The sequence below is a fragment of the Bradyrhizobium sp. S3.2.6 genome (assembly GCF_040546885.1).
Lineage (GTDB): Bacteria > Pseudomonadota > Alphaproteobacteria > Rhizobiales > Xanthobacteraceae > Bradyrhizobium > Bradyrhizobium cytisi.
In genome coordinates this window covers 57,672-111,842 of sequence record NZ_JBEPOS010000001.1, presented here as the reverse complement: position 1 = coordinate 111,842, position 54,171 = coordinate 57,672, and the positions used below count along the sequence as shown (strand labels likewise).

The 54,171-nt window shown below is 64.6% G+C and carries 59 protein-coding genes (2 of these 59 running past the window's edge); 26 read left to right on the top strand and 33 right to left on the bottom strand.

Annotation, left to right across the window (positions count from 1 at the left end; translation table 11 throughout):
- Positions 1-700 carry the 3' portion of a sulfite exporter TauE/SafE family protein gene (locus ABID58_RS00530; RefSeq protein WP_354031154.1) on the top strand. The gene continues 161 nt to the left of window position 1, outside the view, so only the last 700 of its 861 coding nucleotides appear in the window; the start codon falls outside the window, past its left edge; it ends in the stop codon at positions 698-700.
- A gap of 150 nt (positions 701-850) precedes the next feature.
- On the opposite strand, the gene ABID58_RS00525 is transcribed toward ABID58_RS00530, so the two are convergent.
- Entirely contained in the window at positions 851-2,380 is a 1,530-nt protein-coding gene (locus ABID58_RS00525; RefSeq protein WP_354031153.1) for a malonate--CoA ligase, read from the bottom strand.
- Positions 2,381-2,475: 95 nt separating this feature from the next.
- Here ABID58_RS00525 and ABID58_RS00520 point away from each other — a divergent pair, with 95 nt between their 5' ends.
- The 4 genes from ABID58_RS00520 (at position 2,476) to ABID58_RS00505 (ending at position 5,714) form a co-directional block, all read left to right on the top strand.
- Positions 2,476-3,237, top strand: coding sequence for an SDR family oxidoreductase (locus tag ABID58_RS00520; RefSeq protein WP_354031152.1), 762 nt, complete (start codon positions 2,476-2,478; stop codon positions 3,235-3,237).
- Positions 3,238-3,547: 310 nt separating this feature from the next.
- The gene (locus ABID58_RS00515; protein ID WP_354031151.1) at positions 3,548-4,102 is read left to right on the top strand and encodes a fasciclin domain-containing protein; all 555 of its coding nucleotides are present in this window, start codon (positions 3,548-3,550) and stop codon (positions 4,100-4,102) included.
- Between the two features lie 184 nt (positions 4,103-4,286).
- Positions 4,287-4,916: a cytochrome b/b6 domain-containing protein gene (locus tag ABID58_RS00510; protein WP_148756065.1), complete on the top strand. Its 630-nt coding sequence runs from the start codon at positions 4,287-4,289 to the stop codon at positions 4,914-4,916.
- Between the two features lie 15 nt (positions 4,917-4,931).
- The gene (locus ABID58_RS00505) at positions 4,932-5,714 is read left to right on the top strand and encodes a molybdopterin-binding protein (RefSeq protein WP_354031150.1); all 783 of its coding nucleotides are present in this window, start codon (positions 4,932-4,934) and stop codon (positions 5,712-5,714) included.
- Here the strand turns inward: ABID58_RS00505 and ABID58_RS00500 are convergent.
- A complete protein-coding gene (locus tag ABID58_RS00500) occupies positions 5,701-6,900 on the bottom strand; it encodes a YbfB/YjiJ family MFS transporter (protein ID WP_354031149.1) in 1,200 nt (399 codons plus the stop codon). The genes ABID58_RS00505 and ABID58_RS00500 overlap by 14 nt on opposite strands.
- Before the next feature lie 263 nt (positions 6,901-7,163).
- Here ABID58_RS00500 and leuB point away from each other — a divergent pair, with 263 nt between their 5' ends.
- Complete coding sequence (gene leuB / locus ABID58_RS00495; RefSeq protein WP_354031148.1) at positions 7,164-8,276, top strand: 3-isopropylmalate dehydrogenase; 1,113 nt, start codon at positions 7,164-7,166, stop codon at positions 8,274-8,276.
- A 175-nt stretch (positions 8,277-8,451) separates the two neighbouring features.
- Here leuB and ABID58_RS00490 read toward each other — a convergent pair whose 3' ends face one another.
- Positions 8,452-8,838 carry a hypothetical protein gene (locus ABID58_RS00490; protein ID WP_354031147.1) on the bottom strand — a complete coding sequence of 129 codons (387 nt, stop codon included), beginning with the start codon at positions 8,836-8,838 and terminating at the stop codon, positions 8,452-8,454.
- 156 nt (positions 8,839-8,994) lie between these two features.
- Positions 8,995-9,795 carry a hypothetical protein gene (locus ABID58_RS00485; RefSeq protein ID WP_354031146.1) on the bottom strand — a complete coding sequence of 267 codons (801 nt, stop codon included), beginning with the start codon at positions 9,793-9,795 and terminating at the stop codon, positions 8,995-8,997.
- Between the two features lie 116 nt (positions 9,796-9,911).
- Here ABID58_RS00485 and ABID58_RS00480 point away from each other — a divergent pair, with 116 nt between their 5' ends.
- Positions 9,912-10,946: an aspartate-semialdehyde dehydrogenase gene (locus tag ABID58_RS00480; protein ID WP_354031145.1), complete on the top strand. Its 1,035-nt coding sequence runs from the start codon at positions 9,912-9,914 to the stop codon at positions 10,944-10,946.
- Positions 10,947-11,141: 195 nt separating this feature from the next.
- Here the strand turns inward: ABID58_RS00480 and ABID58_RS00475 are convergent, their stop codons facing one another.
- Positions 11,142-11,786, bottom strand: coding sequence for a carbonic anhydrase (locus ABID58_RS00475; protein ID WP_354031144.1), 645 nt, complete (start codon positions 11,784-11,786; stop codon positions 11,142-11,144).
- Positions 11,787-11,896: 110 nt separating this feature from the next.
- Here ABID58_RS00475 and ABID58_RS00470 point away from each other — a divergent pair, with 110 nt between their 5' ends.
- Complete coding sequence (locus tag ABID58_RS00470) at positions 11,897-12,778, top strand: HpcH/HpaI aldolase/citrate lyase family protein (protein WP_354031143.1); 882 nt, start codon at positions 11,897-11,899, stop codon at positions 12,776-12,778.
- A gap of 23 nt (positions 12,779-12,801) precedes the next feature.
- Here ABID58_RS00470 and ABID58_RS00465 read toward each other — a convergent pair whose 3' ends face one another.
- On the bottom strand, positions 12,802-13,284 hold the full coding sequence (locus tag ABID58_RS00465) for a hypothetical protein (protein WP_148756074.1): 483 nt from the start codon (positions 13,282-13,284) through the stop codon (positions 12,802-12,804).
- A 266-nt stretch (positions 13,285-13,550) separates the two neighbouring features.
- Between ABID58_RS00465 and ABID58_RS00460 the strand changes: the two genes are divergently transcribed.
- Both ABID58_RS00460 and ABID58_RS00455 read left to right on the top strand, forming a co-directional pair.
- Positions 13,551-13,997, top strand: a complete 447-nt coding sequence (locus ABID58_RS00460) for a hypothetical protein (protein ID WP_354031142.1) — start codon at positions 13,551-13,553, stop codon at positions 13,995-13,997.
- Positions 13,964-14,122 carry a hypothetical protein gene (locus tag ABID58_RS00455; protein WP_354031141.1) on the top strand — a complete coding sequence of 53 codons (159 nt, stop codon included), beginning with the start codon at positions 13,964-13,966 and terminating at the stop codon, positions 14,120-14,122. Before ABID58_RS00460 ends, ABID58_RS00455 begins: the two co-directional genes overlap by 34 nt.
- Here the strand turns inward: ABID58_RS00455 and ABID58_RS00450 are convergent.
- From ABID58_RS00450 to ABID58_RS00435, 4 genes are all read right to left on the bottom strand, one after another.
- On the bottom strand, positions 14,119-14,940 hold the full coding sequence (locus tag ABID58_RS00450; RefSeq protein ID WP_354031140.1) for an LssY C-terminal domain-containing protein: 822 nt from the start codon (positions 14,938-14,940) through the stop codon (positions 14,119-14,121). The genes ABID58_RS00455 and ABID58_RS00450 overlap by 4 nt on opposite strands.
- 297 nt (positions 14,941-15,237) lie before the next feature.
- Complete coding sequence (locus tag ABID58_RS00445) at positions 15,238-16,023, bottom strand: glycosyltransferase family 32 protein (protein WP_148756077.1); 786 nt, start codon at positions 16,021-16,023, stop codon at positions 15,238-15,240.
- 82 nt (positions 16,024-16,105) lie between these two features.
- Positions 16,106-16,711, bottom strand: coding sequence for a 3-isopropylmalate dehydratase small subunit (gene leuD / locus ABID58_RS00440; protein ID WP_354031139.1), 606 nt, complete (start codon positions 16,709-16,711; stop codon positions 16,106-16,108).
- A 79-nt stretch (positions 16,712-16,790) separates the two neighbouring features.
- A complete protein-coding gene (locus tag ABID58_RS00435) occupies positions 16,791-17,189 on the bottom strand; it encodes a metallopeptidase family protein (protein WP_148756079.1) in 399 nt (132 codons plus the stop codon).
- 156 nt (positions 17,190-17,345) lie between these two features.
- Here ABID58_RS00435 and ABID58_RS00430 point away from each other — a divergent pair, with 156 nt between their 5' ends.
- Together ABID58_RS00430 and ABID58_RS00425 are read left to right on the top strand one after the other, a co-directional pair.
- Positions 17,346-17,639, top strand: a complete 294-nt coding sequence (locus ABID58_RS00430) for a hypothetical protein (protein ID WP_354031655.1) — start codon at positions 17,346-17,348, stop codon at positions 17,637-17,639.
- A 21-nt stretch (positions 17,640-17,660) separates the two neighbouring features.
- Positions 17,661-17,921, top strand: a complete 261-nt coding sequence (locus ABID58_RS00425; RefSeq protein WP_354031138.1) for a hypothetical protein — start codon at positions 17,661-17,663, stop codon at positions 17,919-17,921.
- A 137-nt stretch (positions 17,922-18,058) separates the two neighbouring features.
- Here the strand turns inward: ABID58_RS00425 and leuC are convergent, their stop codons facing one another.
- The 8 genes from leuC to ffh all read right to left on the bottom strand — a co-directional run bounded on the left by leuC (position 18,059) and on the right by ffh (position 25,130).
- Positions 18,059-19,465, bottom strand: a complete 1,407-nt coding sequence (gene leuC, locus ABID58_RS00420) for a 3-isopropylmalate dehydratase large subunit (protein ID WP_354031137.1) — start codon at positions 19,463-19,465, stop codon at positions 18,059-18,061.
- A gap of 327 nt (positions 19,466-19,792) precedes the next feature.
- The gene (gene rplS, locus ABID58_RS00415) at positions 19,793-20,173 is read right to left on the bottom strand and encodes a 50S ribosomal protein L19 (RefSeq protein WP_148756083.1); all 381 of its coding nucleotides are present in this window, start codon (positions 20,171-20,173) and stop codon (positions 19,793-19,795) included.
- A gap of 109 nt (positions 20,174-20,282) precedes the next feature.
- Positions 20,283-21,038 carry a tRNA (guanosine(37)-N1)-methyltransferase TrmD gene (trmD, locus tag ABID58_RS00410; RefSeq protein ID WP_354031136.1) on the bottom strand — a complete coding sequence of 252 codons (756 nt, stop codon included), beginning with the start codon at positions 21,036-21,038 and terminating at the stop codon, positions 20,283-20,285.
- A gap of 60 nt (positions 21,039-21,098) precedes the next feature.
- Positions 21,099-21,776 (bottom strand): hypothetical protein, encoded by a 678-nt coding sequence (locus ABID58_RS00405; RefSeq protein ID WP_354031135.1) that lies wholly within the window; start codon positions 21,774-21,776, stop codon positions 21,099-21,101.
- A 53-nt stretch (positions 21,777-21,829) separates the two neighbouring features.
- Positions 21,830-22,507 carry a TapB family protein gene (locus tag ABID58_RS00400; RefSeq protein WP_354031134.1) on the bottom strand — a complete coding sequence of 226 codons (678 nt, stop codon included), beginning with the start codon at positions 22,505-22,507 and terminating at the stop codon, positions 21,830-21,832.
- 109 nt (positions 22,508-22,616) lie between these two features.
- Entirely contained in the window at positions 22,617-23,141 is a 525-nt protein-coding gene (gene rimM, locus ABID58_RS00395; RefSeq protein WP_354031133.1) for a ribosome maturation factor RimM, read from the bottom strand.
- A 9-nt stretch (positions 23,142-23,150) separates the two neighbouring features.
- The gene (gene rpsP / locus ABID58_RS00390) at positions 23,151-23,483 is read right to left on the bottom strand and encodes a 30S ribosomal protein S16 (protein ID WP_100181398.1); all 333 of its coding nucleotides are present in this window, start codon (positions 23,481-23,483) and stop codon (positions 23,151-23,153) included.
- 99 nt (positions 23,484-23,582) lie between these two features.
- Entirely contained in the window at positions 23,583-25,130 is a 1,548-nt protein-coding gene (gene ffh, locus ABID58_RS00385; protein WP_148756085.1) for a signal recognition particle protein, read from the bottom strand.
- A gap of 438 nt (positions 25,131-25,568) precedes the next feature.
- Between ffh and ABID58_RS00380 the strand changes: the two genes are divergently transcribed.
- Entirely contained in the window at positions 25,569-26,630 is a 1,062-nt protein-coding gene (locus ABID58_RS00380) for an MBL fold metallo-hydrolase (RefSeq protein WP_354031132.1), read from the top strand.
- 162 nt (positions 26,631-26,792) lie between these two features.
- Here ABID58_RS00380 and ABID58_RS00375 read toward each other — a convergent pair whose 3' ends face one another.
- Complete coding sequence (locus ABID58_RS00375; RefSeq protein WP_354031131.1) at positions 26,793-27,521, bottom strand: SIMPL domain-containing protein; 729 nt, start codon at positions 27,519-27,521, stop codon at positions 26,793-26,795.
- A gap of 5 nt (positions 27,522-27,526) precedes the next feature.
- The gene (locus ABID58_RS00370; protein ID WP_148756087.1) at positions 27,527-28,270 is read right to left on the bottom strand and encodes a GyrI-like domain-containing protein; all 744 of its coding nucleotides are present in this window, start codon (positions 28,268-28,270) and stop codon (positions 27,527-27,529) included.
- Between the two features lie 213 nt (positions 28,271-28,483).
- Here ABID58_RS00370 and dapF point away from each other — a divergent pair, with 213 nt between their 5' ends.
- Both dapF and mtaB read left to right on the top strand, forming a co-directional pair.
- On the top strand, positions 28,484-29,359 hold the full coding sequence (gene dapF, locus ABID58_RS00365) for a diaminopimelate epimerase (RefSeq protein WP_354031130.1): 876 nt from the start codon (positions 28,484-28,486) through the stop codon (positions 29,357-29,359).
- Complete coding sequence (mtaB, locus tag ABID58_RS00360; RefSeq protein WP_354031129.1) at positions 29,359-30,612, top strand: tRNA (N(6)-L-threonylcarbamoyladenosine(37)-C(2))-methylthiotransferase MtaB; 1,254 nt, start codon at positions 29,359-29,361, stop codon at positions 30,610-30,612. The genes dapF and mtaB overlap by 1 nt, the downstream gene beginning before the upstream one ends.
- Before the next feature lie 168 nt (positions 30,613-30,780).
- Here the strand turns inward: mtaB and ABID58_RS00355 are convergent, their stop codons facing one another.
- Together ABID58_RS00355 and ABID58_RS00350 are read right to left on the bottom strand one after the other, a co-directional pair.
- Complete coding sequence (locus ABID58_RS00355) at positions 30,781-31,890, bottom strand: DUF2336 domain-containing protein (RefSeq protein WP_148755102.1); 1,110 nt, start codon at positions 31,888-31,890, stop codon at positions 30,781-30,783.
- Positions 31,891-31,994: 104 nt separating this feature from the next.
- Positions 31,995-32,696, bottom strand: coding sequence for an RluA family pseudouridine synthase (locus ABID58_RS00350; protein WP_187435308.1), 702 nt, complete (start codon positions 32,694-32,696; stop codon positions 31,995-31,997).
- A 47-nt stretch (positions 32,697-32,743) separates the two neighbouring features.
- Between ABID58_RS00350 and ftsY the strand changes: the two genes are divergently transcribed.
- A complete protein-coding gene (ftsY, locus tag ABID58_RS00345) occupies positions 32,744-33,691 on the top strand; it encodes a signal recognition particle-docking protein FtsY (protein WP_354031128.1) in 948 nt (315 codons plus the stop codon).
- 127 nt (positions 33,692-33,818) lie between these two features.
- A complete protein-coding gene (locus tag ABID58_RS00340; RefSeq protein ID WP_148755104.1) occupies positions 33,819-34,421 on the top strand; it encodes a septation protein A in 603 nt (200 codons plus the stop codon).
- A 107-nt stretch (positions 34,422-34,528) separates the two neighbouring features.
- On the opposite strand, the gene ABID58_RS00335 is transcribed toward ABID58_RS00340, so the two are convergent.
- The 5 genes from ABID58_RS00335 to ccmA form a co-directional block, all read right to left on the bottom strand.
- Positions 34,529-35,122, bottom strand: coding sequence for a DsbE family thiol:disulfide interchange protein (locus ABID58_RS00335; RefSeq protein ID WP_354031127.1), 594 nt, complete (start codon positions 35,120-35,122; stop codon positions 34,529-34,531).
- On the bottom strand, positions 35,119-35,304 hold the full coding sequence (gene ccmD / locus ABID58_RS00330) for a heme exporter protein CcmD (protein WP_148755106.1): 186 nt from the start codon (positions 35,302-35,304) through the stop codon (positions 35,119-35,121). The genes ABID58_RS00335 and ccmD overlap by 4 nt, the downstream gene beginning before the upstream one ends.
- Positions 35,301-36,032 (bottom strand): heme ABC transporter permease, encoded by a 732-nt coding sequence (locus ABID58_RS00325; protein WP_148755107.1) that lies wholly within the window; start codon positions 36,030-36,032, stop codon positions 35,301-35,303. Before ABID58_RS00325 ends, ccmD begins: the two co-directional genes overlap by 4 nt.
- A 76-nt stretch (positions 36,033-36,108) precedes the next feature.
- A complete protein-coding gene (gene ccmB / locus ABID58_RS00320; protein WP_148755108.1) occupies positions 36,109-36,777 on the bottom strand; it encodes a heme exporter protein CcmB in 669 nt (222 codons plus the stop codon).
- Between the two features lie 178 nt (positions 36,778-36,955).
- Positions 36,956-37,558 carry a heme ABC exporter ATP-binding protein CcmA gene (gene ccmA, locus ABID58_RS00315; protein ID WP_354031126.1) on the bottom strand — a complete coding sequence of 201 codons (603 nt, stop codon included), beginning with the start codon at positions 37,556-37,558 and terminating at the stop codon, positions 36,956-36,958.
- A 243-nt stretch (positions 37,559-37,801) separates the two neighbouring features.
- On the opposite strand from ccmA, the gene acnA reads away from it, so the two are divergent.
- The 3 genes from acnA to ABID58_RS00300 all read left to right on the top strand — a co-directional run bounded on the left by acnA (position 37,802) and on the right by ABID58_RS00300 (position 42,423).
- Positions 37,802-40,522: an aconitate hydratase AcnA gene (acnA, locus tag ABID58_RS00310; protein ID WP_354031125.1), complete on the top strand. Its 2,721-nt coding sequence runs from the start codon at positions 37,802-37,804 to the stop codon at positions 40,520-40,522.
- A gap of 230 nt (positions 40,523-40,752) precedes the next feature.
- Positions 40,753-41,532, top strand: a complete 780-nt coding sequence (locus ABID58_RS00305) for a DUF1223 domain-containing protein (protein ID WP_148755111.1) — start codon at positions 40,753-40,755, stop codon at positions 41,530-41,532.
- Between the two features lie 519 nt (positions 41,533-42,051).
- Positions 42,052-42,423, top strand: coding sequence for a DUF2794 domain-containing protein (locus ABID58_RS00300; RefSeq protein ID WP_148755112.1), 372 nt, complete (start codon positions 42,052-42,054; stop codon positions 42,421-42,423).
- Positions 42,424-42,533: 110 nt separating this feature from the next.
- On the opposite strand, the gene ABID58_RS00295 is transcribed toward ABID58_RS00300, so the two are convergent.
- The 4 genes from ABID58_RS00295 to ABID58_RS00280 form a co-directional block, all read right to left on the bottom strand.
- Entirely contained in the window at positions 42,534-43,064 is a 531-nt protein-coding gene (locus ABID58_RS00295; protein WP_354031124.1) for a GNAT family N-acetyltransferase, read from the bottom strand.
- A gap of 230 nt (positions 43,065-43,294) precedes the next feature.
- Positions 43,295-44,086 (bottom strand): Bax inhibitor-1/YccA family protein, encoded by a 792-nt coding sequence (locus ABID58_RS00290; protein ID WP_354031123.1) that lies wholly within the window; start codon positions 44,084-44,086, stop codon positions 43,295-43,297.
- Positions 44,087-44,359: 273 nt separating this feature from the next.
- A complete protein-coding gene (locus ABID58_RS00285; protein ID WP_354031122.1) occupies positions 44,360-46,930 on the bottom strand; it encodes an ABC transporter permease in 2,571 nt (856 codons plus the stop codon).
- The gene (locus ABID58_RS00280) at positions 46,927-47,649 is read right to left on the bottom strand and encodes an ABC transporter ATP-binding protein (protein WP_148755116.1); all 723 of its coding nucleotides are present in this window, start codon (positions 47,647-47,649) and stop codon (positions 46,927-46,929) included. The genes ABID58_RS00285 and ABID58_RS00280 overlap by 4 nt, the downstream gene beginning before the upstream one ends.
- A gap of 55 nt (positions 47,650-47,704) precedes the next feature.
- Between ABID58_RS00280 and ABID58_RS00275 the strand changes: the two genes are divergently transcribed.
- Positions 47,705-48,340 (top strand): arylesterase, encoded by a 636-nt coding sequence (locus ABID58_RS00275; RefSeq protein WP_354031654.1) that lies wholly within the window; start codon positions 47,705-47,707, stop codon positions 48,338-48,340.
- 175 nt (positions 48,341-48,515) lie between these two features.
- Positions 48,516-49,052: an RNA 2',3'-cyclic phosphodiesterase gene (thpR, locus tag ABID58_RS00270; protein WP_354031121.1), complete on the top strand. Its 537-nt coding sequence runs from the start codon at positions 48,516-48,518 to the stop codon at positions 49,050-49,052.
- Positions 49,053-49,070: 18 nt separating this feature from the next.
- On the opposite strand, the gene ABID58_RS00265 is transcribed toward thpR, so the two are convergent.
- The gene (locus ABID58_RS00265; RefSeq protein ID WP_148755118.1) at positions 49,071-49,475 is read right to left on the bottom strand and encodes a type II toxin-antitoxin system VapC family toxin; all 405 of its coding nucleotides are present in this window, start codon (positions 49,473-49,475) and stop codon (positions 49,071-49,073) included.
- Positions 49,475-49,729, bottom strand: coding sequence for a type II toxin-antitoxin system VapB family antitoxin (locus tag ABID58_RS00260; protein ID WP_148755119.1), 255 nt, complete (start codon positions 49,727-49,729; stop codon positions 49,475-49,477). Before ABID58_RS00260 ends, ABID58_RS00265 begins: the two co-directional genes overlap by 1 nt.
- A 193-nt stretch (positions 49,730-49,922) precedes the next feature.
- Here ABID58_RS00260 and zapE point away from each other — a divergent pair, with 193 nt between their 5' ends.
- The 4 genes from zapE to ABID58_RS00240 form a co-directional block, all read left to right on the top strand.
- Positions 49,923-51,110, top strand: a complete 1,188-nt coding sequence (gene zapE / locus ABID58_RS00255; protein ID WP_354031120.1) for a cell division protein ZapE — start codon at positions 49,923-49,925, stop codon at positions 51,108-51,110.
- 286 nt (positions 51,111-51,396) lie between these two features.
- Positions 51,397-52,365, top strand: coding sequence for a malate dehydrogenase (gene mdh, locus ABID58_RS00250; RefSeq protein ID WP_148755121.1), 969 nt, complete (start codon positions 51,397-51,399; stop codon positions 52,363-52,365).
- Between the two features lie 214 nt (positions 52,366-52,579).
- Complete coding sequence (sucC, locus tag ABID58_RS00245; RefSeq protein ID WP_148755122.1) at positions 52,580-53,776, top strand: ADP-forming succinate--CoA ligase subunit beta; 1,197 nt, start codon at positions 52,580-52,582, stop codon at positions 53,774-53,776.
- Between the two features lie 4 nt (positions 53,777-53,780).
- Positions 53,781-54,171 carry the 5' portion of a DUF1579 family protein gene (locus tag ABID58_RS00240; RefSeq protein ID WP_148755123.1) on the top strand. 89 nt of this gene lie beyond the right edge of the window, so 391 of the gene's 480 nt are visible here — the first part of the coding sequence; it begins with the start codon at positions 53,781-53,783; the stop codon falls past the right edge of the window.

The following is a 54,171-nucleotide window of genomic DNA, read 5'->3' as shown; positions in this document are numbered from 1 at the left end:
CGACGTGCGCATGCCGCTCTGCGTCGGCACCTCGCTAGCCGTGATCATCCCGACATCGATCCGTTCGTTCCAGGCCCATTACAAGCGCGGAGCGGTCGATATGTCGATCCTGCGCGTGTGGTGGCTGCCGATCCTGATCGGCGTCGTCGCCGGCAGCGTGGTCGCGCGTTACGCGCCGGAGCGGCTGTTCAAGATCGTGTTCGTTGGCGTCGCCTGGTCGGCCGCCGTGCGCCTGATCTTCGCGCGCGAGACCTGGAAGCTCGGCAACGATCTGCCAGAAGGGCCGTTGATGCGCATCTACGGCTTCTGCGTCGGCATTTTATCGACGCTGATGGGCATCGGCGGCGGCCTGTTCTCGAACCTGCTGATGACGTTCTACGGCCGTCCGATTCATCAGGCGGTGGCGACGTCGTCGGCGCTCGCAGTGCTGATCTCCATCCCGGGTGCGCTTGGCTACGTCTATGCGGGCTGGCCGGCCGCGGCGACCTATCCGGCCGTTGCGGCCCTGCAAATCCCGTTCGCGCTCGGCTATGTCTCGCTGATCGGCGCGGTGCTGGTGATGCCGATGAGTCTTGTGACCGCGCCGCTCGGTGTGAGAGCTGCGCACGCCATGTCGAAGCGCACGCTCGAAGTTGCGTTCGGCTGTTATCTCTTCATCGTCGGCAGCCGGTTTGTGATGAGTCTCGTGGGCGGACAGTAGTCGCCACAAAGTCCGTCATTGCGAGCGAAGCGAAGCAATCCAGAATCTCTCCGCGGCAGCAGTCTGGATTGCTTCGTCGCATCAGCGCAAAATTGCTTCGCAATTTTGTCGCGAGCTCCTCGCAATGACGGCGAGAGAGCAAAAGCCCCCTCATTTCTTCGCGTAAATATCCTTGTACGTATCCCGCAGCACGTTCTTCTGCACCTTGCCCATGGTGTTGCGCGGCAGCTCGTCGACGACGAAGACGCGCTTGGGCATCTTGAACTTTGCCAGGCGCCCGTCGAGCGCCTTCAGCACTGCGGCTTCGCTGACGTCAGCCCCCTTGTTGCAGACCAGCACCGCGGTGACGCCCTCGCCGAAATCGGCGTGCGGCACGCCGATCACGGCGGATTCGATCACGCCGGGCATGGCGTCGATCTCGCTCTCGATCTCCTTCGGATAGACGTTAAAGCCGCCGGAGATCACGAGATCCTTGCCGCGGCCGAGAATGTGGACGTAGCCCTTGTCGTCGATCTTGCCGAGGTCGCCGGTGATGAAGAAGCCGTCGGGACGGAATTCGGACTTGGTCTTCTCCGGCATGCGCCAATAACCTTTGAAGACGTTCGGGCCCTTGACCTCGATCACGCCGATCTCGTCGCGCGGCAGCTCCTTGCCGGTCTCGGGCTCGGTCACGCGCACGGTGACGCCGGGGAGCGGCAAGCCGACTGCGCCGGGCACGCGCTCGCCGTCATAGGGGTTCGACGTGTTCATGTTGGTCTCGGTCATGCCGTAGCGCTCGAGCACAGCATGGCCGGTGCGCGCCGACCATTCGCGATGGGTTTCCGCCAGCAGCGGCGCCGAGCCCGAAATGAACAGCCGCATGTGTCTGGTCGTCTCGCGCGACAGCGCGGGGTTCTGCAGCAGCCGCGTATAGAACGTCGGCACGCCCATCAGCACCGTGGCGCGCGCCATTAGCTTGATGATAAGGTCCGGATCGAGCTTCGGCAGGAAGATCATCGACGCCCGCGCAAACAGCGTCACGTTGGTCGCCACGAACAGGCCGTGGGTGTGGTAGATCGGCAGCGCGTGGATCAGCACGTCCTTGTCGGTGAAGCGCCAATAGCCGACCAGCGAGAGCGAGTTCGACGCGAGATTGTCGTGGCTGAGCATCGCGCCCTTGGAGCGGCCGGTGGTGCCCGACGTGTAGAGGATCGCGGCGAGATCGTCGTTGGCACGCGAGACCGTCGCAAACTCGCTGCTCGCCGCCGCTGCGGCATCCGTCAGCGAGCCCTTGCCGTCAGGTCCAAGCGTCTCGACCTTGGCCTTCACCTTGGCGGCGATCGGGGCGAGGCCGTCGGCCTTGGAGGGATCGCAGACCACCAGCGAGGGCTCGGCGTCGCCGATGAAATAGTCGAGCTCATTCAACGTATAGGCGGTGTTGAGCGGCAGGTAGACCGCGCCGGCCCTGACCGTGCCGAGATACAGCACGATATTGGCGACCGACTTGTCCACCTGCACCGCGACGCGGTCGCCGGGCTTCACGCCGCGCGCGACCAGCACATTCGCCATCTGCCCGGCCCGCGCGATCAGATCGCCATAGCTGATACGGGCACCGTCCTGCGTCTCGATGGCGAGACGCGCAGGGTTATCGAGGCCGTCGAACAGGCGGGAAAACAGATTGGCGTTGGCTGCTTGGTTCATGCAAGATTTCCTCGACCGCAAGATTGACAAGGCCGGTCAAAACCGAGGGCTGGATTAGCAAAAACCGCCCCGAAGAAGCAACGGAGACAGTTGGCATGGCAAAAAACGGGAAACGCGTGGCCTGGGTCACGGGCGGCGGCAGCGGGATCGGGGAGGCCGGCGCCGAGGCGCTCGCGGCCGATGGCTGGATCGTCGTGGTCTCCGGCCGCCGCAAGGACGCCCTCGAGACCGTGGTCGCGAAGATTGCCAGGGCCGGCGGGACCGCGGAGGCGCTGGCGCTGGACGTTTCAAACGCCATTGAGGCCCAGAAGGCGGCCGATCACATCGCCACGAAGCACGGCCGGATCGATCTGCTCGTGAACAATGCCGGCATCAATGTCCCCAAGCGGAGCTGGAAGGACATGGAACTGGACGGCTGGGACAGGCTGGTCCAGGTCAATCTCAACGGCGTGCTCTATTGCATGCGCGCGGTGCTGCCGACGATGCGCAAGCAGCAGGACGGCTCGATCATCAACGTCTCGTCATGGGCCGGCCGCCACGTCTCGAAAATGCCGGGCCCGGCCTACACCACGACCAAGCATGCGGTGCTGGCACTGACCCATTCCTTCAACATGGACGAATGCGTCAACGGCCTGCGCGCCTGCTGCCTGATGCCGGGCGAGGTGGCGACGCCGATCCTGAAGCTGCGCCCGGTGGTGCCGAGCGCGGAGGAGCAGGCGATGATGCTGCAGTCCGAAGATCTCGGCCGCACCATCGCGTTCATCGCGTCGATGCCGCCGCGCGTCTGCATCAACGAGCTCCTGATCAGCCCGACGCATAATCGCGGCTTCATCCAGACGCCGTTGAGCAGGGATTGAGGCGCGGTCGGAGCCCCGAGTTCGTCATTGCGAGCGAAGCGAAGCAATCCAGAAATGTATCGGCGGAGGTAGTCTGGATTGCTTCGTCGCAAGGGCTCCTCGCAATGACGGCGGAGCCACTACACGAACTCCCCCGAGCATAGTTTCACGCATCACGATAAATTATTGTTCGAAACCGTTTCGCAGACGCTCCCGTAGTTCGGACCAACGACGCGTGACTGCTTCACGTCAAACTGTCGCAGGTGCCGTTGTTGCCCCAACGCAAACGCCGGCGGGCACACCGCTGGCCACAATCATCGGGAGTTTCTCCATGTCGAAGCGCATTGCCTATCTCACCGCCGCAGCCTTCAGCGCGCTGGCCATCACCGCGACAATCATCGCGCCGGCCCGCGCCGAGGAAAAGACCGTCATGGTTGGCGGCGCCGCGATGTTCCCCTCGAAGAACATCGTCCAGAATGCCGTCAACTCGAAGGACCACACCACGCTCGTGGCGGCGGTGAAGGCGGCCGGCCTGGTGCCGACGCTGGAAGGCAAGGGCCCGTTCACGGTGTTCGCGCCGACCAACGCCGCCTTCGGCAAGCTGCCGGCCGGCACCGTCGACACCCTGGTCAAGCCCGAGAACAAGGCGACCCTGACCAAGATCCTCACCTATCATGTGGTGGCCGGCAAGCTCGAGGCCTCCGACCTCACCGACGGCAAGAAGCTCAAGACCGTCGAGGGCGAGGAGCTCACGATCAAGAAGCAGGACGGCAAGGTCTGGATCGTCGACGCCAAGGGCGGCACCTCGATGGTGACGATCTCCAACGTCAACCAGTCCAACGGCGTGATCCATGTGGTCGACACCGTGCTGATGCCGGCGACGTAACACCGCGAGGTCCGGTTTCATCCCCCAACCCGGATGCGACGAAACGGCGAGCCGGGGGGTGCCCGGCTCGCTTTTTTGTGACCACCAGAGTCCGGCGGTATCGATTCGATGCCCGCAGGGGCGTAACGAAAGCGGAAGCATCGGCGTATAATCGGCATCAGACGACGTTCAGGACGGAACCATCATGGCAAGCCTCACAGTCACCGACGAGCACGTCGGGGCCACCCCGGCCAAAACGATCCAGCCGGTCTGGGTCCGGGTGATGCACTGGACCAACGCCGTCGCGATGATCCTGATGATCCTGTCGGGCTGGCAGATCTACAACGCCTCGCCGCTGTTCGGTTTCAGCTTCCCGCGCGGATACACGCTGGGCGGCTGGCTCGGCGGCGGTCTGCTCTGGCACTTTGCGGCGATGTGGCTCCTGATGATCAATGGCCTCGCCTATCTCATTACCGGTTTTGCCACCGGCCGCTTCGCCAAGAAGCTGCTGCCGATCACGCCATCTGGCGTGCTCCACGACGTCCGGGCTGCCCTGACCTTCAAGCTCAGCCATGACGATCTCAGCGTCTACAATTACGTGCAGCGCGCGCTCTATGCCGGCATCATCGTCGTCGGCGTGCTGATCGTGCTGTCCGGCCTGTCGATGTGGAAGCCGGTGCAATTGCATTGGCTGGTGACGCTGTTCGGCGATTATCCGACCGCGCGCTACGTCCATTTCTTCTGCATGGCCGCGATCTGCGCCTTCATCGTCATTCACGTGCTGCTCGCGCTGCTGGTGCCGAAGAGCCTGCGCGCGATGATCATCGGTCGCTAGAGAGGGAGAGCAGATATGGCCAAGCGTTCATTCCTGATCCCCGGCGTCGACAAGCGGCTGCTGATCAAGGACTCCCTCAAGACCATGCCGGATGTCACCCGCCGCCGCTTCATCGCGGGCGGCGCCAGCCTCGGCGCGCTGACCTTGCTCACCGGCTGCGACGTGGTCGATTCCTCTTCCGCCGAAGCACTGCTGGCGAAGGTCTCGAAGTTCAACGACGCCGTGCAGGATTTCATCTTCAATCCCGACGCGCTGGCGCCGACGTTTCCCGAGAGCGCGATTACAAAGCCGTTCCCGTTCAACGCCTATTACGATCTCGACGACGCTCCGGACGTCGATGGCGACGCCTGGAAGCTCGAGGTGCGCGGCCTCGTCGACGACAAGAAGTCGTGGACGCTGCCGGAGCTCTACAAGCTGCCGCAGGTCACGCAAATCACCCGTCACATCTGCGTCGAGGGCTGGAGCGCAATCGGCAGCTGGACCGGCACGCCGTTGCGCGATTTCCTCAAGCTGATCGGCGCCGACACGCGCGCGAAATACGTCTGGTTCCAGTGCGCCGACAAGGACGGCTACAACTCGCCTTTGGACATGCGCACCGCGCTGCATCCACAGACGCAGATGACGTTCAGATACGCCAACGAAATCTTGCCGCGCGCCTACGGCTTTCCGATGAAGATCCGCGTGCCGACCAAGCTCGGCTTCAAGAACCCGAAATACGTGGTCTCGATGGAAGTCACCAACGACTACAAGGGCGGCTACTGGGAAGACCAGGGATATAATTCGTTTAGTGGGAGCTAGGTGTCGGCCCCACCTTCCGCTGGCACAACGCCGCCACCGCCCCCAACGCCAGCAACCCCGCCGAGACATTCAGCGCGTAACTCAGGCTCCCCAGCGCATCCGTGATCGCGCCGACCACGATGGGCCCGAGCGTCTGGCCGACGCCGAACGAGATCGTCATCGCCGCGATCGCGCGCGGCCACACCTCGGGCGGATAGTTGAAGCGGACAAAGGCCGTCGTCGAGCCGACCACGGCGAAGAAGGCGACGCCGAACACCACCGCCGAGGTTGCGAGCCACGCCGTCGAGTGTCCGAGCATCGGCAGGCCGGCGCCGATCGCATTGGTGCCGAGGATGATCGCGGTGGCGAGACCGCCGCGGTCGAGCGCGAGCACGCGACGCCAGGCCCAGGGCGTCACGAACGCACTCATGCCGATCAGGCTCCAGAATCCCGCCTGCGCCGCGGGTCCGCCGCCGCCGTCGCGCACATAGGCGATCATGAAGGTCATGTAGGCGATGTAGCCGGCGCCGAACAGGAAGTAGGCGGCGAGATAGATCAGCACGGGACGAATCGCGAAGGCGGCGTGGCTGCCTTCGTGGAAACGCGCGCCGCTCTCGATCCGGACCAGGAACAGCGGCACGGTCATTGCGGCCGACAGCAATGTCAGCGCCCACCACACCATCCACCACGAGCCCGGCCCGAAATGCTGCAGCGTGAACGGCGCGATCAACCCGGAGGAAAGAATGCCGATGCCGGGGCCGGCATAAAAGAGACTCAGCAGGAAATTGGCCCGCTCCGGGCGCGACTGCGCGATCGTCGCAGCCAATGCGCCGCCGGCGACGAAGCCCGCCGCGGCGCCGACACCGAGCACCAGCCGCGCCAGGCTCAGTGCGATGAAATTCCCTGTCAGCGCGCAGGTGGCCAGCGCGGCGAGGCAGGCCAATGTTCCGCCGCGGATCGCCGTCGCCCAGCCGACCCGCTGGATCAGCCGGGACGCCGCCAGCGCGCCCACGAGGTAGCCGACGGCGTTGATGGTGTTCATGAAACCGGCCGCCGAGTAGGACCAGCCGAGGTCCTCCCGCATGTCAGGCAGCACCAGGGCATAGGCAAAGCGGCCGATGCCGAGCCCGACGGTCGCGGCCAGCGACAGGGTCAGGATCAGCCGCGCGGGATGTGCGTCGGGTGGATGGCGGTCAGGAGCGTGCAAGGGGTTCTCCGGCCGACGCAGTGTGGCAGGCCCCGCCCGCCTTGCACAGCGGCGCGGCGGCAATGGTGTCTTGCCAAGCGCGCAACGCCGCTCTAGCACTCCCGCCGACCTGTCATTCCGGGGCGCGCCTCTTGGCGCGAGCCCGGAATCCATTCCGCCACTTGCTGTGTGGCCCGATGGATTCTCTGATGCGCAATTGCGCATCAGAGCTCGCTCGCTTTGCTCGCGCCCCGGAATGACAGAGGATCAAGAAGGAAACGACCATGGCGACCCACAAATTGCTGCTGCTCCCCGGCGACGGTATCGGCCCCGAGGTGATGGGCGAGGTGAAGCGGCTGATCGATTGGCTCAATTCGGCCGGGATCGCCAAATTCGAGACCGATACCGGCCTCGTCGGCGGCTCGGCCTATGACGCCCACAAGGTGTCGATCTCCGAGGGCGACATGGCCAAGGCGCTGGCCGCCGACGCCATCATCTTCGGCGCGGTCGGCGGCCCGAAATGGGATGCGGTGCCCTACGAGGTGCGCCCCGAAGCCGGCCTGCTGCGCCTGCGCAAGGATCTCGCCTTGTTCGCCAACCTCCGCCCGGCCGTGTGCTATCCGGCGCTGGCGGACGCGTCGAGCCTGAAGCGCGAGGCGGTCGAAGGCCTCGACATCGTCATCGTGCGCGAGCTCACCGGCGGCGTCTATTTCGGCGAGCCCAAGACCATCACCGATCTCGGCAACGGCCAGAAGCGCGCCATCGATACCCAGGTCTACGACACCTATGAGATCGAGCGCATCGGCCGCGTCGCCTTCGAGCTTGCCAGGAAGCGCAACAACAAGGTGACGTCGATGGAGAAGCGCAACGTCATGAAGTCGGGCGTGCTCTGGAACGAGGTCATGACCCAGGTCCACAAGCGCGAATACCCTGACGTCACGCTCGAGCACCAGCTTGCTGACTCCGGCGGCATGATGCTGGTGAAGGCGCCGAAGCAGTTCGACGTCATCGTCACCGACAATCTGTTCGGCGACATGCTGTCCGACATCGCGGCGATGCTGACCGGCTCGCTCGGCATGCTGCCCTCGGCCTCGCTCGGCGAGGTCGACGTCAAGAGCAAGAAGCGCAAGGCGCTGTACGAGCCCGTGCACGGCTCGGCGCCCGACATTGCCGGCAAGGGCCTCGCCAATCCGATCGCGATGATCTCGTCGTTCGGCATGGCGCTGCGCTATTCCTTCGACATGGGCGCGCTCGCCGACAAGGTCGACGCCGCGATCGCCGCCGTGCTCGCCAGCGGACTGCGCACCGCCGACATCAAGTCGGAAGGCACCACCGCCGCCTCGACCACGCAGATGGGCGAAGCGATCCTGAAGGAATTGCAGAAGCTGCACGCGTAAGCGGCAAGCACCGCAATCGTAGGGTGGGCAAAGCGAAGCGTGCCCACCATTTTTATTGAGACTGCGGAGAGATGGTGGGCACGGCGCAAGGGCGCCTTTGCCCACCCTACAAGATCTCAAAAAACAAAAAGGCCGGGCGTGAGCCCGGCTTTTTGATTCGGTCGTGACGTCCGCTTCAGTAGAGCGGGAAATTCTGCGGATAGCCGCCGAGATCGGCCGGCGTGGGCAGCGGCTGGCGATCGATCGGGCGGTTGTTGTTCTCGCGGGCGAAGGTCGGATAGCCGACGGCCGGCGGGAAGGCGTAGTCGCTGAACTTGCGGTCGCCCGGATTGACCTCGGTGCCGCCGTCGAGCCAGGAGCGCTTGCTCACATAGATACGGGTGCGGCCTTGCTGGTAGACCGCATTGGGGCCGCTCGGACCGTAAACGGGCCGGCCGCGATCGTCATAGCGCTGCTTGGTCCTGGTATCGGCCGAAGCCGGTGTCGCGAAGGCCATCCCAACCACGGCGCCCGCCGCAAGCAACGTCGCCAGTCTGTTCGCGGCAAAAAAATTCGAGCTCATCACGTCCCCTTCAGGCGGCAAGCCGCCAGTCGATTTCACCCCATACTAGCCCGGCCGGGGCGGTCGCAACTAGGTCAATTCAGTCACACCACGCCGGAATAATCGTGCGTGCCGGCAAAAGTTGCATCGATACCAGTGACTTGAGCTTGATGCCGGTCAAAGCGCGCCGCGCAATTGTGCGTTGGCGGCGCCCAGCAGCCAGTCGGCGGAGCCTTGGGAGGAGCCTTGGGAATCGCAGGCGCGGCGCTTCAGCTCCGCATGGGCGAACAATTCCGCGAGCTTTGGCTCGTTGCCCGAGGCGAGCTGCGTCAGCCGGTTCAGGGTGCAGGCGATCGCCGCCCGCCGGGCCGGCATGGTGTCGCCCTGGCAGGAGAAGCCGGAGATCTGCAAGCCCGGCTCCTCGTTGCGCTTGAGGTAGCTGAGGCACGCCGGCGTCCCATCCGCTGTGCCTGATGGCCGGAACAGGGCGACCGGTCCGAATTTGGTGTCGATCAGGCCGGCCTGCTCGAGCGCGGTCTCCGCACCCAGGCCCATCTGGACGGCGAGGCCCGCGGTCGCCGGCCGCGTCACGTCGAATTCGCTGCCTTCCCGGTAGATCTCGAGCTCGGCCACGGGCTTGTCAGCATCGCCGGTCCAGCGCATCACGTCGCGGCGACCGCCTTCGGGGTGCCGTAGGATGGTGTAAGAGGCTGTTTTCTCGGATGAATCAAGCCGGTTGAGGGCAAAGGCCGGGTGCGAGCGCTCCGCGACAGCCCAGCCGGGCTTTTCCCCGGGCCCATCGTCGCGCAGATCCGGCAGCTGGCCGAGACCCGCAAGCGCGAGGATGGCAAACAGGGCGAGCGTCCCCACATAGGCAAGCAGGCGCGCCAGCGTGCCGACGACCTCGTCGGCGAAATTGGCGAGCGCCAGATGGATCTGGGTGGGGGTTGCGGCCGTGCCGGCCTCAGGCGACTGCATCCACGGCCTTCAGGCATGGTCCAACGTTGTCTTGAGGCCGGTTCTCGCATAGAAGCGCTGCTCTTCCTGTTTAAGCGTCAGCTTCAGGAACGGGCTTTTTCATCGGAGAGTGAACGATGGGTTACAAAGTCGCAGTCGTCGGCGCGACCGGCAATGTCGGACGGGAAATGCTCAATATCCTCGATGAGCGCAAATTTCCTGCGGACGAGGTCGTGGCCCTGGCGTCACGCCGCAGCATGGGCGTCGAGGTCTCCTATGGCGACCGCACCCTGAAGGTCAAAGCGCTCGAGCATTACGATTTCTCCGACGTCGACATTTGCCTGATGTCGGCGGGCGGCGAGGTGTCGAAGGAATGGTCGCCGAAGATCGGCGCCGCCGGCACCGTCGTCATCGACAATTCCTCGGCCTGGCGCATGGATCCGGACGTGCCGCTGATCGTGCCGGAAGTGAACGCCGACGCCACCAAGGGCTTCGCCAAGAAGAACATCATCGCCAACCCGAATTGCTCGACCGCGCAGCTCGTGGTCGCGCTGAAGCCGCTGCACGACAAGGCGACGATCAAGCGCGTCGTGGTCTCGACCTATCAATCGGTCTCGGGCGCCGGCAAGGACGCGATGGACGAGCTGTTCTCGCAGACCAAGGCCGTCTACACCAACCAGGAGCTGGTCAATAAGAAGTTTCCCACGCGCATCGCCTTCAACGTCATCCCCCACATCGACGTCTTCATGGAGGACGGCTACACCAAGGAAGAGTGGAAGATGATGGCGGAGACCAAGAAGATTCTTGATCCCAAGATCAAGCTCTCCGCCACCTGCGTGCGCGTGCCGGTGTTCGTCGGCCATTCCGAAGCCGTCAACATCGAGTTCGAGAACCCGATCAGCGCCGACGAAGCGCGCGACATCCTGCGCAAGTCGCCGGGCTGCCTCGTCATCGACAAGCAGGAGGCTGGCGGCTACGCCACGCCGTATGAAGCGGCCGGCGAGGACGCGACCTATATCAGCCGCATCCGCGAGGACGCGACGGTGGAGAACGGCCTCGTGCTGTGGTGCGTGTCGGACAACTTACGCAAGGGCGCAGCCCTCAATGCGATTCAGATCGCGGAAGTCCTGATCAACCGCAAGCTGATCAGCGCGAAGAAGAAGGCGGCGTAAGGCTTCGCTCACTCCTCTCGTCGTCCCGGATTTGCGCTTACGCTTGTCCGGGACGACGATCGCATTTGAGGCGGCAGTCCGTAGGGTGGGCAAAGCGAAGCGTGCCCACCACTTTCGTAACAACCGGAAAAGATGGTGGGCACGGCGCGTTGCGCCTTTGCCCACCCTACGAATTCGAGCCAAGCCGCGGAAGGCTTACGCCGCGTCGCGCACGCTTCTGAATTCCTTCGCCGCCTGGTCCAGCACGAACAACGTTCCCTCGGCGACGCCGAAATAGGCGCCGTGCAGCTGCATCTCGCCGCTCTCGACCGCCTTGCGCACGAACGGGAACGTCATCAGGTTCTCCAGGCTGCGGAACACTGCGGCTTTCTCGATGCGCTCGACGAATTGCGCCATGGTCTCGCGCTCGCGCTGCTCGACCACCTCGCCCGGCTTGATGAACATCTGCATCCATTTGCCGATGAAATCGCCGGGCGTCAGCGGCTCGATCTTGTCGACGAAGGCGCGGATGCCGCCGCATTGCGCGTGGCCGAGGACGACGATGTGCTTCACCTTGAGCACCTTCACGGCATATTCCAGCGCGGCCGAGACGCCGTGCGCGTTGCCGTCGGGCTGATACACCGGCACCAGATTGGCGATGTTGCGGACCACGAACAATTCGCCCGGGCCGACGTCGAAGATGGTTTCCGGCGCGACACGGCTGTCGCAGCAGCCGATCACCATCACTTCCGGGAACTGTCCCTTCACCGACAGCTCGCGATAGCGGTTCTGCTCGGCCGGCAGCCGCTGGGTGGCGAAGGCGTGGTAGCCTTCCAGCAAATGCTTCGGGAACGCGGTCATGGCCTATGCCTAATCATATACCGATAGCGCGAACAAGCCTTTCGAATAGGCAGGCCAGGTGCTATCGGCTTCGGCCATAATAGAGACGAGCAAACCGGAAGGAACGTCGCATGACCCGCCCGCGCCGCAGCCATTTGTTCATGCCCGGCTCGAACCCTCGCGCCCTCGAGAAGGCGCGGATTCTCCCCGCCGACGGCCTGATCCTGGACCTCGAGGATTCCGTCGCTCCCGACGCCAAGGCGGTGGCGCGCGACGGCATCGCCGCCGCGATCGCCGCAAAAGGGTTCGGCAAGCGCGAGGTCCTGATCCGGACCAACGGCCTCGACACGCAATGGTGGGCCGATGACGTGGCGATGGCCGCCAAGGCCTCGCCCGATGGCATCCTGGTTCCGAAGGTCTCAAGTATCGAGGATCTCCAGACCATCGGCCGCCATCTCGCCGAGCTCGGCGCCGCGCCGACCGTGAAGGTCTGGGCCATGATCGAGACCGCGCGCGCGGTGCTGCATGCCGAGGAGCTGGCCGAAGCCGGCCGCGATCCGAAGACGCGCCTCTCCGGCTTCGTGTTCGGCCCGAATGACATCTCGCGCGAGACGCGGATCAAGATGCTGCCCGGCCGCGCCGCGATGATCCCGATGATCACCCATTGCATCCTGGCGACGCGCGCCCACGGCCTCGAGATTCTCGACGGCCCCTACAGCGACATCAACAATCCCGACGGCTTTGCCACCGAATGTGCGCAAGGCCGCGATCTCGGCTTCGACGGCAAGACGCTGATCCACCCCTCTCAGATCGAAGCCTGCAACGCCATCTTCACCCCGCCCGAGGAGGAAGTCGCGCGCGCCCGAAAGATCATCGCAGCGTTCGAGCTGCCGGAAAACGTCTCGCGCGGCGCGATCCGGCTGGATGGTGCGATGGTCGAGCGCCTGCACGCCGACATGGCGAAGCGCACGATCGAGATCGCGGACGCGATCGCGGCGATGGGGAAGGGCTGACATTAGCTGCGGTGTCGTTGCGATTAATCGTAGTCACAACGTGCCGGCCGCGGAGTCCCCGGCTCGCCACGGCTGGCTTGCTCGCCGGTGACGGGGGCGCAGCCAGGTGGGAGCGATCGTGACAACAGGAATTCTGGTGCGGGGCAAATATCTTCGCTGCCCGAGACCAACTTTCCCGCCTTGAACCGGCAAGCGCGCTTGCGTGGATCGGGGTCGTGCTCAGACCAAATACGAATGGGGTCGCCGGCGACCACTTCAGTGTACGAAAGAACGAACCACTTTTCCTTGATCTGCAACATCGTGAGTTGGCAACCGGAGTAGTCTGGCCCGATGTCTTTGGCGCGAGGGTAAATGCGCATCGCCATGCCGTGAGCTGTATCTTCTCCCGCACCGGCGGGTGGCTCGGCGAGATCGCAGTTCTTGCCTTGAGGCCGCGCTTCTGCGGCATGACCAATTCTGGGCGACAGAAGCAGGAGAAGGGCGAGGGCAACAGCAGAGGCTCTCATGACGTTAGCAGTCTCCCGAGCCACTCGGCGGCGCATGACCAAGATTGGCGACACTATTGATGACACTGGTCCGTGTCGGCAGCAAGAGTTGACGCCGAAGCGGCTGAGCGGACGATTGTGATCGCAGATGCAATCGCGGCGATGAGCAAGATTATTCGCAAACGGAATGTCCGCTTTCTGACGGCGGGTGGCAATCTGGGACTTGCCCGCTGCTTCGGCGATGTGGCTTGCTTGGCCTGGACGAAGCAGTCGCAAGGAGCCAATGTATGCAGGTCGTGCTCTACATGTCCGCGCTTGCTCTGTGGATCCTAGTGGCATGCATCATTTGGTGCGCGGCAGGCCTCATGTTTCTGGTTCCGCGAACGCGCTCTTCGGCATGGCCGATGTCGCTGGCGATGGCCTCAACATTTCCCTTTGTATTTGCCTATCAAATCGTGGCGTCGCCGGCCGTCATCCTGCTGCTGTTGTTCGCCGCGGCGCTCAGTTGGCTTATCGAGCCTGGCGCCTCAACGACGCAAAATCCGGTCATTATAGGAGTGGCGATCCTCGTAGCTCTTGCCTCGGTAATTGTCGTGCTTGTTGCGTCCGTTGTCGGCTTCTTTGACGGTTGGCGAGCGGGCTGGAGGCTTGCTCGTGGCCGCTCGATCAAAGAGACCTTGTCGGACACGATCGCAGGGAAATGCTTCGACCGCTTGAGGCCGCGGCATACCTAGAAGGCTTTGGACTGCAATGCGGCGCGATCCGGCTCGACTGCGCGATGGTAGGGCGTCTGCGCGCCGACATGGGGCGCCGCACGATCGAGATGGCGGACGCGATCGCGGCGATGGGCAAGGGCTAGGGCGTGCCTTCGGCTTTCTGAGCGATGCCGTGCCATATGGCATCTTTCAGGGCGATGAGAGATGGCGGTGGAATGGTCGGCGGATCCGCAGGCCCATTTGCTGCTCCCGGCGCCAGGACGGCAACGTGTATCTCGCCATCCGTGTAGTAGGGGTCGCCACCCCCGTTTCGGCCGAACAGAGTTGGGCCTATGCCCGAGATCTGAAAGAAGCTGCCGACGACACGTGCCGCGCGCAAGTCGGCCATCAAGAGATCTCGCTCCGCATCGATGCTGGCCGCGATGTGATGGGTGACCTGTCCCGTGTCGTGGCTCAGCCCGACGCCCCGATCGAAAGTCGCCGAACCGAGCCAAACCGGGCGACCATCATCGCCCTTCTCAAGGGCCTTCCAGAATCGAACGTGATTCCGCCGATCGGCGCTGCGCCCTGCCGGCTTCTCGAAGGCGTATTGCTCCTTCTTTCCAAGATAGTAGAGCGGGCTGACGGGGGCGCTACGATATGGCCGATCCAGCACCACGCTTCCGATGATCTCGATGCTTGAGCGCAGCGTCACAGCATCGGCCGCAAACCATCCGGCCGCGTTCATTGCGCGGACGACGTCCTCGTCGTTGCCAACAAGTCCAACGTTCAGGGGATCAGCAGGGATATCGTCCGACGTCCTGGTGATCATCGGCAACGAAGCGAGCCCAGCTTCGTGCTCGTGGTGAATCCACAAGGTGGGGACCAGAATGTAAGCCAGGGCCAGATAGGCGAACAGGATAACAGCCAAGCGGTAAGGCCATCGCCGTTTCCTCGTCCCGTCCTTAGCAAAATTAGTCATGCGATATCGTTCGAGCCAGGATACTCGACACCATACCAATCCGGCTCACTCAGTTACAACGCTTATCGGACCCGCGTTAGCGCGGCGCGACGTCGGCGCGATCGAGTGAGCATTTGCTGCAGTTCGTGGCGTTAGCGATCGATCTCGTGTTCCGGACGCGCTGCAGCGTTCCCGGCGATGCGAAGCATCGTCCGGTACGCTGCAGCGCAGAGCCGGGACCCATCTCGCAGTGTTGCTGGGTCCCGGCCCTGCGGAGCGGCACTTCGCGCCGCACCGCGTCCGGGACACGAGGGAGAGCTACGAAAACCGTTCCGTCGCCCACGCATACAGGCTGCCCGGGATCGGCTTCTCGCCGCCGCGGCCCTTGGGCGAGATGTGCAGGCCGATGATCTCGGGGTCGGTGACGAGGCCGAGATAGCTCGAAGGATCGAAGAACAGCTTTGGCTCGGCGTGCACGGCGTAGAACGACTGCTTCGGCAGCGCGCATCTCAATTCGCCGGTGCGGCGCGCGAGCGCGGTCAGTGCCGCCGGCCCGAAGATCGCGACACGAATATCGGAAAGACGGTTCGAGCCGCCGCGCAGGCGGCGCATCAGGAATGTGATGCGGTGGCGTACCGACAGCCAGTTCGGTGTCAGCTCCTCCTGCTCCATCAACTCTTCGAAGGCGGCGACGATGCCGTGCTGCGGCGGCAGATAGATCACGGAGTTGCCGAGCTGGCGCGGCCGTTCCCAGGCGAAGTACGGTTTTGCCGGATCGATCATTGCGGGCTTGAGCAGCAGCACGTCGGCATCGAGCCAGAGGCCGAGGCCTCTTGCCATCAGCTTCATGCGGAAGAAGTCGCTGAACTGCAGCGTGGTCCAGTCGCGCCAGCTGCCGTCCGGCTGCGGCGGCCGCAGCCGTTCGGAGAAGGCGTGCGGCAGGATCGCTTCGGCGTCGGCATTGCCGACGCCCGCCGGAAGACCGGGAATGGTGTCGAAGCTATAGACCGTGACCTTGTGGCCGGCAGCCAGCTGCGAGCGCAGACAGGTCTGGCGCAGCGCGTCCATCGGGCCATGCCAGAAGGTGACGATCTCGGGCAGCATAAGCGGAAGCTATAAGGGATATCGCGGGCAAAGAAAAAGCCCCGGCGCCGATGACGCCGGGGCTGAAACCAAAACTTGAGGCTTAGGCCCAGGCGCGCTCGCGCTTGAGCTTGTCCTCGTAGGTGTCGATCGAGGCCTTCTTCTCCATAGTGAGACCGATGTCGTCGAGGCCGTTGATCAGGCAGTGCTTGCGGAACGGATCGATCTCGAACTTGACCGTGCCGCCGTCGGGACCGCGGATCTCCTGGTTCGGCAGGTCGATCGTCAGCGTCGCGTTGGCGCCGCGCTCGGCGTCGTCGAACAGCTTGTCGAGGTCTTCCTGGGAGACGCGGATCGGCAGAATGCCGTTCTTGAAGCAGTTGTTGTAGAAGATGTCGCCGAACGAGGTCGAGATCACGCAGCGGATGCCGAAGTCGAGCAGCGCCCAGGGCGCGTGCTCGCGGCTCGAGCCGCAGCCGAAATTGTCGCCGGCCACCAGCACCTTCGTGTTGCGATAGGCGGGCTGGTTGAGGACGAAATCCGGGTTCTCGCTGCCGTCGTCATTGTAGCGCTGCTCGGAGAAGAGCCCCTTGCCGAGCCCGGTGCGCTTGATGGTCTTGAGGTACTGCTTCGGAATAATCATGTCGGTGTCGACATTGATGATCTTCAGCGGCGCCGCGACGCCTTCCAGCGTAGTGAACTTGTCCATGGTTGCGCTTCCCGAGAGTGGTTAGGGACCGCGTATTTATCGCGATCGGGGGTCGAATCCTAGGCCGAATTCGGCAGACCTAGTCTGCCCGAGCCTCGATCGCCGCCATATCGTCGTCCGAGAGGCCGAAATGGTGGCCGATTTCGTGAATCAGGACGTGACGGACGATATGGCCGAGGCTTTCGTCGTGCTCGGCCCAGTAGTCCAGGATCGGCCGGCGGTAGAGCCAGACCATGTTGGGCAGCCGCGCCACGTCGCCAAAACTCTGCTGGGGCAAGCCGACGCCCTGGAACAGGCCGAGCAGGTCGAACTCGCTGTCGCATTGCATCTCGTCCAGGACCTCCTCGGTGGGGAAGTCATCGACGCGGATGATCAGGCCTTCGCAAAGGCCGCGGAATCCCGCCGGCAGGCGCTCGAAAATGTCGTGCGCCGTCACCTCCATCTCGGCCAGCGAGGGTGCTTTCAGGTCCGTCCACATGGGTTGTTATTAGCGCGGGTTCCGCAGCGATGCATCCGGCTTTATAAGCGCTCTGAGGTTGACGGGCGCCGCCAAAACGGGGAGCTTGGGGCCTCGATGGGGACGGTTCAGGTGGGCGGAAAAATGCGAGCGAAAACAGCGCTGACGCTACTGTGCATGGGGTTGTTTTCGCAAGTCTGTGTCGGTGCGCATGCCCAGACCCTTGCGCAGCCTGCCGGCCCCGTGGTCCGCATGGCCCAGGCGGTCTCGCCCGACGACGTCCCGCCGCCGCGCAAGCGGCCCCAGACCCGCCTCCGCGTCACGCCCTATTACACCCCGGACGGCGTCTATCCGCGCTACAACCCGGGGCCGGATGCGGTCCGCGAGTGCAACGCCGCCTACGTGCAGGAATTCCGGCCGAGCGGCACGGTGATCGTGCCGCATATGAGCTGCTACTGGCGTCGCGGCTGAATTTGGCATCACCAGGTCGTCATGACGAGATGGATCGCACTGGCCGTTGTTGTTGCGCTCGCCGCCGGCCTGCCTCACGTTTTCGCGGCGCAGAGGGTGACGAAGCTGCCGGATGCCTCCGCCGGGCGCGCGGTGTTCGATGCGCGGCGGCATGTGCGATACGAGTTCGCGCCTACTTCTCGCCGTCCCGATCCGCACTATTATGCGCGGCCCGTTGGTTACCGTCCCTATCCCTACGGCGTGCCCGCGCCGTTCGTGTTCGGCTACGGGCCGTGGTGGTGACGCGAGCAGCGTCGTTCATCATGGCGGCGGCTTGCGCTACGGCGGCATCCACTACGGCGGCTACCACGATCAAAATGGAAAGGGCGCCGCGGCGGCGCCCTTTGTTTATTCGATGACCCACGATTGCAGGCAGTGGCTCAGCGCCACTCCCTGACGTCAACGAAGTGACCCGCGATCGCCGCTGCTGCGGCCATCGCGGGCGACACCAGATGGGTGCGGCCCTTGAAACCCTGGCGTCCCTCGAAGTTGCGGTTCGAGGTCGAGGCGCAGCGCTCTTCCGGGGCCAGCTTGTCCGGGTTCATGGCGAGGCACATCGAGCAACCGGGCTCGCGCCATTCGAAGCCGGCCTTGATGAAGATCTTGTCCAGACCCTCAGCTTCGGCCTGCTCCTTCACGATGCCGGAGCCCGGCACGACCATGGCGTTGACGTGGCCAGAGACGTGCTTGCCTTCCGCGATCTTGGCGGCGGCGCGCAAATCCTCGATGCGGCCGTTGGTGCAGGAGCCGATGAAGATGCGGTCGAGCTTGATGTCGGTGATCTTGGTCCCCGCCGTCAGGCCCATGTACTTCAAGGCGCGATGCTTGGAGAGACGCTTGGCCTCGTCCGCGATCTTGTCGGGATCGGGCACGATGCCGGTCACCGAGATCACGTCCTCAGGCGAAGTGCCCCAGGTCACGATCGGCGGCAGTTTTGCGGCGTCGAGGCGCAGCTCGTGGTCGAAATGCGCGCCCTCGTCGGAGCGCAGCTTTTCCCAGTAGCGCATCGCCGCATCCCAGTCCGCGCCCTTCGGCGATTTCGGCCGATCGTGCAGGAAGTCGAACGCCTTCTGGTCGGGCGCAACGAGACCGGCACGCGCGCCGCCTTCGATCGACATGTTGCAGACCGTCATGCGGCCTTCCATCGACAGCGCGCGGATCGCCTCGCCGGCGTATTCCAGCACGTAGCCAGTGCCACCCGCGGTGCCGATCTCGCCGATGATGGCAAGGATGATATCCTTGCCCGTCACGCCTTCAGGCAATTTGCCGTCGACGCTGACGCGCATGTTCTTCGCCTTCTTCTGGATCAGCGTCTGCGTCGCCAGCACGTGCTCGACCTCGGAGGTGCCGATGCCGTGGGCGAGCGCACCGAACGCACCATGCGTCGAGGTGTGGCTGTCACCGCAAACGATCGTGGTGCCGGGCAGGGTAAAACCCTGCTCGGGGCCGATGACGTGGACGATGCCCTGGCGCTTGTCGAACTCGTTGTAATATTCGATGCCGAATTCCTTGGCGTTGTCGGCGAGCGCCTTGATCTGCTCGATGCTCTCCGGATCCGGGTTCGGCTTGGTGCGGTCGGTGGTCGGCACGTTGTGGTCAACGACAGCGAGCGTCTTCTCGGGGGCGTGCACCTTGCGGCCGGTGGCGCGCAGGCCTTCGAACGCCTGCGGCGAGGTGACCTCATGCACCAGATGGCGGTCGATGTAGAGCAGGCAGGTGCCGTCATCGGCTTCGTGCACCAGATGGTCGTTCCAGATCTTGTCGTATAAAGTGGTCGGCTTGGACATGAGCTTAAGCTCCGAACAATGTATGTCAGTGGATATGCGCGGGTTCGCGCGGGGCAACAGGGCAGCCTTGAGCGCAGCCTTTAAGCTGCGGGACTAAGCTCTGACGTTGCCGAGGTCGCGAAGCGTCCGAAGAACCGGCCAGGCAGCCGCGAGCGATCGTCGATGACGATGCGCTGGGGGGTTACGAGGCAGGTCAGATCTGGAAACATTCCAGGAATATATAGCAGGGAGATCTGGAATCGCGAGGGCTTTGACGCGCACGGCTGACGCAACAAAAAAGCGCGGGGCCAAGCCCCGCGCTTTTCGAAACTCGTCTGGTAGCGGAGCTTACTCGTTGACGGCGGCCTTGTGCTCAGTCTTCTCGACGATGCGGGCCGACTTGCCGCGGAGATTGCGGAGGTAATAGAGCTTGGCGCGGCGCACCTTGCCGCGGCGCACCACCTTGATCGAGTCGATCATCGGCGACATCACCGGGAACACGCGCTCCACGCCCTCGCCGTAGGAGATCTTGCGGACGGTGAAGCTCTCGTTGAGGCCACCGCCGGAACGGCCGATGCAAACGCCTTCATAGGCCTGCACGCGGGTGCGGTCGCCTTCGACCACCTTCACGTTGACGATCACGGTGTCGCCGGGACCGAACTCCGGAATGTCCTTGGTGGCGGAGAGCTTGTCGAACTGCTCTTTTTCGAGCTGCTGAATCAGGTTCATGGGTAAATCTCCATCGGCGCGCCCAGCCTTGGAAACGGGGGCTGCGCGAAATTCGTCTATCCAGCCATTGCGGATGTGGCCGCTCCTATAAGGCAAGCCGGAGCGTTTGTCACCCGTCTGTCTTGTTTTTTGCCGTTTTTTGGCGTCCGGGCCGATTCGGGGCCTTGGGGGGGATTTGGGCCCATAAATCGGGACGCCGTGCCGCCGTCAGGGCCTCGGATTGCGCCCGCCGCCAGGCCGCGACCTTGGCATGATCGCCGGAGGTCAGAATCTCAGGGATCGGAACCCCCTCGAACAACTGCGGACGGGTGTACTGGGGGTATTCGAGCAGGCCGTCGGAAAAACTCTCTTCGGTTCCCGAGGCTTCCTTGCCCATCACCCCCGGCAGCAGCCGGACGCAGGCGTCGATCAGGGCCATCGCAGCGATTTCGCCTCCTGAGAGCACGTAATCGCCGATCGAGACCTCCTCCAGGGCGCGGGCGTCAATCACCCGCTGGTCGATCCCCTCGAACCGCCCGCAGACGATCAGGGGGCCGGGGCCCTGGGCGAGCTCGGCGACACGGGCCTGGGTCAATGGCCGACCGCGCGGGCTCATCAGCAGTTTCGGCCGGTCGGGACGGACCCCCACGGCGTCGATGGCGGCCGCCAGAACATCGGCTCGCAGCACCATGCCCGGGCCGCCGCCGGCGGGGGTGTCGTCGACGCTGCGGTGACGGTCCGTGGCGGAAGCCCGGATGTCCCGCGCCTCGATCTCCCACACGCCGGAGGTCAGCGCCCGGCCGGCCAGGCTCACGCCGAGCGGCCCCGGAAACATCTCCGGAAACAGCGTCAGCACCGTCGCGCGCCAGGGTGAGGGATTGGTCATGGCCGCTGGTTAGGGCATTGCGGCCGGGAGGTCGAGGCCCCCGCGGGCGTGCTCGCCTAGCTAGCTCTTGCGGCCGTACTCGACTACTTCGAGAACGTTATTGATCCGCAGATGGCCGTTCTCCCGCGACACAAAGGTCTTCTTCACCCAATGGTCGATGGCAGGGGCGTACCACGTCACGGCCGTGATATCCTGCTTGCGGCTCCGGTCGTTGGTCGGGCGTCTCGAGAAGGTCGTTTCGATCTTGTAGGTCTCGAACGTGCCGGCCCTGGTGGTCATGGTCTCCTGGCCGACGACCTTCGAACGGCCCGAGCGTTTCCAGATGAAGCCCTTGCTGCTGTTGACGTCGTCGGCGGAGATATTCCAGCTATCGCCGGTCCTGAGCGGCGAATGAATGCCCGAGCCATCGCCCGGTTGGTACTTCCACTCGCCGTTGTTCTTCAGATTCCACGATCGGTCGTAGACGCTCAGGATCTCGGTATCCTTGCCTTCGATGGTGGTGCGGATGCTGATCTCGCTCGGCGAGACCTCGGTGACCATGTGCGTGCGGATCGAGTTGACCTTGCCGCTGATTTCGTCCCGTACCTCGTAGGTCCAAAAATCGCCCTGCAGCGGCTGCTCCATGGCGATGACCGGCTTTGTATCGGCAGGCGCGGGCGGTGGTGGATCGTTTGCCGCCCATGCGGAGGCGTTGCCGGCAAGCAGACAAGCGATCATCGTGGCCGCGTAACGAGACATCAGCGTTTTCCCTCAGCAGTTTCGGTTATTCACGGCCGCCTTCGCGTCGGATGTTAGCGGCGACCGTATTCGATCATTTCGAGCGCACTCCGCTCGCGAACCCTGCCATACGACCTGCTGACATATGTGCGCTTCACCCAATGATTGATCTCGGGCACGTACCAGACCTGCAGCTCGGCCTGGGACTTCTTAGTGGGATCGTTGGTGTTTCGCATCTCGATCGACGTCTCGATCTTGTAGGCCTCGAAAGTGCCTGCGCGGGTGGTGATGTTCTCCTTGGCCGTAACCTTGGAGGTGCCCGTGCGCTTCAGGCTGACACCAGCCGTGCTGTTGGAGTCACTGGACTTGAACGACCAGGACTTGCCGACCGCAAGCGGCATGCGGACACCCGAGCCGTCGTTTGGCGTGAAGCGCCAAGCGCCATTGTTGATGATGTCCCACGACCGGTCGTAGGTCTGGTAGCCGAAACCGGGTTTGCCCAGGATCTCGAGCCGGATGCCGATCTCGGTGGCCGACACGTCGGTGACGGTGTGCGTCACGGTCGATTTGAGGTCGCCGGTAATCTCGTCGCGCACCTCGTAGGTCCAGTGGTCGCCGACCTGCGGCTCCTCCATCGATTCCCGAACGGGCTGCTCGGTCGCGGCAGGCGGCGGGCTCGGCGGCGTCTGGGCATTGAGGATGCTCGCGGACGCAAGCAGGCCGATCGTTGCCAGAAGACAGCGACGCAACATTGATATCTCCGGAGGTTCAGGACTTGCGGGCGGGACACAACCGCAGCGTGCACGAACCGAATATCAAAGGCAAGTCGTCTCGTTCGCCGTCCCCGGCGTCACTATCCTGTCACGACGCTGACGAGCGACCCTCGCCCTCGATCTCCTGCGGCAGCTCGATCACGACGCGGCCGCCGGCGATGTCGACCTCAGGCACAATCGCATTGGTGAACGGCAGCAGCATCGTCGCGCCCTTGAGGGGCGCGATCTCGATGATGTCGCCGGCACCGAAATTATGGATCGCGAGCACGCGGCCGAGCGCACCGCCATCTGTGGTGACGGCAGCGAGCCCGATCAGATCGGCATGGTAATATTCGTCCTCATCGGTCGCGGGCAGTTTTTCGCGCGCGACATAGAGTTCGATTCCGTTGAGGCGCTCGGCCTCATCGCGGGTCGCGACGCCCTTGAAGGTCGCGACCAGATGGTCCTTGGCTTCGCGGGCCTGCGCCAGCTCGAACTGGCGCTTGCCGTCCTTGGAGAGAAGCGGACCGTAGCGCTTAACGGCAAAGGGATCTTCGGTGAAGGTCCACAATTTGACCGCGCCGCGCACACCATGCGCGGCGCCGATCCGCGCGACGCAGATCAGCGCCGACATGGATGAGCCTTAGCCCTTCGCAGCGGCTTCGGCCTGCGCCTTGCGCTCCTTGCGCGGCACGGCCTTCTCGGGGTTGTTGCGCGCTTCGCGCTTCTTGACGCCGGCGGCGTCGAGGAAGCGGGACACGCGGTCCGACGGCTGCGCGCCCTTGGCGAGCCAGGCCTTCACCTTGTCCATGTCGAGCTTGAGCCGGGTCTCGTTGTCCTTCGGCAGCAGCGGGTTGAAGTGACCGAGACGCTCGATGAAGCGGCCATCGCGGGGGAAGCGCGAGTCGGCGACGACGACGTGATAGACGGGACGCTTCTTGGTGCCTGCGCGGGCGAGGCGGATAACGACGGACATTTAGTTCTCCTTCGAAGTACGGTTTGCAAAGTACGTTTTGTTCGGTTGATTGGTATTCCGCGTTGCGTGAGACCGATGCGATCCCTCGCGACGAATTCCTCATTTCTTCTTGCCCGGAAAACCGCCGAGGCCCGGCAGCGTCGGCTTGCCGCTCAGCCCGGTCAGTCCAGGAACGTTCGGCAGACCGGTGCGAAGACCGGCCGGCAAATCCTTCGGCAGGCTGGGCAGACCCTGTCCGCCGCCGCCCTGCATTTTCTCCTGCAGCGCCTTCATCTCGTCCGGAGACGGCATCTTCATGCCGCCACCAAAACCCATGGCCTGAGCGATGCCGGCCAGCGGACCGCGCTTGCCCGAGCCCATGGCCTTCATCACGTCGGCCATGTTCCGGTGCATCTTCAGCAGCTTGTTGACCTGCTCGACGCTCTGGCCGGAGCCAGCGGCGATCCGCTTCTTGCGGCTGGCCTTGAGCAGGTCGGGATGACGGCGCTCGTCGCGCGTCATGGAATCGATCACCGCGACCTGGCGCTTCAGGATCTTGTCGTCGATGCCGGCGGCCGCGATCTGGTTCTTCATCTTGGCGATGCCGGGCATCATGCCCATCAGGCCGCTGATGCCGCCCATGCTGGCCATCTGCGAGAGCTGCTCGCGCATGTCGTTGAGGTCGAACTGACCCTTGCGCATACGCTCGGCGGTGCGCGCGGCTTTCTCCGCGTCGATGTTGGCGGCGGCGCGCTCGACCAGCGACACCACGTCGCCCATGCCGAGGATGCGGCCGGCGATACGATCGGGGTGGAAATCTTCCAGCGCATCGGTCTTTTCACCGGTGCCGATCAGCTTGATCGGCTTGCCGGTGACGGCGCGCATCGAGAGCGCAGCACCGCCGCGGCCGTCGCCGTCGACGCGCGTGAGCACGATGCCGGTCAGGCCGACGCGCTCGTCGAAGGCGCGAGCGAGGTTGACGGCGTCCTGGCCCGTCAGGGAGTCCGCGACCAGCAGCACTTCATGCGGGTTCGCCGCCGCTTTGATGCTAGCTGCCTCCGCCATCATCTCTTCGTCGAGCGTGGTGCGGCCGGCGGTGTCGAGCAGCACGATGTCGTAGCCGCCGAGCTTGCCCGCTTCGAGCGCGCGTTTCGCAATCTGAGCCGGCTGCTGGCCGGCAACGATCGGCAGGGTCGGAATGTCGAGATCGCGACCGAGCACGGCCAGCTGCTCCATCGCCGCCGGGCGATAGATGTCGAGCGAAGCCATCAGCACCTTGCGCTTGTCGCGTTGGACCAGGCGGCGGGCGAGCTTTGCGGTGGTGGTCGTCTTGCCCGAGCCTTGCAGACCGACCATCATGATCGGCACCGGCGGCACGGAATTGACGTCGATGGTCTGGCTTTCGGCGCCGAGCATGTTGATCAGCTCGTCATGGACGATCTTGACAACCATCTGGCCGGGCGTGACCGACTTGACGACGGTGGCGCCGATCGCCTGCTCGCGGACGCGTTCGGTGAAGCTGCGCACGACCTCGAGCGCGACGTCGGCCTCGAGCAGCGCGCGGCGCACCTCGCGCATGGCGGCGTCGACGTCCTTTTCGGTCAGCGCACCGCGCCCCGTCAGACGATCGAGAATGCCGCCAAGCCGTTCCGACAGATTGTCGAACAATGCCGTTGTCCTGTTTAACCTCTCCCCGCCTGCGGGGAGAGGTCGCCGCGCCCTTGCGCGGCGGGTGAGGGGGTACGGGACTATCCACGCGCGCCACACGCGGGAGAGAGCCCCTCACCCCGACCCTCTCCCCGCAACCGCGGGGCGAGGGAGAAGAAAGTCCAAACACCTTTGCGCCCGAGGGCGCATCGCGCTGTCGGGCGTTGACCTCCGGCCTCGAGGGCCAGGCGGCGGGTCGAAAAGAAAGCCTTTCCGAGAAAGTGGCGGGGTTAAACGCCGCTCACGCCCAAAAGTCAAGGAAAGTTAGGGTGGCGGGATGGCTTTGCCAGGGCAAGGTCTTGAAAACAGGGCGTTTCCGGCGATGGGTTCCTTTTTCGGCGGTCCCGCCCATATAGGCGGTGATGTCCGACCGTCCTAACCATCCATGAAGCCCGCCCCGTGCCGATCACCCGCCGCCGCATCTTCGGACTGCTTGCCGGGGCCAGTGCGCTGGTCGGTGTTCCCCTTTGGATCTCCCGCATGAAAACCTATGACGGCCCGGTCTCCGATCATTTCGACGGCTTGCACTTCTTCGATCCGGACGGCGCGCCGCCGAGATCGCTCGGTGAGGTGTTCCGCTGGCAGTTCGGCGGCGGCCAAAAGCGCGCGAAATGGCCGGACTGGGCGCCGAGCCCCCATGCCGACACCCCGCCGGAGCGCGTCGATGGCGACAGGGCGCGGTTCTCCTTCGTCGGCCACGCCAGCTGGCTGATCCAGACCGGCGGCCTCAACATCCTCGTCGATCCCGTCTGGTCGATGCGGGTGTCGCCGGTGGGGTGGGCCGGACCAAAACGCCACAACGATCCCGGCATTGCCTTCGAGAAGCTGCCGAAGATCGACGTCGTGCTGGTCTCGCACGGGCACTACGATCATCTCGACATCGCGACGCTGTCGCGGCTTGCGAAAAATTTTGCGCCGCGCGTGGTCACCCCGCTCGGCAACGATGTCACAATGCGCAGCAGCGATTCCTCGATCAAGGCGGAAGCGTTAGACTGGCACGAGCGCGTCGAGCTCGGTAGCGGTGTCGCCGTGACTCTGGTGCCGACCCGGCACTGGTCGGCGCGCGGCATGTTCGACCGCAACAAGGCGCTGTGGGCGAGCTTTGTGCTGGAGACGCCTGCGGGGAAAATCTACGTCGTCTGCGATTCCGGCTATGGCGACGGCGGACATTTTCGTCGGGTTGCCGAGAAGCACGGGCCGCTGCGTCTGGCGATTCTTCCCATCGGCGCCTACGAGCCGCGCTGGTTCATGCGCGATCAGCACATGAACCCGGAAGATGCGGTGAAAGCGCTCGATGATTGCGGCGCGCAACAGGCGCTCGGGCATCATCACGGCACGTTCCAGCTCACCGATGAAGCGATCGACGCGCCGGAGAAGGCGCTGGTGGAAGCGCTCGATGCGGCCAAGATTCCGCAGGAGCGGTTCGTGGCGATGAAGCCCGGGCAGGTGGTGGAGATTTAGGTCTCGCCACGCACACAGTTCGTGCCCCGGACGCAGCGCAGCGTCTCTTCGACGATGCGCTGCAGAGCCGGGGCACATGTCGACGTATTGTATCGTGTCGCTTTCCGGGTCCCGGCTCTGCGCAGCAGCGTTTCACGCTGCAGCGCGTCCGGGACACGAGAGTTATTGCTCTTTCGGCTTGATCGCCCAGCTCACATTCACCGTCACCGACAGCGTTTCCTCACCCGGCGCAACGGCAGCAGGCGCGGCCATCGGGGCTGCGGCCATGCGGCCCTTGAACAGCGGCATGGGAGCACCGCCTTCGGAGACGCTGAGCGGCGCGCCCAGCGTGACGCCGGTGGCCTTGGCATAGATCTCGGCCTTGCGGCGGGCGTCGGCGACCGCCTGCCCGCGGGCGTCGTCAAGCAGCTTTGAGGCTTGCGTCACCTCGAACGAGATGTTGCCGATGTCATTGGCGCCGGCGCTGACCAGCGTGTCGATGATGCCAGCGACCTTGGTCACGTCGCGGATTTTTACGGTGACGCGGTTGGAGGCGCGGAAGCTGACCACGGGCGAGGCGCCGTTCGAGCGGTTCGGCGCGTATTGTGGCTGCAGCGACAGCCGCGAAGTCTGGTAATCCTTTTCGTCGATGCCGGCGCCCTTCAGCGCCAGCAGCACCTTGCCCATCGCGGCGTTATTGGCGTCGGAGGCTTCCTTCGCCGACTTGGCATCATTGGCGACGCCGGCATCGATGTGCGCGAGATCGGGTGCAGCCGAGACGGTCGCCTCGCCGCTCACGGAGATGGCGGACGGAAAATCGTCGGCGAGCGCGGGCGCGGCCAGCAGCATGGCGGCGAAGATTGCGGCAAGGGACGTAACGAGGGACGTAAAAAGGGCGGCGGGCTTTTTCATCGGACTCACTTCAGCGGAACGAACACATTGATCACGAGCTTGTCCTCGGCCGTCTTCAAGGGATCGGTGAGGTACTCCTCGATGAACGTGTCCTTGGCCTCCAGCTTCTTGTCGTCGAGGTGATTGGTGATCGCCTCATAGGTGTTGTCCATGTTGTCGTAGGAGCCGCGATGGACGAATTTCAGCGCCTTGCCCTCCGGCGATTTGCCGATGCTCATGTCCTTGGTCAGGTTCTTCGGGTCCTGCTCGACCGGAATCTCGGCGAGGAAGGTGAAGCCGGTGTCGTCGGTCGAGGTGTAGACGATCATCGAATTGCCGGCGTGCTTGATGCCCTGCTTGTCCAAGAGCGCGTTCAGCGCCTTGAAGGCGTCGACCAGCGTGTCGAAGGCCGAGTCCCAATTGGCGGTGCCCTTGACCATCACGACCTTCTTGGCCTCGAGCGTGGTCTCCAGTCCGAAGGGATCGGCGGTCTGCACCGGGGCGGGCGTAACGGACGCGGCGGGCGGGGGTGCCGCCGGGCCCGGCGACGGTGAGGCGCTGGCCGCTGGCGATGGTGCCGGCGAGGGAGTTGCCGCGGGCGCAGGCGAGGCACTTGCAGCCGGGGCGGGCGCGGCTGACGGGGCCGGCGAGGGACTAGCCGACGCGGCGGGCGCCGGGCTCGGGGTCTGCGCCGGAGCGCCGGACGGGCTAAGCGACAGCGCGACTGCCGGGATCAATGCGGCCAGAGCGAGACGACGAAAAGTGTTCATTTTATTCTCCCCAGACCTTGCCCACCAAGGCCTTAACCCGGCCGCGCATCCCGGTTCGCGCGAACTGCGCCGTTCTAACACGCGAGCGCCGAATTCGTCCCATGACAGATGCGTCATGGCAGGCGTCATGGTGGGCGTCCTGGTCTCGACGGCAAAACACTGGCCAAGCCGGCAAGGATCGCCATATAAGGCAGGCGAAATTCGGGAATTTTCATGAGCGCGCTGGCCAACCACGCTTTTGCCAAGATGAACGGCATCGGCAATGAGATCGTCGTTGTCGACATGCGCGATTCCGCCGGGAAGGTCACGCCGGACGATGCCCGCGCGGTGGCCTCCGCGCACGGCGGCGTGCCCTATGACCAGCTCATGGTGCTCCAGAAGCCGCGGCTCGACGGCACCGAAGCCTTCATCAGCATCTACAACAGTGACGGCTCGGAAGCCGGCGCCTGCGGCAACGGCATGCGCTGCGTGGTGCGGCAGATTTTTGGGAAGAGCGGGCAGACCACGGCGACCTTCGAGACCGCGGCCGGCCTGCTCAATGCCTGGCAGGGCCCGGCAGCCGATCTCTACACCGTCGACATGGGCGCGCCAAAATTCGGGTGGCAGGATATTCCGCTGGCGGAAGAGTTTCGCGACACTCGCTACATCGAATTGCAGATCGGGCCGATCGACAAGCCGATCCTGCATTCGCCGTCCGTGGTCAGCATGGGCAATCCGCACGCGATCTTCTGGGTCGACGACGTCAACGCCTATGATCTCGAGCGCTTTGGTCCGCTGCTGGAGAATCATCCGATTTTCCCCGAGCGTGCCAACATCACGCTCGCCCACATTGTCGATCGCGAGCACATCACGATGCGCACCTGGGAGCGCGGTGCGGGTCTCACCAGGGCTTGCGGCTCGGCGGCCTGTGCGACTGCGGTTGCGGCTGCGCGCCTGAAGCGCACCGACCGCAAGGTCGAGATGACGCTGCCCGGCGGCAAGCTCGGCATCGAATGGCGCGAGCGCGACGACCACGTGCTGATGACGGGCACCGCGACCTTCGAATACGAAGGCAATTTCGATCCGGCGCTGTTCGCGCCGGCCGGGTAATGGCTGTCGAGGTCGTCACTTTCGGCTGCCGCCTCAATGCCTTCGAGGCCGAGGTGATCCGCCGCGAGGCGGAGGGCGCGGGGCTCGTAGACACCATCGTCATCAACAGCTGCGCCGTCACCAACGAGGCGGTGGCGCAGGCGCGCCAGTCGATCCGCAAGTTGAAGCGCGAACGGCCCGGTGCACGCATCGTCGTCACCGGCTGCGCAGCGCAGACACAAAGCAGCATGTTCGCGGACATGGCCGAGGTCGATCGCGTCGTCGGCAATGACGACAAGATGCGCAGCGACGCCTGGCGCGAGGCGCGCGACGCCTTCGATCTTGGCGCAAGCGAGAAAATCGCCGTCAGCGACATCATGGCGGTGAAGGAGATGGCGCCGCATCTGGTCGACGGCTATGCGGGCGGCCTGCCGCGCGTGTTCGTGCAGGTGCAGAACGGCTGCGACCATCGCTGCACCTTCTGCATCATTCCCTACGGCCGCGGCAATTCGCGCTCGGTGCCGATGGGCGCGGTGGTCGATCAGGTGCGGGCGCTGGTCGAGCGCGGCCATGCCGAGATCGTGCTGACCGGCGTCGATCTCACCAGCTACGGTGCCGATCTGCCGGGCGCACCCAAGCTCGGCCTGCTGACCAGGCAGATCCTGCAGCACGTGCCGGAGCTGAAGCGGTTGCGCATCTCCTCGATCGATTCGATCGAGGCGGATCGCGATCTGTTGGATGCCATCGCCAGCGATGCGCGGTTGATGCCGCATCTGCACCTGTCGCTGCAATCCGGCGACGACATGATCCTGAAGCGCATGAAGCGACGGCATTCGCGGCAGGATGCGATCCTCTTCTGCGATCAGGTGCGTCGGCTGCGGCCGGACATCGTCTTCGGCGCCGACATCATCGCGGGCTTTCCGACCGAGACCGAGGAGATGTTTTCCCGCTCGCTTGATCTGGTCGAGGAGTGCGGCCTGACGTTCCTGCACGTCTTCCCGTATTCACCGCGCCCCGGCACGCCGGCCGCGCGGATGCCGCAGGTCGCCGGCGGAGCGATCAAGGCGCGTGCGAAGCGGCTGCGCGCAGTGGGCGAGGCAGCGTTGCGGCAGCGGCTGCAAGCCGAGATCGGCGCGACGCGTGAGGTGCTGATCGAGAGCGATGGCCAGGGGCGCACCGAGCACTATCTGCCGGTGGCGATTGCGGGCAAGCGCGTGGGGAGCGTCGTGCCGCTCACGATTGCCGGCAGCGATGGCGAGCGGCTGACGACATAATCCGCTGTCTCTTCCCTTCTCCCCTTGTGGGAGAAGGTGGCGCGAAGCGCCGGATGAGGGGTTGCTTCAGCGAGCTCTGTTGCGAGAGACTCACACGCGGAGAGAGACCGCTCACCCGTCTCGCCGCTGCGCGGCGAGCCACCCTCTCCCACAAGGGGAGAGGGAAAATTACGACGCCCGGACCTGCCAGAAGCGCAGCGTGCGTCGTGCATTCTCCGGCGACATCCGTGCAAAATTGCTCTGCGCCCTCGCAACATCCGCCGGCTTCATTGCACCTGTCGCAAAGCGGCTTTCGAGCACGGCGGCGGTGGTTTCCCAACTCAGCTGCGCCGCTTTGCACGGCACCAGCAGGCCGTCTTCGCGCAGGCTCTGCATCAGCGGGCGAATCACCTCGACCGTTGACCCTGACAATGCCGCCAACGCGGCCACGGCCTCTTCGTAGCGCCGCTGCCTGGCGAAGCCGAGCAGCGTCGCCTCATTGAGCTGACCGGATGCCTTGAGATTCGCGATCGCGCGCTTGGCGCCCTCGAAATCGCGGACCCCCGACATCTCGCGCGCGACGCCGACGGTGACGGCGGCGATCGCGCTCTGGATTTCATCGAACAGATCGGGCGGCGCGCGCGACAGCAATCGTGTGCGAACCGTGTCCGTCGCCGAGCGCAGCAATTGGCGGCGCAGCTCCGACGGCAGGTCGACGCGGACGCCGACGCTGACGGCGAGCTCCGGATCGGACTCGGCCTGGCCGACAATAACGGTGAATCCGTTGCCCGAAACGCGCGCGCCGGGATTGGCGGCGAGACGGCGGCTGACGCTCGGATAGCGGCGCGCCAGCAGCGCGTCGGTGACGATCTCCTTCAGCCACCAGCGGCCGGCGACCGCGAGCAGATGCGGCTCGCCCTTGGATGATGCGATCTTCACCAGCTCGCCGTCGTCGAGGCGCGCGGATTCCTGCAGCACGGGGCCGGCGATGCGGATCTCGTCATTGTTGGCGAGGCGGCGGATGACGGAGGGCGGGGCCTGCGCGATCGGCGCAAGCTGGGCGCTGATTTCGGCGAGCGCAACGCGCGCGCCCATGTCGGCGATGGCGCGCAGCTCGATGGTGCCGATCAGGCGCTCGAGCACGTCGTCGAACAGCGCGATCTGCTCGTCGTCAAAACTTCCGGCGGAGGACAGGAACAGGTCGGTGACGCGCCGGGCCGTTTCGAGGCCCTTTTCCGCCGAACCGAGAAGAATGGCGGCTTCAACCTCGTCGATGATCGATAGTTCGGCATTGGACATGACGCGTTGCTCGTCCTGAGCGGATGACGGAAGCTTGTTCTAAGCAACCGCTATCATTAGAGACGAGCACTGAACGTTTCGTAAACCATGGCTCGGGGAAGGGGTTATTCCCCGTTCCAGCCGCAGGCGCGGAGCTTCTCATGCATGTGGGGCGGGGCCGGTGCGACGACGCGGACCGGCTCCTTGTTTCGGGAGATCGGCACCACGATCTCGCGAGAATGCAGGTGCAGCTTCGGCTCGCCGAAGCGCGGGCCGCGGCCGTATATGTTATCGCCGAAGATCGGCCAGCCGGTCGAAGCCGAATGCACCCGCAATTGATGGGTCCGCCCCGTCACCGGTTCCATGGCGAGCCAGGTGAAGCCCTCGCCGCGGCCCATCACCTTCCAGTTCGTGACGGCCTTCTGCCCCTCCGGGTCAGGCTTCTGCCACCAGCCGCGCTCCGCATTGAGCCGGCCGAGCGGCATGTCGATGGTGCCTTCGTCCTCGGCAGGGCCGCCCTCGACCACGGTCCAGTAGGTCTTGCCGATCTTGCCATGCTTGAACAGGAGGCCGAGCGAAGCGGTCGCCTTGCGATGGCGGCCGAGCACGAGGCAGCCGGAAGTGTCCTTGTCCAGCCGATGGGCCAGCACCGGCGGCCGCGGCAGGCCGAAACAGAGCGCGTTGAAGGAGGCTTCCAGATTGGCGCCGCCCTTGGGGCCGCGATGCACCGGCAGACCGGACGGCTTGTCGATGACCAGCATCAGCCCGTCGCGATGGAGCACGCGCGCCAAAATCTCGTCAGCGGTCAATTCGGGAACATCGAGCAATTGCAAGACTTTCGTTTAACAGCGGGAACGGCTAACACACCGCCACCATGAACGATACCATCCCCGAGACCTCCAAGCTGAGCTGGTGGCGCCGCCTGTCCAACGGGCTGAAGCGCACCTCGTCCTCGCTCGGAACTGCGGTCGCCGATCTCGTCACCAAGCGCAAGCTCGACCGCGCCATGCTCGACGACATCGAGGATGTGCTGCTGCGCGCCGACCTCGGCACCTCGGTCGCGGTGCGGATCGCGGATGCGGTCGGCACCGGGCGCTACGACAAGGCGATCTCGGCCGACGAGGTCAAGGACGTGGTCGCAACCGAGGTCGAGAAGGTGCTGGCGCCGGTGGCCAAGCCGCTCGAGATCGATGCGGGCAGGAAGCCGTTCGTGATCCTCGTGGTCGGCGTCAACGGCTCCGGCAAGACCACCACCATCGGCAAGCTCTCGCAAAAATTCGCGTCCGAAGGCCGCAAGGTGATGCTGGCCGCCGGCGACACGTTTCGCGCAGCAGCGATCGAGCAGCTCAAGGTCTGGGGCGAGCGCACCAGGACGCCGGTCATCGCGGGTGCGCAGGGCTCGGATTCGGCAAGTCTCGCCTTCAACGCGCTGACGGCGGCGAAGGAGCAGGCGACCGACGTGCTCCTGGTCGACACCGCCGGCCGCTTGCAGAACAAGGCCGAGCTGATGAACGAGCTCGAGAAGGTCGTGCGCGTCATCCGCAAGGTCGACGCTTCGGCGCCGCATGCGGTGCTGCTGGTGCTCGATGCCACCGTCGGCCAGAACGCGCTGTCGCAGGTCGAGGCCTTTCATCGCACCGCAGGGGTGACGGGCCTCGTGATGACCAAGCTCGACGGCACCGCGCGCGGCGGCATTTTGGTGGCTCTCGCGGAGAAATTCAAGCTGCCGGTGCATTTCATCGGCGTCGGCGAAGGCGTCGACGATCTCGCGCCGTTCACCGCGCGCGATTTTGCTCGTGCGATCGCCGGAATCGAATCGTAGGTTTCCTTCGTCATCCCCCGCGAAAGCGGGGGATCCAGTATTCCGAGCCGCCTGTGGTCTACAACCAGCGGCGCGGCGTACTGGATGCCCCGCCTTCGCGGGGCATGACAACAACAAAGGTCAGGTAATGGACAAGACCCAGCCGCATCCGCTGTTCAAGCTTGCGACCGAGCTCGGTCCGCTGCTCGTGTTCTTCTTCGTGAATGCGAAGTTCAATTTGTTCGCCGCGACCGGCGCCTTCATGGTCGCGATCGTGGTGGCGATGATCGCCTCCTATGTGGTGACGCGCCACATCCCGATCATGGCAATCGTGACCGGCGTGATCGTGCTGGTGTTCGGCACGCTGACCCTGGTCCTGCACGACGAGACCTTCATCAAGGTCAAGCCGACCATCATCTACGGCCTGTTCGCCGCGATCCTCGGCGGCGGCCTGCTGTTCGGCCGCTCCTTCATCGCCGTGATGTTCGACCAGATGTTCAACCTGACCCCGCAGGGCTGGCGCATCCTGACGCTGCGCTGGGCGCTGTTCTTCGCCGGCATGGCGGTGCTGAACGAGATCGTCTGGCGCACCCAGAGCACGGATTTCTGGGTGAACTTCAAGGTGTTTGGCGTCACGCCCATCACCATGATCTTCGCCATCGCCCAGATGCCGCTGACCAAGCGCTACGGCGTCGAGCCGGTCTCGCTGGAGACCAGCGAGGCCGAGGCGGGAGACGTGAGGAAGGGGTAATTCTCTCTCAGCTCGTCATTGCGAGCGAAGCGAAGCAATCCAGAATATCTCCGCGGAGGGACTCTGGATTGCTTCGTCGCAAGGGCTCCTCGCAATGACGGGCTTGGCTAAGATCCCGCCTTCAACGCCTTCTCCATCTCCGGCAGCAGCACCGTCCGCAAATTCTCCTGCGTGATCGGGCCGACCAGCTTGTAGACGATGGTGCCTTCGCGGCCGACGACAAAGGTCTCAGGCACGCCATAGACGCCCCATTCGATCGAGGCGCGACCATTGGCGTCAGTGCCGACACGGCCGAACGGGTTGCCGTAACGGCCGAGGAAGCGCCGCGCGTTGTCGGGTGCATCCTTGTAGTTGATGCCGACGAGCTGGAAGCGCTTGTCCTTGGCAAGCTCCGTCAGCAGCGGCGCCTCGTCGTGACAGGGCACGCACCAGGAGGCCCAGACATTGACGAGGCTGACCTTGCCCTCGAACGCAGCGGGGTCGAGCCCGGGCACCTGCACGCTGTCGGCTTGCAATCCCTCAAGCGGCGGCAGCGTGGTCTGCGGCGCGGGCCGGCCGATCAGCGCGGAGGGAATTCGCGAAGGATCGCCGCTGCCGAGCCGGAACCAGAACAGCACGGCAAGGGCGACGAAGGCGAGCAGCGGCAGCACCATCAGGAAGGTGCGTCGCGGCGGCGTCGCGGGGGTCGATTGCTCGCTCATGGTGTATCCACCGCGCTGCGGCCCGAGCGGCGCGTGACGCCGCTGCGATCGAGCTCGCGCAGACGTCGGGCCTGGTTGCGATAATCGAGCACGACCCAGCCGATCAGGATCGCGACGACGATGGCGGCGGCAGCATAGGAGGTCACAATGAATGACGCATAGGGACCAAGCGACATCGTCATGCGGCTTTCTGGCTCGCCTGCATCATCTGCAGCGAGCGGACGCGGCGGCGCAAGATCTCGTTGCGCATCGCCGCCAGATGCAGTGTGACGAACAGCAGCGTGAATGCGACCGCCATCACCAGGAGCGGAATCAGGAACGACTTGTCGAGCGTCGAGCCGCCCATGCGCATCACCGAGGCCGGTTGATGCAACGTGTTCCACCAGTCGACCGAGAATTTGATGATCGGCAGATTGATCGCACCGACCAGCGTCAGCACGGCCGCTGCGCGTGCCGCGCGCGAGGGATCCTCAACCGCGCGCCATAGCGCCATCAGGCCGAGATACATCAGGAACAGGATCAGCACCGAGGTCAGCCGCGCATCCCATTCCCAATAAGTGCCCCACATCGGCCGGCCCCATAGCGAGCCCGTGAGCAACGCGAGGAAGGTGAAGCTGGCGCCGATCGGTGCCGCGGCCTTGGCGGCGACGTCGGCGAGCGGATGCCGCCACACCAGCGTGCCGAGCGAGGCGACGCTCATCACGCCCCAGACGAACATTGAGAGCCACGCATTGGGCACGTGGATGAACATGATCTTCACGGTCGCGCCCTGCTGATAGTCGTCGGGCGCGGTGGCGGATTGATAAAGGCCGATCGTGAGCAGGATGACGGTCGCGGCCGCAAGCCACGGCACCACCCGCGCACTCAGCGCGAGGAACCGTGTGGGGTTGGCGAGATCGATCAGCGTCATCCTATCCTGATAATCGCAGGTCCGGGCTCACGCAATCAGCATCAAAGTGCGCAGCGAAAGTTGATCGGGGTCAAGGTCAGTCCAGTCCATGCTTCAGGCTCGCCGCCGCCGCGAATGGGCCTACGATGAGGCTGACCAGCGACAGCGCGCAGAGGATCGAGAACGGCGCGCCGAATGACAATGGCCCGGTGATCGCGGCCTGCGAGGCCGCAACGCCGAAGATCAGCACGGGAATCGATAGCGGCAGCACCAGGACGGCCATCAAGAGGCCACCACGATGCAGCGTCACCGCCAGTGCCGCACCGATCATGCCGGTAAATGTCAGCGCCGGGGTGCCGGCGAGCAGCGTCAGCGCCACGGCACCGGTCGCGGCCATGTCGAGGTTGAGCAACAGGCCCAGCACGGGGGTTGCGACAATCAGCGGCAGGCCCGCGGCCAGCCAATGCGCCAGCGCCTTGGCCGCGCAGGCCAGTTCCAGCGGCGTCCGGCTCATCGTGATCAAATCGAGCGAGCCGTCCTCATGGTCAGCCATGAACAGCCGGTCCAGCGTCAGCAGGCTGGCCAGCAGGGCGCCGAGCCAGAGGATGGCAGGCCCCAGCCGCGACAACAGCGCCAGGTCCGGCCCCACCGCAAACGGCATCAGCACCACCACGGTGAGGAAGAACAGCACGCCAATCAGCGCCCCGCCGCCGACGCGGAGCGCGATCCGGATGTCCCGGCGGATCAGGGCGGCGAGGGCGGTCATGAGGGGTCTCCGGCGGAGAGGCGGCCATGAGAGCCCGGCTCACCCCCCAAGCAAACTGCACTCCCTCCCCCGCTTGCGGGGGAGGGTTGGGGAGAGGGTGTCTCGACAACGAAGACTCCCCCTGGACTGAGGTCACGAGCCCGGTGCGGCCACTTGGAAAGCTGAGGGTCCATCGGATTCACACCATCCCCCCGATCCGCAGCTCCCGCGCCGCGATACCCAGCGCGGTATGCGTCGCCGCGATGATCAGGCCGCCGCGCGCCAGATGGTCGCGCATCAGGCCGCCGAACAAGTCCTGGCCGGCGACATCCAGCGCATTGGTCGGCTCGTCCAGCAGCCAGACCGGGCGGCGGACTGTCAGCAGCCGGGCCAGCGAGAGCCGGCGTCGCTGGCCTGCCGACAGGAAGGCGGCGGGCAGATCGGTGGCGTGGTCGAGGCCGACGGTGGCGAGGCTTTCAGCGGCGCCGCAGCGCTCGCCTCCCAGAAAATCAGCCCAGAATGACAGGTTTTCCGCCACGCTCAGCGCCGCCTTGAGGGCATCGCGATGGCCGAGATAGTGGCATTGCTCGGGCAGCGTCATTTCGGCGTCGCCCCCGTCGAGTACGATCCTGCCGCCAGCCGGAATGAGCAGGCCGGCAATCAGCCGCAGCAGCGAGGTCTTGCCCGATCCGTTGCGGCCCACCACCGCCACGACGTCGCCGGAGGCCGCCTCGAAGTCGAGCCCGGAAAATACCTCGCGACCGCCCCGCACGCAGGTGAGCCCCTGTCCAGAGAGCCGCATCTCGCCTCGTTTCAACCCGCTCAAAGCCGGGCCTCAGGAAAACTGGGGGTAGCGCATCAGAATTTTTGGCTCGCGAATTGCTGCGGTACGATTGTGGCTGTGGCGGCGCGGTTAGAAAGCTTCTATAAGCCCGGAACTACTTGATGCAGCAACTCAACCTGCCCCTGCAAGCGACCTAACCTGCTGCGCTGACGGTGTTACGATACCCCTTGCCGGGTATAACTAACAATTGGGATTTCCTACATGACCTCGCTCGACAGCTTCAAATGCAAAAAGACCCTCAAGGTCGGCGCCAAGACCTATGTCTATTACAGTCTGCCCACGGCCGAGAAGAATGGTCTGAAGGGAATTTCGAAACTCCCCTATTCGATGAAGGTCCTGCTCGAGAATCTCCTCCGCAACGAGGACGGGCGCTCGGTCAAGAAGGAGGACATCGTCGCGGTCTCGAAGTGGCTGCGCAAGAAGTCGCTGGAGCATGAGATCGCGTTCCGTCCCGCGCGCGTGCTGATGCAGGATTTTACCGGCGTGCCGGCGGTGGTCGACCTCGCCGCGATGCGCAACGCGATGCAGAGCCTCGGCGGCGATGCCGAGAAGATCAACCCGCTGGTCCCCGTCGATCTCGTCATCGACCACTCCGTGATTGTGAACTTCTTCGGTGACAACAAGGCTTTCGGCAAGAACGTCATCGAGGAATACAAGCAGAACCAGGAGCGCTACGAGTTCCTGAAGTGGGGCCAGAAGGCGTTCTCGAACTTCTCCGTCGTGCCGCCCGGCACCGGCATCTGCCACCAGGTCAATCTCGAATATCTCTCCCAGACGGTGTGGACCAAGAAGGAGAAGATGACGGTCGGCAAGAAGACCGGCACCTTCGAGGTCGCCTATCCCGACTCGCTCGTCGGCACCGACTCCCACACCACCATGGTCAACGGTCTCGCCGTGCTCGGCTGGGGCGTCGGCGGCATCGAGGCGGAAGCCTGCATGCTCGGCCAGCCGCTGTCGATGCTGCTGCCCAATGTCGTCGGCTTCAAGCTGAAGGGCGCGATGAAGGAAGGCGTCACCGCGACCGACCTCGTGCTGACCGTCACGCAGATGCTGCGCAAGCTCGGCGTGGTCGGCAAGTTCGTCGAGTTCTTCGGCCCCGGCCTCGACAATCTCTCCGTCGCCGACAAGGCGACCATCGCCAACATGGCGCCGGAATATGGCGCGACCTGCGGCTTCTTCCCGGTCGACGCCGCCGCGATCGACTACCTCAAGACCTCCGGCCGCGCCGCGCCGCGCGTCGCGCTGGTGCAGGCCTATGCGAAGGCGCAAGGGCTGTTCCGCACCGCCAAGTCGGCCGATCCGGTGTTCACGGAAACGCTGACGCTCGATCTCGCCGACGTCGTGCCGTCGATGGCCGGTCCGAAGCGTCCCGAAGGCCGCATCGCGCTGCCTTCGGTCGCCGAAGGCTTTTCGCTCGCGCTCGGCACCGAGTACAAGAAGACCGAAGAACCCAACAAGCGCTTCGCCGTCGAAGGCAAGAACTTCGAGATCGGCCACGGCGACGTCGTGATCGCCGCCATCACCTCCTGCACCAATACCTCGAACCCGAGCGTCTTGATCGGTGCCGGCCTGCTCGCGCGTAACGCTGCGGCCAAGGGCCTCAAGGCAAAGCCGTGGGTGAAGACGTCGCTCGCTCCGGGCAGCCAGGTGGTCGCGGGCTATCTCGCCGATTCCGGTCTGCAGGCCGATCTCGACAAGGTCGGCTTCAACCTCGTCGGCTTCGGCTGCACCACCTGCATCGGCAATTCCGGCCCGCTGCCGGATGAGATCTCGAAGTCGATCAACGACAACGGCATCGTCGCCGCCGCGGTGCTCTCCGGTAACCGCAACTTCGAAGGCCGCGTCTCGCCGGACGTGCAGGCGAACTATCTGGCCTCGCCGCCGCTGGTCGTCGCGCATGCGCTCGCCGGCAGCGTCACCAAGAACCTCGCCGTCGAGCCGCTCGGCGAAGGCAAGGACGGCAAGCCGGTGTATCTGAAGGACATCTGGCCGACGACGAAGGAGATCAACGCCTTCATGAAGAAGTTCGTGACCGCGGCGATCTTCAAGAAGAAGTATGCCGACGTGTTCAAGGGCGACGCCAACTGGCGCAAGATCAAGACGGTCGAGAGCGAGACCTATCGCTGGAACATGTCTTCGACCTATGTGCAGAACCCGCCCTATTTCGACGGCATGAAGAAGGAGCCGGAGCCGGTCACCGATATCGTCGAGGCGCGCATCCTCGCCATGTTCGGCGACAAGATCACCACCGATCACATCTCGCCGGCCGGTTCGATCAAGCTCACCTCGCCCGCTGGCAAATATCTCAGCGAGCACCAGGTGCGGCCCGCCGACTTCAACCAGTACGGCACGCGTCGCGGCAACCATGAGGTGATGATGCGCGGCACCTTCGCCAACATCCGCATCAAGAACTTCATGCTCAAGGGCGCGGATGGAAACATCCCCGAGGGCGGTCTCACCAAGCACTGGCCCGACGGCGAGCAGATGTCGATCTACGACGCCGCGATGAAGTACCAGCAGGAGCAGGTGCCGCTGGTGGTGTTCGCCGGCGCCGAATACGGCAACGGCTCCTCGCGCGACTGGGCTGCGAAGGGTACGCGTCTGCTCGGCGTGCGCGCCGTGATCTGCCAGAGCTTCGAGCGCATCCATCGCTCCAACCTGGTCGGCATGGGCGTGCTGCCGCTGACCTTCGAGGACGGCACCTCCTGGTCGTCGCTCGGCCTGAAGGGCGACGAGAAGGTCACGCTGCGTGGCCTCGTCGGCGACCTTAGGCCGCGCCAGAAGCTGACCGCGGAGATTGTGTCCGGGGACGGTTCATTGCGGCGCGTTTCGCTGCTTTGCCGCATCGATACGCTGGACGAGCTCGATTATTACCGGAACGGCGGCATTCTGCATTATGTGCTGCGCAAGCTCGCGGCCTGAGCGCGAATTTGTGAACGGTGGCTCACTGCGACGTGAGTAGAAGGTTAAACAAAGGCGGCCTATCACAAGGCCGCCTTCGTGCATTACGGCATGCTTCAGATGGGCCCACCCGGCGGACACTTCGCATCGGGCGGAATGCGCCGTGCCCGTAAGACCGCCGTGCCCGTAAGACTACGGTGACCATCGGGCGATAGGATATCCCTCCACGAAGACGAGATGTGACGTTCGACATGACTGGAATGATGGCTTCTCATTTGGTTTCGCGATGGTCCGGCGCACTCTGGTCGGGAGCACTGGGCATCTGCGCAATCGTCGCCGTCATTCGTCCCGCCCAGGCCGATCCCCGCGCCGTGGTCGAGCTCTTCACCTCGCAGGGCTGCTCCTCCTGCCCGCCCGCCGACAAGGTCATCGGCGACCTCGCCAAGGATCCCTCGATCATCGCGCTGAGCATGCCGATCGATTATTGGGACTATCTCGGCTGGAAGGACACGCTGGCAGATTCGCGTTTCTCGGCGCGGCAGCGCGCCTATTCACGCATGCGCGGTGACCGCGAGGTCTACACGCCGCAGGTCGTGGTCAATGGCGCTGTGCATGTCATCGGCAGCGATCGGGCCGGCATCGAAAGCGCGATCGGCAAGACCGACAGGGGCACTGGCGTGATGAGCGTGCCGGTGACGATGTCGCTGGCAGGCAAGCAGATCAATGTATCGGTGGCCGCGGGCAACGAGCCGGCGATCTCGCATGGCGAGGTCTGGATCTGCTCGATTGCGAAATCGGTGCCGATCGAGATCAGCCGCGGCGAGAATCGCGGACAGCAGATCACCTACCACAACGTGGTGCGCAATCTGCTCAAGGTCGGCGACTGGAACGGACATCCGGAAACCTGGACGGTGCCGCTTGAGAATCTCACCTCGCGCGATGGCGTCGATGGTGCGGTGGTCTATGTCCAGGACGGCAGCCGCGAGAAGCCGGGCGCGATGCTGGGCGCGGCGTACACGTCACTGCACTGAAGCGACGCGCGCTCAAGATCGTCTCAAGACAATTTGTCTGTCGTCATTCCGGGGCGCGCGAAGCGCGAACTACGGTGCGCAATTGCGGCCAGCGACACCCCGACACAAACAAAAAAGGACCAACTTGCGTTGGCCCTCCTTGTCGCGCGTACAGACCCGATCCTGTTCGACCCCGGGGGGCTGGGGGCTGAGGAATCCGGAACCGAAAGGACCGGGTCAACGCACAGAGGTCTTTTCGCAGTGCAGGGCGGCGGGCGGTGGGCGGAAAAGCGGCGATCCTGTGATTCCTGCTAACGATCCCGTGACGGTTTGCCGCTGAGGAGTTCCACCGTTGCATGTGTCATGATTCGCAACCGGTCCGCGAGATAAGCCACGGTCCTTCAAGAGCGCTCCAAAAGAGCCCTTCAAGAGCCTCTTGCGGCGGGGAACAGTTGGCGCAATCATGCCATTGTCATGATCCGCGGCTCCGGGGACGGTCTTCGCGGAGGCGGGTCGTGCTGATGCGACAGGAGGCGCTGCATGAGCTTGACGCCGGAGGATGCCGATCCGAGCGAGCAGCGCGCAGTGGCGCGTCCCGCCGCTGCGAATGCCCAACTGAGCCGGGTGACGTTCAACCGGCTCGAGTTGAGCCGAATTCTCAATCTCTACGGCCGCATGGTCGCCGACGGCGAGTGGCGCGACTATGCCATCGACTTCCTGAAGGACCGCGCGGTGTTCTCGGTCTATCGCCGCGCCTCCGAAGTGCCGATCTACCGCATCGAGAAAGATCCGCGACTGGCCCGCAAGCAGGGCATGTACAGCGTGATCGCGGCGACCGGCCTGATCCTGCGCCGCGGCCACGAGCTCGACCGCGTGCTGCTGGTGATCGACCGGAAACTGGCGGTGGTGTAGCCACACCAACGCTGCAGTAGGGTGGGCAAAGGCGCAAAGCGCCGTGCCCACCATCTCTCCTCAATCGCCGCGGTGGGCACGCTACGCTTTGCCTACCCTACGAGACCGGGTTATTTCGCCGGCACGGTGCTCGCGCCCTCGCCGAGGTCGCGCTGCATCATCACGGTATCCAGCCAGCGGCCGAACTTCAGGCCGACATTCGGGTGCGTGCCGATCATCTTGAAGCCGCCTCTGGTATGCACGCCGATCGAGCCGGCATTGGCGGAATCGCCGATGACCGCGATCATCTGGCGGAAGCCGCGCGCCTCGCATTCGATGATCAGCCGCTCCAGCAGCAGCGCGCCGATGCCGCGGCGGTGGAAGGCGGGATCGAGATAGATCGAGTTCTCGACCGTGAAGCGGTAGGCCGGGCGGGGCCGGTAGGCGCCGGCATAGGCGTAGCCGGCAACGCGGCCGTCGAGGACGGCGACGAAATAGGGATAGCCGCCGTCGACCAGCGTGCGATAGCGGCGCATCATCTCGGCGAGGTCAGGCGGCTCGATCTCGAACGTCGCGGTGCCCTCGCGGACGGCCTGCTGATAGATGGCGGTAATGGCGGGAAGGTCGGCCTCGGTCGTGGGCCTGATATCGGGTGTGGACATGGGCGAAGATTAGAGCGTTCGTGCGGCGGCTGGAAGAGGCAACGGTGTTTCCACGCACTCCGTCATTGCGAGGAGCCCTTGCGACGAAGCAATCCAGAAATGCATCCGCGGGGGGAGTCTGGATTGCTTCGCTTCGCTCGCAATGACGGTGTTTGTGGGGACAGCTCGGCCCCAAACAAAAACCCCGGCCTCGCGGCCGGGGTTCGGATCCGTTCTCTCAGGTCTGGCGCTTAGTCGCGCTGGCCGAGGAGCTGCAGCAGCAGCGTGAACAGGTTGATGAAGTTCAGGTACAGCGACAGCGCACCGGAGATCGCCGCGCGCTCGGCGATGTCGCCGCTGGCCGAAGCGTAGCCGTAGATGTAGTCGTTCTTCAGCCGCTGCGTATCCCAGGCGGTGAGGCCGGCGAATACCAGCACGCCAACCACCGACACGATGAACTGTAGCGCCGTGCTGGCCAGGAACAGGTTCACCAGGCTCGCGATGATGATGCCGATCAGGCCCATGAACAGGAACGAGCCCATGCCGCTCATGTCACGCTTGGTGGTGTAGCCGTAGAGGCTCAGCGCGCCGAAGGTCGCCGCGGTGATGAAGAACACCCGCACGATCGAGGTGTGCGTGTACACCAGGAAGATCGAGGACAGCGAGATGCCCATCAGCGCCGAGAACACCCAGAACAGGATCTGGGCGGTCGAGGGGGCGAGACGGTTGATGCCAGCCGAGATCACGAACACCATGGCGAGCGGCGCCAGCATGAACAGCCACTTCAGCGGGCTCACGAACATCGCGTAGCCGAACGGCGTCAGGAACAGCTTGCCGACGCGGACGGCTTCCGCGGTCGGAACGTCGGTCACGGCAGCCATGTAGACGCCGAGTGCGGCGAGGCCAGTGATGGCGAGGCCAATGCTCATGTAGTTGTAGATGCGCAGCATATAGGCGCGCAGACCGGCATCGACCGTCGCGGCGTCAACACGCCCGGCGGCCCTGCCGAAAGGAGAAGCGTAATTGCGGTCTAGGTCCGACATGGTCGAATTCCCGTTGGTTGGCCCGGTCCGGCATGAGGGTCGCCATGCCGCCGGTTCGTCAAACTCTATCTCGGATACCGATGTCTGCCGACATTAAATTTGGCTAACAATCGGGGCTCCGAACCCATCCGATATGTGGGAAACTAACACATTCGGTGCAACCGTCCACGCGCGGCCGAATGTCGCCCTTGGCGCGCAATCCTGACGAGCAGACGTGGTTAAGCGCGGGGAATCGCGCGATTCCGGTCCGGCGCAGCCTCCCGCTACCTTTTGTCACAAATTGCGCAACACCGTGGCAGGCTTTTTGTTCAACGCCAGCAGCGTGCCGGCGAGCCCGAGCCCGACGGTGACGATCAGGGCGGCGGCCACCACGCCGGCCGCGCTGCCGGCCTGCCAGACGAAGGTCAGCGTCATCAGCCGGGTTACGATCATCCAGGCCGCGATGCTGCCGGCGATCACGCCGAATACGGCGGTGGCGAGCCCGATCAGGAGATATTCGAGCGCATAAGCGCCGAGCAGCCGCAGCCGCGTGGCGCCCAGCGTCTTCAGGATCACCGCGTCATAGACCCGATGGCGGTGACCGGCGGCGAGCGCGCCGCCCAGCACCAGGATCGCCGAGATCAGGGTCACGGCGCTGGCGCCGCGGATCGCGAGCGCGAGGTTGGTCACGACCGCGCCGACCGTCTCCATCACCTCGCGCACGCGCACGCTCGTCACCATCGGATAGGCATCCGCCACCTGCTTGATGATCTTGCCGTCGCCGGTCGCATCGCCGCCGGCTTCGGTCAGCGTCGCGATGTGGGTATGCGGCGCGCCCTTGAAGGCGTTCGGCGAGAACACCAGCACGAAATTGATGCCGAGCCCCTGCCAGTCGATGGTGCGGAGATTGCCGATTTTCGCCGGGATGTCGCGGCCGAGCACGTTGACCACGACCTCGTCGCCGAGCTTGAGGCCGAGGCCGTCGGCGATCTTCTTCTCCATCGAGACCAGCGGCGGGCCGGAATAGTCGGCGCCCCACCATTCGCCCTCGACCACCTTGGAGCCCTTCGGCAGCTCGCCGGTGTAGGTCAGGCCACGGTCACTCTGCAGCACCCATTCGGAATCGGTGGTGGGCTTGAGGTCCTCGGCGCGGACGCCGCGCGCACCGACGATGCGCCCGCGCAGCATCGGCACGTCCTCGACCTTCGCGCCAGGGGCGATCTGGCGCAGATAATCGTCGAACGGTGCGGCCTGGGTGCTCGGAATGTCGATGAAGTAGAAGGACGGGGCATGGTCCGGGAGCGCCGCCAAAAACTGCCGGCGCAGATTGCCGTCGATCTGGGTGATGGTGACGAGCACGGCGAGGCCGAGACCGAGCGAGAGCACGACCGAGGGCGTCAGTGCGCCCGGCCGGTGGATGTTGGCGATCGCAAGCCGCAGCATGGTGAAGCGCGTGCGCGGCAGCCGTCGCGCGATGGCCATCAGCACGGCGGCGACACCGCGCAGCACTGCGAACACGACGACGGAGGAGGCCACGAACACCGCCGCGATGCGCTTGTCGAAGGACAGGCCGATCACGACCGCAACCAGCAGCGCGACGACGACGCCCATGAAAACGAGGTAGCTCCACCGCGGCCGATGCCATTCGGCAGCGATGGTGTCGCGGAACAGCGCGGCGACCGGCACGTCGTGCACGCGTCCGAGCGGCCACAGGCCGAAGGCGAGCGCGGTCAAAAGGCCGTAGACAAAGGACAGCGCGAGCTCGCCGGCATGCACGGCCGGCACCACCGGCAGCGGCAACAGCTTGCCGAACAGGCCGACGATGGCAAACGGCATCGCCGCGCCGAGCGCCAGGCCAATCACCGAACCGATCCCGGCGAGCAGGACGACCTGCGCGAGATAGATGCCGAACACGTCGCGCCCCGTGGCGCCAACGGCCTTGAGGGCCGCGATCACCTCGAGCCGGCGGTCGATATGGCTCTTCACCGCGTTGGCGACGCCGACGCCGCCCACCAAAAGCGCAGCGAGCCCGACCAGGGTCAGGAATTGCGTGAAGCGGCCGATATTGCGCTCGAGCTGCGGCGAGGCGTTGGAGCGGCTGCGGACTTCCCAGCCGGCCTGCGGCGCCGCGTTGCGCGCGTCCACAATGAAGGCATCGGTGGCACGGTCGCTGTTGGCGCTATCCGGCAGCTTCACCCGGTAGACCCAGCGCACCAGGCTGCCGGGCTGGATCAGGCCGGTGGCGCGCAGGGCGGCCTCGCTGACCAGGAAGCGCGGGCCGAAACCGATGCCGCCGGCGAGCTTATCGGGCTCGGCCTCGACGCTGCTGCGGATCTGGAAGGTCGCGGAGCCGATGGTGACGCGGTCGCCGATCTTGAGGGAGAGACGCGCAAGAAGCGTCGGATCGGCGGCGGCGCCAAAGGCGCCGTCGCGCTCCGCGAGCAGCTCGGTCAGCGGCAGTTGCGGCGCCAGCGTGAGTTGGCCGAGCATCGGGTAGGTGTCGTCGACCGCCTTCATCTCGACCAGCGCCAGCTTGCCCTCGGCCGAGCGCGCCATGCCGCGCAGGGTGGAGGCCACGGAGACGGTGCCGCGCGAGCGCAGGAAGGCAACTTCCTCGGGCTTGGCCTCGCGCTGGAACAGCACGAAGGAGACGTCGCCGCCGAGCAGCGTGCGCCCCTCGCGCGCGAGGCCGTCGCTCAGGCTCGCCGACACCGAGCCGACGCCGGCGATCGCCATCACGCCGAGCGCGATGCAGGCGATGAAGACGTAGAAGCCCCGCAGGCCCCCACGCAATTCGCGCAGCGCGTAGCGCAGCGACAGTGCGACGCCGTTCGGCTTCGCAAACGGTTCGACAGCAATGCTCATGCTTTGGTCGTCTGCGTGTCGATGCGGCCCGAGCGCAGGCGGATCACGCGATCGCAGCGATGCGCGAGCGAGGAATCGTGCGTGACCAGCACCAGCGTCATACCGCGCTCGGCATGCTTGGTGAAGAGCAGATCTATGATCTGCTTTCCCGTGGTCTCGTCGAGATTGCCGGTCGGCTCGTCGGCGACGAGGATGGCGGGATCGGGTGCCAGCGCGCGCGCAAGCGCCACGCGTTGCTGCTCGCCGCCGGAGAGCTGCGTTGGATAATGATGCAGGCGATCACCGAGCCCGACCGATTGCAGCTCCTCGGCTGCGCGCTTGTTGGCATCGGGATTGCCGGCGAGCTCGAGCGGCACGGCGACGTTCTCCAGCGCCGTCATGGTCGGGATCAGATGGAAGGACTGGAAGACGATGCCGACCTGGCGGCCGCGGAAGCGGGCCAGCGCGTCCTCGTCGAGGGCATTGAAAGGCGTGCCGTTGACCACCACCTCTCCGCTATCAGGACGCTCCAGCCCCGCCATCACCATCAGCAGCGTGGATTTGCCCGAGCCTGACGGGCCGATCAGGCCGATCGTCTCCCCCGAGCCGACGCGCAGGCTGATATCCTTGAGGATGTGAACGCGTGCCGCCCCCGATCCCAATGAGAGATTGACGTTGGAGATGGCGATGGTGTCCGGCGCGGTGCCGGCGAGCGAAGAGGATTCGATGCGACTGTCCATGGTCCGGTCATATGGCAACTCCGCACGCGCGGTCGAGAGGCGTTACAGATTCTTCATGCACATAGCCGTGTTGATGCTCGCTTTGATGACGGTCGTGAACCCGGCTTGGGCAGAAGCGACCAAGCCGATCAAGCTTGTTGTTTTGGGCGATTCCTTGAGTGCCGGTCTCGGCCTTCCGGCCCAGGACGCGTTTCCGGCCAGGCTGCAAAAAGCCTTGCAAGCCAAAGGTATAGCCGTGGACATGACCAACGCGGGCGTGTCCGGCGACACCTCGTCGGGGGGGCGCGACCGGCTCGACTGGTCGGTGCCCGACGGAACCGAGGGCGTCATCCTCGAGCTCGGCGCCAATGACGCGCTGCGCGGCATCGACCCCGGCTTGACGCGCGCGGCGCTGACCGACATCGTCGGGCGTCTCAAGGCGCGCAAGATCGCCGTGATGCTGTGTGGGATGCAGGCGCCCCCGAATTTGGGCGCGGATTATGGCGCGCGCTTCAATTCGATTTATCCGGATCTGGCGAAACAGTTCGACGTGCCGCTCTATCCGTTCTTCCTCGACGGTGTCGCGGCCGACGCCAAGCTCAACCAGGCCGACGGCATTCACCCGACTGCCGAAGGCGTCGACGTCATCGTCGACAACATGCTGCCCACGGTAGAGGCATTCCTGCGCACGATCGGCGAGCAACGCCGCTGAAAAGCAGGCAGCGCCAACCCTGACAACCAGGGTTTTCCCGGTGTAGCCTCGGGCACTCTTCGCAGAGTCACACAACTGCGATAGGAATTGAAGTACAGATGATTCGTCGCCGGCTCTAAAATTTGGATATGATCCTTACCCTCGGATCATGCCCAAGCATCGGGAGTGCGAAACGATGCCGCGTTTGTTCACTGGTCTGGAAATCCCGGCCGAGGTCTGCCAGACGCTTTCCAATTTGCGAGGTGGCCTTCCAGGCGCCCGCTGGATCGATCCCGAAAATTATCACGTCACCCTGCGCTTCATCGGCGACATCGACGGCGTCTCCGCCAACGAGATCGCATCGATGCTGTTTCGCGTCGACCGCAAGCCTTTCGAAGTGAAAGTGCAGGGCTTGCAAAGCTTCGGCGGCCGCAAGCCGCGCGCGGTGGTTGCCACCATCACGCCGAGCAAGCCGCTGATGGAATTGCAGGCCGAACTCGAGCGCCTGATGCAGCGGATCGGCCTCGATCCGGAGGGGCGCAAATTCATTCCGCATGTCACGCTGGCCCGGCTGCATGACGCCACCGACCGCGACGTCGCCGACTATCTGTCGCTGCGCGGCTACTTCCCGAGCAAGGCGTTCACGGCCGAGCGGTTCGTGCTGTTCTCGTCGCGCGCGTCGACCGGCGGCGGCCCGTATGTGGTCGAGGACGCCTACGAGCTGTGCGAGTAAGGTCTTCACCTCGGCGCGCTATCGCAGCGGCGCCACGCCCGATCGGTTGATGTCGGTCTTCGCAAAGTCCTCGCCTTTGAACAGCAATGGTTCGCTGCGGGTGATGGCCAGCGCGTACGAAAAGCAGTCACCGTAGTTGAGAGACGCGGCGTGACGCCCCTTCCCGTAGCGCCGCCACGCGCGCCGTGCTGCATCGGCTTGTCCGGCATCGACCGACACGATCTCGGCGCCGATCTTGACGAGCCAAAGGTCGAACTCGCGGCCACCCGCATCGCCCAGTCGCGTCTCGATCACCATAGTTGCTTCAAGTACGGTTGCCGCGGAGATCAGGCGGATCGGATCATCCACGATCAGTCGCTCAATATCTGCTGCATCGTCTTCGTTGAGCGCGATTGCCACGATCGCCGACGTATCAATCACCATCAGCGCGGCAATCCATGCTCGTCATATCCGAGAATTTCCTCGGGCGTGCGGTCATCCACGACTCGCATTTCGCTCCAGCGTCGCCTGATCTCGGCCATGTCCTGCAGTAACGCGTCTTTGTGAGTTTGACCGCCCAGCCGGCGTAATCGCTCCTCAATGGCGCGCCTGGTTGCTGTCGTGATGTTCTCGCCGGTCAATTGCGCCAGGCTCCGGGCCAATTGCTCCGTTTCGGGGTCCTTGATGCTAAGTGCCATGCCGAGGTTCCTTGGTTCCTCAATAGGTACATTCTAGCCCAGTTGAGCGCAACAATAGATCCGTTCGGCGGACCCAACAGACCTGCAGGTAGGTCCTTCTCCTCCGCGCCATCTGCCCGCGAAGGACGGGACGCATAAGCCGTTGCGCCAATACGCAGTTGCAATTTCCGCCGGTCTCTGGCGGTAAAGAGCGATGCTCTCCACGCCCAGTTCCTCCTTCAGCGAAGTCTATCAAACCCAGATTGCCTCCGGCGCGATCGAGCCCGACGCTGCACAGGCCGAGGTGGCCGAGGCCTATGCGGCGCTCGACCTCAGGCTCGCGAGCTACAAGCCGCCGCGCAAGCAGGGGCTGCTCGCCCGCCTGTTCAACGGCGGCGACAAGGACGAGGCGCCGCGCGGGCTCTACGTCCATGGCGAGGTCGGCCGCGGCAAGACCATGCTGATGGATCTGTTCTTCCAGCACTCGACCGTCGAGCACAAGCGGCGCGCGCATTTCCACGAATTCATGGCGGACGTGCATGAGCGCATCTACGACTATCGCCAGAGCATCGCGCGTGGCGAGACCGCCGACGGCGACGTCATCGCGCTGACCGCGCATGCGATCTTCGAGGAGAGCTGGCTGCTCTGCTTCGACGAGTTCCACGTCACCGACATTGCGGACGCGATGATCCTCGGCCGCCTGTTCGCAAAGCTGTTCGAGCTCGGCACCGTCGTGGTCGCGACCTCCAACGTCGCGCCCGACGATCTCTACAAGGGCGGCCTGAACCGCGCGCTGTTCCTGCCCTTCATCAAGCAGATCACCGACCACATGGACGTGCGGCGGCTCGACGCGCGCACCGATTTCCGGCTCGAGAAACTTCAGGGCGTGCCGATGTGGCTGACGCCGGCGGACGGCGACGCCCACGCCGCGCTCGACCGCGCCTGGTCGAAGATGACCGGCAACGCCAAATGCAAGTCGCGCGACATTTCGATCAAGGGCCGCATCCTGCACGTGCCGTGCTCGGCCCATGGCGTGGCGCGCTTTGCCTTCGCCGATCTCTGCGAGAAGCCGCTGGGCGCATCCGACTACCTCAGGCTCGCGCACGACTATCACACCATTCTGGTCGACCATATTCCAGTGATGGACTTATCTCAGCGCAACGCGGCCAAGCGCTTCATCACGCTGATCGACACGCTCTATGACAATGCCGTGAAGCTGATGGCCTCGGCCGATGCCAACCCGATCTCGCTCTACCTCGCCGATGAGGGCAATGAGGCCAACGAGTTCAAGCGGACCGCGTCGCGCCTGATCGAGATGAGCTCGGAATCCTATCTGGCGCTGCCTCACGGCCGCAAGGATTCCACCGCCAGCGGCTCTACCAAGGGCCTGGTGGAGACTTAAGTCCTATCCTCGCCGCCGCCTCCAGCCGGTGTCATTCCGGGGCGCGACGAAGTCGCGAGCTATGGTGCGCAATCGCGCACCCGAGAATCCGTCGTGCCACCAACTCGGCCGCCCAATGGATTCCGGGCCTGCGCCTGTCGGCGCATCCCGGAATGACGGACGGGGTATGCTGGCTGCAATCTCGGCAAGCCCGACAATTGAGCATCCGGCGACTTGAACGGCGGAAGCGAAAGGGATAACCACCCATTCAGTTTTTCCTCCTCACGTGTCTAAAGGACAGGTTCACATGGCGCGCGACAAGATTGCTTTGATTGGCTCCGGCCAGATCGGCGGAACGCTGGCTCACCTCATCGGCCTGAAAGAACTGGGCGACGTCGTGATGTTCGACATCGCCGAGGGCGTGCCACAGGGCAAGGCGCTGGATATCGCGCAGTCCTCGCCGGTCGACGGTTTTGACGCGCACTACACCGGCGCCAACTCCTACGAAGCGCTCGACAACGCCAAGGTCTGCATCGTCACTGCCGGCGTGCCACGCAAGCCCGGCATGAGCCGCGACGACCTCCTCTCCATCAACCTCAAGGTCATGGAGCAGGTCGGTGCCGGCATCAAGAAGTACGCCCCCGACGCGTTCGTCATCTGCATCACCAACCCGCTCGACGCGATGGTCTGGGCGCTGCAGAAGGCCTCCGGCCTGCCGCACAAGAAGGTCGTCGGCATGGCCGGCGTGCTCGACTCGTCGCGCTTCCGCTACTTCCTGGCCGACGAGTTCAACGTCTCCGTTGAAGACGTCACCGCCTTCGTGCTCGGCGGCCATGGCGACACCATGGTGCCGCTGGTGAAGTACTCGACCGTTGCCGGCATCCCGCTGCCCGACCTCGTCAAGATGGGCTGGACCTCGCAGGCGCGCCTCGACGAGATCGTCGACCGCACCCGCAACGGCGGCGCCGAGATCGTCAACCTGCTCAAGACCGGCTCGGCCTTCTACGCGCCGGCGGCCTCCGCAATCGCGATGGCCGAGAGCTATCTGCGCGACAAGAAGCGCGTGCTGGCCTCGGCGGCGTACCTGAACGGCGAATACGGCGTGAAGGACATGTATGTCGGCGTCCCCGTCGTGATCGGCGCCAAGGGCGTCGAGCGCGTGGTCGAGATCGAGCTTGCGGGCAAGGACCGCGAGGCCTTCGACAAGTCGGTCGGCGCGGTGCAGGGCCTCGTCGATGCCTGCAAGAAGATCGCACCCGATCTTCTCGGCCGCTAAGGGCCAACCAATCCCGCCGAAGATCGAAACCCGGTCTTCGGCGGTTTCATTTCCGGACCCCGGCTGCAACTCTTGGTGAAGGCTGGCGGGTTCCGGTTCCGCGATTTCGATGTCATAGAATCCGGGTTGCAGTTCCTGTGGTATATGGTATGCCAGCCACAAGACTGAGGTGGGCCCCTAGGGGTCTCCGCCCGCGGGTTCAGGGAGCGACCATATGAATATCCATGAATATCAGGCCAAAGCGCTGCTGAGCGAGTTCGGCGTAGCGATCTCGAAGGGCGTTCCGGTCCTGAAGGCCGCTGACGCGGAAGCCGCCGCCAAGGCCCTTCCGGGCCCGGTCTGGGTGGTGAAGAGCCAGATCCATGCCGGCGGCCGCGGCAAGGGCAAGTTCAAGGAAGCCTCGGCCGGCGACAAGGGCGGCGTCCGCATCGCCAAGTCGGCCGCCGAGGTCACCGAATTCGCCAAGCAGATGCTCGGCGCCACCCTCGTCACGATCCAGACCGGCGCCGCCGGCAAGCAGGTCAACCGCCTCTACATCGAGGACGGCTCCGACATCGAGAAGGAATTCTATCTCTCGATCCTGGTCGACCGCGAGACCTCGCGCGTCTCGTTCGTGGTCTCGACCGAGGGCGGCGTCAACATCGAGGACGTCGCGCACAATAGCCCTGAGAAGATCGTGACCTTCTCGGTCGATCCCGCGACCGGCATCATGGGCCATCACGGCCGCACCGTTGCCAACGCGCTGAAGCTTTCCGGTGATCTCGCCAAGCAGGCCGAGAAGCTCACCGCGCAGCTCTATGCGGCCTTCGTCGCCAAGGACATGTCGATGCTGGAGATCAACCCGCTCGTCGTGACCAAGCAGGGCCAGCTCCGCGTGCTCGACGCCAAGGTGTCGTTCGACGACAATTCGCTGTTCCGTCATCCCGATGTGCTCGCGCTGCGCGACGAGACCGAGGAAGACGCCAAGGAAATCGAGGCGTCCAAGTACGACCTCAACTACGTCACCCTCGACGGCAATATCGGCTGCATGGTCAACGGCGCCGGTCTCGCCATGGCGACGATGGACATCATCAAGCTCTACGGCATGGCGCCGGCGAACTTCCTCGACGTCGGCGGCAGCGCCAGCAAGGAGAAGGTGGCGGCCGCGTTCAAGATCATCACCGCGGATCCCAACGTGAAGGGCATCCTGGTCAACATCTTCGGTGGTATCATGAAGTGCGACGTGATCGCCGAGGGCGTCACCGCCGCCGTGCGCGAGGTCGGCCTCAGCGTGCCGCTTGTGGTTCGCCTCGAAGGCACCAATGTCGAGCTCGGCAAGAAGATCATCCGTGAATCCGGCCTGAACGTGGTGCCGGCCGACAATCTCGACGACGCCGCGCAGAAGATCGTGAAGGCCGTCAAGGGAGGCTAAGGCCATGACCCAGGACCATCTCTCCGCATCAGCCCCACTTGCAGAGCATGCGCGTCTCGCCGCGTTCGCCGGTGAATGGAACGGCGAAGAGGTGGTCTTTCCGTCGCGCTGGATGGAAGGCGGGCCGGCGACCTCGCGCATCGTGGCGCGCATGGATCTCAATGGCTTCTATCTGATCCAGGACTCGGTGCAGATGCGTGAGGGCAAGCAGAGCTTCGCCACTCACGGCCTCTTCACCTGGGACCGCGACGACCGGACCTACAAACTGTTCTGGTACGATTCACTCGGCTACACGCCGCCCTCGCCCGCCTCCGGCGGGTGGGTCGGCAAGACCCTGACGCTGGTGCGCGGCTCGCTCCGCGGCAATGCGCGCCACGTCTACGAGATCATCGACG

Excerpts from the sequence above, each read along its gene's own strand:
- rpsP (WP_100181398.1), bottom strand. The coding sequence starts at position 23,483 with ATGTCCGTCGTTATCCGCCTCGCCCGCGCAGGCACCAAGAAGCGTCCC.
- ABID58_RS00370 (WP_148756087.1), bottom strand. The coding sequence starts at position 28,270 with ATGAACACTTTTCGTCGTCTCGCTCTGGCCGCATTGATCCCGGCAGTC.
- ABID58_RS00335 (WP_354031127.1), bottom strand. The coding sequence starts at position 35,122 with ATGAGCGAGCAATCGACCCCCGCGACGCCGCCGCGACGCACCTTCCTG.
- leuC (WP_354031137.1), bottom strand. The coding sequence starts at position 19,465 with ATGTCCAAGCCGACCACTTTATACGACAAGATCTGGAACGACCATCTG.
- rplS (WP_148756083.1), bottom strand. The coding sequence starts at position 20,173 with ATGAACCTGATTCAGCAGCTCGAAAAAGAGCAGTTCGACAAGCTCTCC.
- rimM (WP_354031133.1), bottom strand. The coding sequence starts at position 23,141 with ATGTCGGCGCTGATCTGCGTCGCGCGGATCGGCGCCGCGCATGGTGTG.
- ABID58_RS00445 (WP_148756077.1), bottom strand. The coding sequence starts at position 16,023 with ATGCTGCCCGAGATCGTCACCTTCTGGCATGGCCCGATGGACGCGCTG.
- acnA (WP_354031125.1), top strand. The coding sequence starts at position 37,802 with ATGACCTCGCTCGACAGCTTCAAATGCAAAAAGACCCTCAAGGTCGGC.
- ABID58_RS00375 (WP_354031131.1), bottom strand. The coding sequence starts at position 27,521 with ATGAAAAAGCCCGCCGCCCTTTTTACGTCCCTCGTTACGTCCCTTGCC.
- ABID58_RS00295 (WP_354031124.1), bottom strand. The coding sequence starts at position 43,064 with ATGTCCACACCCGATATCAGGCCCACGACCGAGGCCGACCTTCCCGCC.
- sucC (WP_148755122.1), top strand. The coding sequence starts at position 52,580 with ATGAATATCCATGAATATCAGGCCAAAGCGCTGCTGAGCGAGTTCGGC.
- mtaB (WP_354031129.1), top strand. The coding sequence starts at position 29,359 with ATGGCTGTCGAGGTCGTCACTTTCGGCTGCCGCCTCAATGCCTTCGAG.
- ABID58_RS00475 (WP_354031144.1), bottom strand. The coding sequence starts at position 11,786 with ATGACCGCGTTCCCGAAGCATTTGCTGGAAGGCTACCACGCCTTCGCC.
- ABID58_RS00470 (WP_354031143.1), top strand. The coding sequence starts at position 11,897 with ATGACCCGCCCGCGCCGCAGCCATTTGTTCATGCCCGGCTCGAACCCT.
- ABID58_RS00290 (WP_354031123.1), bottom strand. The coding sequence starts at position 44,086 with ATGTCGGACCTAGACCGCAATTACGCTTCTCCTTTCGGCAGGGCCGCC.
- ABID58_RS00285 (WP_354031122.1), bottom strand. The coding sequence starts at position 46,930 with ATGAGCATTGCTGTCGAACCGTTTGCGAAGCCGAACGGCGTCGCACTG.
- ccmB (WP_148755108.1), bottom strand. The coding sequence starts at position 36,777 with ATGACCGCCCTCGCCGCCCTGATCCGCCGGGACATCCGGATCGCGCTC.
- ABID58_RS00465 (WP_148756074.1), bottom strand. The coding sequence starts at position 13,284 with ATGAGAGCCTCTGCTGTTGCCCTCGCCCTTCTCCTGCTTCTGTCGCCC.
- ABID58_RS00325 (WP_148755107.1), bottom strand. The coding sequence starts at position 36,032 with ATGACGCTGATCGATCTCGCCAACCCCACACGGTTCCTCGCGCTGAGT.
- ABID58_RS00280 (WP_148755116.1), bottom strand. The coding sequence starts at position 47,649 with ATGGACAGTCGCATCGAATCCTCTTCGCTCGCCGGCACCGCGCCGGAC.
- ABID58_RS00275 (WP_354031654.1), top strand. The coding sequence starts at position 47,705 with ATGCACATAGCCGTGTTGATGCTCGCTTTGATGACGGTCGTGAACCCG.
- ABID58_RS00485 (WP_354031146.1), bottom strand. The coding sequence starts at position 9,795 with ATGCAGTCGCCTGAGGCCGGCACGGCCGCAACCCCCACCCAGATCCAT.
- mdh (WP_148755121.1), top strand. The coding sequence starts at position 51,397 with ATGGCGCGCGACAAGATTGCTTTGATTGGCTCCGGCCAGATCGGCGGA.
- trmD (WP_354031136.1), bottom strand. The coding sequence starts at position 21,038 with ATGACCAATCCCTCACCCTGGCGCGCGACGGTGCTGACGCTGTTTCCG.
- ABID58_RS00260 (WP_148755119.1), bottom strand. The coding sequence starts at position 49,729 with ATGGCACTTAGCATCAAGGACCCCGAAACGGAGCAATTGGCCCGGAGC.
- ftsY (WP_354031128.1), top strand. The coding sequence starts at position 32,744 with ATGAACGATACCATCCCCGAGACCTCCAAGCTGAGCTGGTGGCGCCGC.
- ccmA (WP_354031126.1), bottom strand. The coding sequence starts at position 37,558 with ATGCGGCTCTCTGGACAGGGGCTCACCTGCGTGCGGGGCGGTCGCGAG.
- ABID58_RS00460 (WP_354031142.1), top strand. The coding sequence starts at position 13,551 with ATGCAGGTCGTGCTCTACATGTCCGCGCTTGCTCTGTGGATCCTAGTG.
- ABID58_RS00490 (WP_354031147.1), bottom strand. The coding sequence starts at position 8,838 with ATGAGCTCGAATTTTTTTGCCGCGAACAGACTGGCGACGTTGCTTGCG.
- ABID58_RS00510 (WP_148756065.1), top strand. The coding sequence starts at position 4,287 with ATGGCAAGCCTCACAGTCACCGACGAGCACGTCGGGGCCACCCCGGCC.
- ABID58_RS00305 (WP_148755111.1), top strand. The coding sequence starts at position 40,753 with ATGACTGGAATGATGGCTTCTCATTTGGTTTCGCGATGGTCCGGCGCA.
- leuD (WP_354031139.1), bottom strand. The coding sequence starts at position 16,711 with ATGGACAAGTTCACTACGCTGGAAGGCGTCGCGGCGCCGCTGAAGATC.
- thpR (WP_354031121.1), top strand. The coding sequence starts at position 48,516 with ATGCCGCGTTTGTTCACTGGTCTGGAAATCCCGGCCGAGGTCTGCCAG.
- ABID58_RS00355 (WP_148755102.1), bottom strand. The coding sequence starts at position 31,890 with ATGTCCAATGCCGAACTATCGATCATCGACGAGGTTGAAGCCGCCATT.
- zapE (WP_354031120.1), top strand. The coding sequence starts at position 49,923 with ATGCTCTCCACGCCCAGTTCCTCCTTCAGCGAAGTCTATCAAACCCAG.
- ABID58_RS00525 (WP_354031153.1), bottom strand. The coding sequence starts at position 2,380 with ATGAACCAAGCAGCCAACGCCAATCTGTTTTCCCGCCTGTTCGACGGC.
- ABID58_RS00455 (WP_354031141.1), top strand. The coding sequence starts at position 13,964 with ATGCTTCGACCGCTTGAGGCCGCGGCATACCTAGAAGGCTTTGGACTG.
- ABID58_RS00430 (WP_354031655.1), top strand. The coding sequence starts at position 17,346 with ATGGGGTTGTTTTCGCAAGTCTGTGTCGGTGCGCATGCCCAGACCCTT.
- ABID58_RS00480 (WP_354031145.1), top strand. The coding sequence starts at position 9,912 with ATGGGTTACAAAGTCGCAGTCGTCGGCGCGACCGGCAATGTCGGACGG.
- ABID58_RS00300 (WP_148755112.1), top strand. The coding sequence starts at position 42,052 with ATGAGCTTGACGCCGGAGGATGCCGATCCGAGCGAGCAGCGCGCAGTG.
- ABID58_RS00265 (WP_148755118.1), bottom strand. The coding sequence starts at position 49,475 with ATGGTGATTGATACGTCGGCGATCGTGGCAATCGCGCTCAACGAAGAC.
- dapF (WP_354031130.1), top strand. The coding sequence starts at position 28,484 with ATGAGCGCGCTGGCCAACCACGCTTTTGCCAAGATGAACGGCATCGGC.
- ABID58_RS00435 (WP_148756079.1), bottom strand. The coding sequence starts at position 17,189 with ATGTGGACGGACCTGAAAGCACCCTCGCTGGCCGAGATGGAGGTGACG.
- ABID58_RS00400 (WP_354031134.1), bottom strand. The coding sequence starts at position 22,507 with ATGTTGCGTCGCTGTCTTCTGGCAACGATCGGCCTGCTTGCGTCCGCG.
- ABID58_RS00425 (WP_354031138.1), top strand. The coding sequence starts at position 17,661 with ATGACGAGATGGATCGCACTGGCCGTTGTTGTTGCGCTCGCCGCCGGC.
- ccmD (WP_148755106.1), bottom strand. The coding sequence starts at position 35,304 with ATGACGATGTCGCTTGGTCCCTATGCGTCATTCATTGTGACCTCCTAT.
- ABID58_RS00520 (WP_354031152.1), top strand. The coding sequence starts at position 2,476 with ATGGCAAAAAACGGGAAACGCGTGGCCTGGGTCACGGGCGGCGGCAGC.
- ABID58_RS00505 (WP_354031150.1), top strand. The coding sequence starts at position 4,932 with ATGGCCAAGCGTTCATTCCTGATCCCCGGCGTCGACAAGCGGCTGCTG.
- leuB (WP_354031148.1), top strand. The coding sequence starts at position 7,164 with ATGGCGACCCACAAATTGCTGCTGCTCCCCGGCGACGGTATCGGCCCC.
- ABID58_RS00450 (WP_354031140.1), bottom strand. The coding sequence starts at position 14,940 with ATGACTAATTTTGCTAAGGACGGGACGAGGAAACGGCGATGGCCTTAC.
- ABID58_RS00515 (WP_354031151.1), top strand. The coding sequence starts at position 3,548 with ATGTCGAAGCGCATTGCCTATCTCACCGCCGCAGCCTTCAGCGCGCTG.
- ABID58_RS00340 (WP_148755104.1), top strand. The coding sequence starts at position 33,819 with ATGGACAAGACCCAGCCGCATCCGCTGTTCAAGCTTGCGACCGAGCTC.
- ABID58_RS00405 (WP_354031135.1), bottom strand. The coding sequence starts at position 21,776 with ATGTCTCGTTACGCGGCCACGATGATCGCTTGTCTGCTTGCCGGCAAC.